The organism is Burkholderia sp. BCC0044, assembly GCF_902832955.1.
Classification (GTDB): Bacteria; Pseudomonadota; Gammaproteobacteria; order Burkholderiales; family Burkholderiaceae; genus Burkholderia.
In genome coordinates this window covers 112344-168749 of the sequence record NZ_CADFDO010000003.1, presented here as the reverse complement: position 1 = coordinate 168749, position 56406 = coordinate 112344, and the positions used below count along the sequence as shown (strand labels likewise).

Sequence of the window (56406 nt, the reverse complement as noted above, 5' to 3'; positions counted from 1 at the left end):
TGCGGCCGCCGGACTTCGCGCGGTACAGCGCTTCGTCGGCGCGCCGCAGCAGCGTCGCGGCGTTCATCCGGCCGTCGGCGGCGGTGGCCGTGCCGATGCTGGCCGTGACGCGCCCGTACGGGCTCTTCACGTGTTCGATGTCGAGCCCCGCGATCGCGCGCCGGATCCCTTCGGCGACGGTTGCCGCGCCCGGCGCGTCGGTGTCGGGCAGCGTGACGACGAATTCCTCGCCGCCGTAGCGCGCGACGTGGTCGCTGTCGCGGCGCAGGCAGCGCGACAGCGATTGCGCGACCTGGCGCAGCACGTCGTCGCCGGCCGGGTGGCCGTAGTAGTCGTTGAACGCCTTGAAGTGATCGACGTCGACGAACAGGACCGACAACGGACGGCCGCTGCGCGACGCGCGCTGCGCCTCCTTCGCGAGCACCGCGTCGAACGTGCCGCGATTGTCGAGGCCGGTCAGCGAATCGGTGTGCGCGAGCCGGTACAGCTTCGATTCGGCGTCCTGCCGGCGCTTCAGCTCGCGCGACAGCGCGAGCGAGCCCCACGCGATGAACGCCGTGAACAGGCTCATCAGCACGACGGTCCACACCGCGCGGTGGCGCCACGACGCGTAGACGTCGATCTCGGCGGGCGCGACGTCGACGATCAGCGGCAGCCCGGCGAGATGCTTGTAAACATAGATGCGCCGCACGCCGTCGATGGCGCCGACACCGGTCAGCTCGCCGGCGCGGCCGCGCTGCGCGTCGATGAACAGCGGCGAGTCGTGCAGGTCGAGGCCGACCACCCGCGTGTCGTACGGCAGGCGCGACACGAGCGTGCCGTTGTCCTCGACGATCGCCGCGCTGCCGTGCCGGCCGACCGCGATGCCGTCGAGCAGCGCGCGGAAGTAGTCGATGCTGAGCGTGCCGACGACGATCCCGCCGAACGTGCCGTCGGGCCGGTTGATCCGGCGGCTCAGCGCGATCGTCAGCGCGCCGCCGCGCAGCCGCGACGCGTATGGCCGGCTGATGTAGAGGCCGGGGGCGAGCCGGTCGCGATGCACGGCGAAATAGTCGCGGTCGGCGAAATTGCCTTGCCGCGCGGGCGAATCGGTCGAATCGATCGTGATATTGCCGTGCGCATCCATCACGAAAATCGAGCCGAGATAGGCGCCGGTCGCCGCGCGGTCGAACAGCAGCCGGTGGCGCTGGCGCGGCGGCAAGGTCGTCAGTTCCGGATCGGCGATGCCGTCGACGACGTTTTGCAGCGACAAATCGTAGAGTTCGATATTGCGCGCGATATCGCGTTCGATCAGCAGCATCAGGTTGCGCGCATTTTCGACCGCATGGTCATACGCGTCGCGCCGTGCCTCGATTAATAGCGACGTGGAAAGTCCCCAACTGAACATCAGCAGGACGATGCCCGCCACGAGTACGCCGCGGGGCGACAGAATGCGTGCCACGATCGACGCGGTATGGCGGCGCAACGTGGCGGGCAGCGGGAATGACTTCATCCTCGGGGGGGGGCGGGCGGCGGCTACTCGCGTCGTTGGCGGTTCCGCGCGCTGATTATTTCGAATTAAGCGCCATTATCCCGCGAAATCCTGAAATTCGCGTGCACATGCAAAACATGCATGCGGAGACGGTGATTCGAAACGGTTACGCATCATTACCCCATTGCGTGCGGGCCACTTGATTTGAATCAATGGGCAGTGTCGCTCTTATTGTCTGATTAATCGCATAATCATCAGTCGATTTTGCGTATCGACGCGGTATTTGGCGGATCGGGACAGGATTGCGGGCTGACCGGGACAAATGAAAATCGAATGATCCGGCGGTAGTCGTGTTTTTGCCACAGCGGGCGGCGGTCGTCTCGGCCCGATGCCAACCCGTTGATTCCGCGAATTCTCCGGCGTGGCGGCGGGCGGCCCGACCCGCGCTGTCCCCCTATCGAATCAGGTAGAATCCGCGCTTCGCCGCAGGCGCCCGCCGCGCAACGCGTATCGGGGCCGCATCGAATGCATCGCAGGACGCGCACCGCGCTCCGATTCCGCATGCGCCGGCTACGGATGCCGGCCCGCTCAACGTTCGTCTCGTTTATGTCCGCAATTCCGAATTCCGACCCACCCGGTTCGTCCGCGAACCCACCCAAGCTTCATCGCGCGCTGAAGGCGCGCCACCTGACGATGATCGCCATCGGCGGCTCGATCGGCACGGGCCTGTTCGTCGCGTCCGGCGCATCGATCTCGCAGGCCGGCCCCGGCGGCGCGATGGTCGCGTACATGCTGATCGGCCTGATGGTCTATTTCCTGATGACGAGCCTCGGCGAGATGGCCGCGTTCATGCCGGTGTCGGGCTCGTTCGCGACCTACGGCGCGAAATACGTGGACGAAGGCTTCGGCTTCGCGCTCGGCTGGAACTACTGGTACAACTGGGCGGTGACGATCGCGGTGGAGCTCGTCGCCGCGCAGCTCGTGATGCACTACTGGTTCCCGGACGTGCCGGGCGTGTGGTGGAGCGCGGCGTTCCTCGCCGTGATGTTCCTGCTCAATGCGCTCACCGTGCGCGGTTTCGGCGAAGCCGAATACTGGTTCGCGCTGATCAAGGTCGTCACCGTGGTCGCGTTCATCGGCGTCGGGCTGCTGATGATCTTCGGCATTCTGAAGGGCGCGCCGGCCAACGGCTGGGGCAACCTGACGATCGGCGACGCGCCGTTCGCGGGCGGGCTGCCGGCGCTGATGGGCGTCGCGATGATCGCGGGCTTCTCGTTCCAGGGCACCGAACTGATCGGCGTCGCGGCCGGCGAATCGGAAAACCCGCGCACGACGATCCCGCGCGCGGTGCGTCAGGTGTTCTGGCGCATTCTGCTGTTCTACGTGTTCGCGATCTTCGTGATCGGCGTGCTGATTCCGTACACCGACCCGAACCTGCTGAAGACGGACGTGACCGACATCGGCGTGAGCCCGTTCACGCTCGTGTTCCGCCACGCGGGCCTCGCGTTCGCGGCCGGCGTGATGAACGCGGTGATCCTGACGGCCGTGCTGTCGGCCGGCAACTCGGGCATGTACGCGTCGACGCGGATGCTCTACAACCTCGCCACCGAAGGCCGCGCGCCGAAGATGTTCGCGAAGCTGTCGCCCGGCGGCGTGCCGCGCAACGCGCTGTACGCGACCACCGCCGTCGGCGCGCTGTGCTTCTTCACGTCGCTGTACGGCGACAAGACCGTCTACCTGTGGCTGCTGAATACGTCGGGGATGACGGGCTTCATCGCGTGGCTCGGCATCGCGGTCAGCCACTACCGGTTCCGCAAGGGCTACGTGAAGCAGGGGTATTCGCTCGACCAGTTGCCGTACCAGTCGAAGTGGTTCCCGTTCGGCCCGCTGTTCGCGTTCGTGCTGTGCCTCGTGATCGCGCTCGGCCAGGATTACCAGGCGTTTCTCGCGAACCGGATCGACTGGGCCGGCGTGACCGCGACCTATGTCGGCATTCCGCTGTTCGTCGTCGTGTGGCTCGGCTTCCGGTTCCTGAAGAAGAGCCGGTTCGTGCGCTACGAGGACATGGAGATCGCGCCGTGGATCGCCGCGAGCCGCGGCGCGCAGCGGCAGCCGGTGACGAACCGCGAAACCGCGGGCTGACGCCGGCGCGGCAGGCGGCCGCGCGACGGACGACGAAACGGGAAGCCAGTGCGCTTCCCGTTTTTTTTGCCCGGCTTTTGCCTGCGCGGGGTCAAAGCCGGTTATATTGCCCGACCCTACCGGGCCACGGCCCGGCCGGCGCGACAGGCGCAGCACGGATCGGCATCCGGCGCGCGCGGCGCGCGGCGGCCGGCGAGACGCCCGGCGTTTTCATCGCTCCAGCCGGCCGGCACGGCCCGCGGAGCGCGCAACCCAGAGGAATTCATGAGCGCATCACCCGCCGAGCGGAAGGCCGGACCCGTTTCCATCGTGCGAATCGAAGCCGCGATCAATGCGTGGCGCGAAGTGTACCCGCCGGCGCCGGACGGCGAGGACGGCTACGCGCTCGACGCCGGCAGCAACTGCCTGGCCGAGCTGTACGGCACGATGATCTGCTATCAGTGGCCCGACGTGCCGCTCGACTCGCTGAGCGACGAGCAGCGCGATGCGCTGTATGCGACCGAGGCGTGATGCGCGGTGGCGACGCTGCCGCAAGGCGGCGCTGACACGACGGGAAGCTTGCGGGCTTCCCGTTTTGCTTTGGACGGCGCGTCGTGGCGCACAGCGGCAGCGGCGCATGTCGCGGTCGGCCCCGCCTGCGGTATCGTGACGACATCATCCGGCCGCGGTTGCGCGCCGGACTGCTCGCCGGGAGGCATCGAACATGGAGTTGAGACACCTCCGCTACTTCGTCGCGGTGGCCGAAGAGCGGAATTTCACGCGGGCGGCGGAACGGCTGCATATCGCGCAGCCGCCGCTGAGCCGGCAAATTCAGCAGCTCGAGGAAGCGCTCGGCGTGCCGCTGTTCGAGCGCACCGCGCGGCCGCTGAAGCTGACCGATGCCGGGCGCTTCTTCTATTCGCATGCGGTGCAGTTGCTCGCGCAGACCACCGAACTCGAATCGATGACGAAGCGGGTCGGCAAGATCGAGCGCAGCATGTCGGTCGGTTTCGTCGGCTCGACGCTGTACGGGATGCTGCCGAAGATCATCCGGCGCTTTCGCAGCGAATATCCGACCGTCGAGCTGAGCCTGCACGAGATGTCGACGATGGACCAGATCAAGGCGCTGAAGGAAGGGCGCATCGACGTCGGGTTCGGGCGCATCCGCCACGAGGATCCGAGCGTGCGGCGCGTCGTGCTGCGCGAGGAGCGGATGATCGTCGCGCTGCCGGTCGGCCACGTGCTCGACAGCGCGAAGCCGGTGCTGTCGCTGCACGATCTCGTCAACGACACGCTGATCATCTTTCCGAAGGCGCCGCGCCCGAGCTACGCGGACCAGGTGCTCGCGGCCTTCCACGATCGCGCGCTGCAGCCGCGCAAGATCTACGAGACGCGCGAGCTGCAGATCGCGCTCGGCCTCGTCGCGATGGGCGAGGGTGTGTCGGTCGTGCCGCAGAGCGTGTACGGGCTCAAGCGCGACGACATCAGCTACAAGCCGCTCGACGATCCGAACCTCGTGTCGCCGATCATCATGAGCATGCGCATGCTCGACGAATCGGAGGACATCCGCGCGATGCAGGCGCTGATCTACCGGCTGTACGACGAAGCGCAGATGGAGTATCTGCCGCCGCAGCCCGAATGAACGCGCGGGCAAAAGGGGCTTGGGCTTGCTTGACGCCGCGCGCGCCGGCAGGCCACCATGCCCGGATTCGATGCGGCCGCCGACGCGCGGCCGCTTTCATGCAGACGACCGACACATGACCGATATCGAGATCGAGGAGACGACCGTCGAGACGCCGCAAGGGCGCCTTTTTGCGAAACGCTGGCATGCGGGGCCGGCGCGGCAGGCGGCGCCGATCGTGCTGCTGCACGATTCGCTCGGCTGCGTCGACCTGTGGCGCGACTTCCCCGCGCAGCTCGCCCGCGCGACGCAACGCGACGTGATCGCATACGACCGTCTTGGTTTCGGCCGTTCGGACCGTCATCCGGGCCAGCTCGGCACGACCTTCGTGCGCGATGAGGCGGATCAGGCGTTCGCCGCGGTACTGGCGCAGCTCGGCGTCGATACGTTCGTCGCATTCGGGCACAGCGTCGGCGGCGGGATGGCGGTCGGCTGTGCGGCCGCGCATCCGGCGCGTTGCCGCGCGCTCGTGACGGTCGCCGCGCAGGCGTTCGTCGAGGATCGCACGCTGGCCGGCATTCGCGACGCGGGGCGGCAGTTCGACGAACCGGGGCAACTCGACCGGCTCGCGCGCTATCACGGCGACAAGGCCGAATGGGTGCTGCGCGCGTGGGTCGACACGTGGCTGTCGCCGGCGTTTCGCGACTGGAATCTCGACGACGACTTGCCGCGCGTGCAGTGCGCGACGCTCGCGATTCACGGCGAAGACGACGAATACGGGTCCGATGTGCATCCGAAGCGGATCGCCGCGCGCGTCGCGGGGCCGTCGTCGTTCCTGTTGCTCGCCGGCTGCGGACACATGCCGCACCGCGAGCGGACGGACGACGTGCTGGCCGCCGTCGCGACGTTGCTGCGCGACGCGCGCCCCTGAGCGCGCTCGCCATCGCCAGCGGGCGGACGCCCGCTGGCCGTCAGAACGAAAGCTGGATCCCGAGATCGATCGCCAGCAGCACGATCGACAGACCGATGCCGAGAATCACGTTCGGCAAGCGGTGCTCGAAATCGCGATGATCCTTGCGCATCGCCGCGCCGAGCAGGAAGATCGCCTCGACGACGATCTGCAGCCCGACGAACAGCAGCATCAGCAGATACTCGTAGCCCATCTGCTTGAACGCGACGAACTGCATCCCGTGATCGCGGATCCACTGGCCGACGCGCAGCAGTTCGTAGATGAACAGCAACGCGGGGAACAGATAACTGATGAAGTAGGTCGGCGCGGTGGCGTGCCGTAGTTCGAGGTGGAAGTGCTGATGCGTGGTGGCCATCACAACCCTCCTTGCAACGCATGATTGCGGTCGCGACGGCGGCGCGGTCAGGTGCCAACTACGGGATTGCCCGATGCACCACGCGCAGCCGTACCGCATCAGCATACTGCTGCGCAGGAAATTTGGCATGCGAAGTGTGTGTTCGTTGTAACAATGTGTGTGCGACGTGCGATGCGGTCACTGCGTCCCACGGCCGGTTGCGCTGCTGCATTGCCCGGCTACGCGACGTTCTTCGGGGCGCTTGCGAGTCGGTGGTTGGGCGCCGCAGCACCCATGATGCAAGGGCCTGCATGCGTCACCGTTTGGCTTCCGCGCCCTCGATGAACAGCTTCGCGACCGACTGAAACTCCCGTTTCAGCGACAGCCCCGGCACGGTCAGCCAGCGCAGCATCGCCGCGAGATACAGGTGATGGAACCACGTCGCGAGCTGATCGGCCCGCAGCGCGGCGTTCAGTTCGCCGGCCTGCTGGCCGGCTGCGATCAGTTGCCGCCACACCAGTGCGATATCGCTGCCGTTCTCTCCCGCACGCTCCGGTTCGGCTGCGCCGATGCTCAGGAAGCGGTGCCGCAGGTACGCGAGCAAATACACCGGATGTTGTTCGCACCACGCGGCCGACGCGTCGAGCACGCAGCCGATGCGTGATGCAAAGGTCTTGCGCCGTGCGACGTCGTGCTGCAGATGCGCGAGATCGCGCGCGAGTTCGCCTTCCAGCCAGTGCGCGAGCACGGCTTCCTTCGTCGGAAAGTGGTTGTACAGCGTGCGCTTCGCGACGTCGGCCTGCGCGGCGATCTGCTCCATCGTGACGGCATCGTAGCCGTGCGCATCGAACAGGCGCGCGCCGGTCGCGGCGAGATGCGCGAGCATCTGGATGCGCTTGCGCGCGCGGCGGCCCGGATCGTCGGTCGGAATCGTCATGGCAGGGCGGTTGACTGAAAGTGTACGAATTGCATTAGTATACGACGTGCACTTTTTTGAAACCATCCTTTCCCGCCGTGCACGAGGAGCCCCGCATGAAACTCGTCATCGCCACCTACGGCACCGAAGGCGACACGCGCCCGCTCGCGGCGCTCGGCCGCGCGCTGACCGATGCCGGCCACGACGTCCGGTTGCTGGCCGACGCGGCGACGCTCGGGGCGGCCGCCGCGCTCGGCATGCCGTCGGCGCCGCTGTCCGGCGAGATCCGTCGCGCGATTGCGCCGGAAGGCGTGTTGGCCGATGCGGTGCGCGGGCGCGGCGGTTTCACCGATACGTCGAAGGCGCTCGCGGCGATCGCGAATGCGAACACGGCCGCATGGATGCGCGAAGTCACGGACGCGTCGGCCGGGTGCGACGCGATCCTCGTGTCGGGGCTCGCGTCGTTCGTCGGGTTGTCGATCGCCGAGTATCGACGCATACCGGCGATCGGCACGGGCATGATTCCGATCACGCCGACCGCCGAATTCGCGTCGCCGTTCCTGCCGCCGGGGAAGGTGCCGCGCTGGCTGAATCGCGCGAGCCATCGGTTCGTGAATGCGTTGCTGTGGCAGGCGTTCAGGAAGTCGACGAATGCCGCGCGGGCCAGCGTATGCGGATTGCCGCCGCGCAAGCACGTGTGGACCGATCATCCGATGCTGTACGGCGTGTCGCCCGCGCTGCTGTCCGGCCCGGCCGACTGGCCGGCGAACGTGCAGGCCTGCGGCCAGTGGCGGATCGATGCGCGTGCGTGGGCGCCGCCGCCCGAACTCGCGGCGTTTCTCGACGCGGGCGAGCCGCCTGTGTACATCGGTTTCGGCAGCATGGCCGGCTTCGATCGCGCGGCGATGGCCGCGGCGCTGACGCAGGCGCTGGCCGGCCGGCGCGCACTGTTCTATCCGGGCTGGAGCGGTATCGATGCGTCGCTGCTGCCCGCGCACGTTCGCGTGATCGGCGACACGCCGCACGACTGGCTGTTCCCGCGCGTCGCGATGGCGGTGCATCACGGCGGCTCGGGCACCGCGCATTCGGCCGCGCGGGCCGGTATTCCGTCGGTGGTCGCGCCGTTCGCGGGCGATCAGTTCTTCTGGGCGAACCGGCTGCAACGGCTCGGTGTCGCGGATGCACCGGTCGCGGGGCAGCGTATGGACGCCGTCGCGCTGGCGCGGGCCATTGCGTTTGCCGAACGGGGCGAGACGAAGGCGCGTGCGACAGAACTCGGTGCGCGCCTCGCGCAGGAGGATGGCTTGAAGCAGGCCGTCGGTGCGATCGAACGATGGGTACGACCGCGCGCGAGGTGAGCCCGCGCATCGGCATCGGATCAGAAATGCCCGGTGAACCGGTAGCGGCTGCCCGGATGCCACAGGTTCGCGACCGACGCGACCAACCCCTGCGACCACGTGCGCCGATGCAGCAGCAGGCACGGCTCGCGATCGTCCATCGCCAGGTGGCGGCGCGTGTCGGCATCGGGTATCGCGGCCTCGATCCGGTATTCGACGCGCTGCAGCGGCGCGACGCGCGTCAGGTACTGGTTCGGCGTCGTCGTCGTGAAGTCCTGCAGCGCGTATTCGGGCGCGCAGGCCGGGTTGACCCAGCGTTCTTCCAGTTGCACCGGCGTGTCGTTCTCGAAGTGCAGCACGCGCGAATGGAAGATCGGGCTGCCGGTGTCGAGCTGCAGTTCGTCGGCGAGCTTCGCATCGGCGACGGCCGCGCCGACCAGCAGCACCTGCGCGCGATAGCCGTGGCCGCGCGCGGCGACTTCGTCGGAGATGCTGCGGATCGCGACGAGCGTCGATTCGTATTTCGGCGACGCGACGTACGTGCCGGAGCCGCGCGTGCGCGTGAGCACCTGTTCGGCCGTCAGCTCGCGCAGCGCGCGGTTGACGGTCATCCGCGCGACGTTGAATTCGCGCGCGAGCTCGTTCTCCGACGGCACCTGGTCGCCTTCCGCCCATTCGCCGGCATGAATGCGCGCGAGGATGAAGTCCTTGATTTCCTGATAGATCGGTGTGGTCATGGGATCACGATTCAGAGTCGGCAGCGGGTCGCCGCCGAATGCCGATCCGGCGCACGCCCGGCGCCGAGTGTACCGGTTTCGCGGGCGCGCCGGCCCGGATTCCCCGAATGATCTCTGTTCGGCCGGCGCGCGTCCATGCGGGATTGCACAGAGCGTGCCGGCCTTCGACGGCTCGCGCGGTCAGAACCGATGGCGGATGCCGACCGTGGCGACCACCTGCGTGCGGGTCGACGAAGCCGCGAGCCCCGTGACGTTCGCGAAGCCGAGCGTCGCGCCCGACGGCACGCCGAACGCGTGCTGGTACACGGTTTCCGCATACACGTCGGTGCGCTTGCTCAGCGCGTAGTCGGCCATCAGCGTCGCCTGGTGCCACTTCGGCCGGTGGCTGCCGGTTGCGTCGTCGTAGCGGCCGTCGGTGAACGTATAGGCGAGCGCGAACGAAACCGCCGGCGTCAGCGCATAGCGTGCGTTGAGTTCGTAGTTGTCGAAGCGCAGCGCGTTCAGCGCGCCGGGCAGCGACGATGCGGCCGTCTCGTCGAACATCGCATGCGTCCACAACGCGCCGATCGTCAGCCGGTCGAACGCATAGCTGCCGCCGGCGCCCATCACGCGCTGCCTCACGGCCGGGAAGTTCGGCGCGTCGTTCGTCGACAGTGCGCCGCCCGTCGTCAAGCCGCCGCGATTGAGTTGCAGGTACGCGGCGCCGAGGCTGACCGGCCCGTTCGCATACGACACGCCCGCGCTGTATGCGCGATTGTTCGCGAAGCCGCCGGCTGCGTTGCTGAACCCGTACAGGCCGCCGAACTGCCAGCCGGCGAGCGTCGGGCTCGTGTATTTCACCGCGTTGTCGATGTAGAACGAATCGTCGAGGTTGTCGTTGTCGAACGGATGCGACGCGAGGTTGTTCCCGTCGCCGTTGTTCGCCAGCGCGAGCGGGCCGAGATAGTCGACCACGGCGTCGTACTGGCGGCCGAGCGTCAGCGTGCCGTACCGGTCGCTCTGCAGGCCGACGTACGCGCGGCGGCCGAACAGCGTGTTTCGATAGGACTGCGTGCCGTTGTTCAGATTGAAGCCGCTTTCGAGTCGGAACAGCGCATGCAGGCCATCGCCGAGATCCTCGTTGCCGTTCAGCCCGAAGACCGTGTTCGACAGCAGGCCGCTGCCTTGCTGCCACGCGCTTTTGCCCGACTGGTTGTTCGTATAGGCGATGCCGGCATCCAGCATCCCGTAGAGCGTGACGCTGCTTTGCGCATGCGCGGCGGCGCCGATGAATGCGAATGACAGGGTACCGACGACTGCTTTTTTCATTGCATGTATTTCCTGGAAAGGCCCGTTGCGACGGGAACGACGATCCGTCGCGCGTGTTCGTGGGAAGACGCGCGAGCGAATCGATGAAAGGGGGAGCGCGTGATGCGTGTCACGCGTGGCGGCGAACGCCGGCTAGTGCTGCAACAGGCGGATCGTGCCGAACTCGGCGGCCGGCAGCACGCGCAGGATCGACAGGATCGCGGGCGACGCCTGCGACCGCGCGACTTCGAGTTCGATGCATGCGCACCCGGTGTGGTTGTCGATCGCGGCCGTGTAGCAGTTGAGCGCGGCGCCGACGGCCTGATGCAGCTGGCGCCGCACGGCCGCGAGGTTGTCCGATTCGACGCGGATCGATAGCAGCACGAGTGTGTCCGCGGGAGAATGGCGCCGCGAACGAGCGGGCGGCAGGTCGCGTGAAGTACCGGAATCGGTTCTGGTCGGTTTCATATGCTCATCCCCGGTCGCGTCGTACTCCGCACCGCGGAGATCTCGTCTTGGACATGGCCCCATTCTAGAAATCGCTGTGGCGAGACGGTGTATAGACTCGCCGCGCGCCTGCAAAGGATGCGTAAACAACGTGCCGGGCCGCACCGCGCCGGCGATCAAGGGCTCGGGGGCATGACGAGCGCGCGGCGGCAACGCTGTCGTTGGATGACGGGCTAGCGGGTGAGGAAAAAGCCGCTGCGGCTAGCGAAGTCTAGACAGCGCCCGCGCATCGTTCGGCCGCTTCTTTGCACCGCAAGAAGGCCATCATTCATCCTTGCGTAAACCGTAATTAATTGAAAATTAAGGAAAATCATGCTCGCGGATGCTAATCCACCGACAATTAGAGATAAACACGGATTGCTGGCCCTCTCCCTGAAAGGCAAAGTTGTATGTACAACTTGGGGCGTCGCCGGAACGGGCGATTTCCCGGTTGGCAGGGTTCACGTCGGGCAGCCCGACCGGAACCCGCCCCAGTTCGCCTCTGACAGGAACGCCATGAAGAAACTCGCGCTCGGTATTGCCCTCGCTTGCATCGCGGTCAGTGCGCACGCCAAGGATGGGTCGACGATTCGCTTCGGCGTCGACGGCGGCTAGCCGCCCGTGCGGCGCGCATCGATCGCGGCGCACGCCACACCCTTCGCGTGACGCGTCCGGCTTGATGAGCCGGCAGCATCACGTCGTGCGCAGAACTCGTTTGATGCGCGCTTAATGGCTGTTGACAATCCAGCCACATCGTTCTGGATCCCTTACATGATCTTCCAAGGATTTGGCCCGCTGCTGTGGGCCGGCACGGTCGAGACCGTGAAGCTGGCGGTGCTGTCGCTCGCCGCGTCGCTGATACTGGGCCTCGCGGGCGCGGCCGCGAAACTGTCGGCCAACCGCGTGCTGAAATCGGTCGGCACGTTCTACACGACGCTGATCCGCGCGGTGCCCGACCTCGTGCTGATGCTGCTGCTGTTCTACGGGATCCAGATCCTGCTGAACAACGTGACCGACCTGCTCGGCTGGGATCAGATCGACATCGACCCGTTCGTGGCCGGCGTCGTGACGCTCGGCTTCATCTACGGCGCGTACTTCACCGAGACGTTCCGCGGTGCGTTCCTCGCGGTGCCGCGCGGCCAGCTCGAAGCGGGTTTCGCATACGGAATGAGCGGCTGGCGCGTGTTTCACCGCATCCTGTTCCCGCAGATGATGCGTTTCGCGCTGCCGGGCATCGGCAACAACTGGCAGGTGCTCGTGAAGGCCACAGCGCTCGTGTCGATCATCGGCCTCGCCGACGTCGTGAAGGCGTCGCAGGATGCGGGCAAGAGCACGCTCGATTTCTTCTTCTTCACGCTGGCCGCGGGCGCGATCTACCTCGCGATCACGACGGTGTCGAACGTCGTGCTGCATCACCTCGAGAAACGTTATTCCGTCGGTGTCCGGAGGCTCGCACTGTGATCGAACTCGTCAGCCAGTACTGGCAAAGCTATCTCTATTCCGACGGCTACCGCTTCAGCGGCCTCGCGATCACGCTGTGGCTGCTGGTCGTGTCGATCGCGCTCGGCTTCGCGCTCGCCGTACCGCTCGCGATCGCGCGCGCGTCGTCGAACCGCTGGATCTCCGGCCCCGTGTGGCTTTATACGTACGTATTCCGCGGCACGCCGCTCTACGTGCAGCTGCTGATGTGCTACACGGGCATCTACAGCCTGCAGGTCGTGCACGACCACGTGCTGCTCGACACATTCTTCCGCAACGCGATGAACTGCACGCTGCTCGCGTTCGTGCTGAACGAATGCGCGTATGCGACGGAGATCTTCGCGGGCGCGATCAAGGCGACGTCGGCCGGCGAGATCGAGGCCGGGATGGCGTACGGGATGTCGCGCTTCAAGCTCTATACGCGCATCATCCTGCCGTCCGCGCTGCGCCGCTCGCTGCCGAGCTACAGCAACGAAGTGATCCTGATGCTGCACGCGACGACACTCGCGTTCACCGCGACCGTGCCCGACATCCTGAAGGTCACGCGCGACGTCAATTCGGCGACGTACATGTCGTTCCAGGCCTACGGCATCGCGGCCGTGCTGTACGCGGTCGTCGTGTTCGCGCTCATCTGGGCGTTCCGCAAGCTCGAGACGCGCTGGCTCGCGTACCTCGCGCCGCGCGGCCATTAACGCATTCGCAAGATTCGCAACGAAGGACCCAGCATGTACAAGCTTACCGTTGACAACCTGCACAAGAAATTCGGCGACAACGAGGTGTTGAAGGGCGTGTCGATGAAGGCGAAGGCCGGCGACGTGATCAGCATCATCGGCTCGAGCGGCTCAGGCAAGAGCACGTTCCTGCGCTGCATCAACTTCCTCGAACAGCCGTGCTCGGGGCAGATCACGATCGGCAGCGAGCCGATCCAGACCACGCGCGACCGCAACGGCGCGCTGCGCGTGGCCGACCAGAAGCAGCTGCAGCGCATGCGCACGAAGCTGTCGATGGTGTTCCAGCACTTCAACCTGTGGGCGCACATGACGGTGCTCGAGAACGTGATCGAGGCGCCGATGGCCGTGCTCGGCGTCGGCCGTGACGAGGCGATCGAGCGGGCGCGCACGTATCTGGAGAAGGTCGGGCTCGCGCCGCGCGTCGAGGGCATGTACCCGTCCCACCTGTCGGGCGGCCAGCAGCAGCGCGTCGCGATCGCACGCGCACTCGCGATGGAGCCGGAAGTGATGCTGTTCGACGAGCCGACGTCGGCACTCGATCCGGAACTGGTGGGCGAAGTGCTGAAGGTGATGCAGAAGCTTGCCGAGGAAGGACGGACGATGGTTGTCGTCACGCACGAGATGGGTTTCGCGCGCAACGTGTCGAACCACGTGATCTTCCTGCATCAGGGGAAGATCGAGGAAGAGGGCGATCCGCAGCAGATTCTCGTGAATCCGAAAAGCGAGCGGCTCGGGCAGTTTCTGTCGGGGCGGTTGAAGTAAGCACGCGCGCCGTTTCGCACCGCCGCAAAACTGGAACGCTTAATGCTTGTCTCGCGTGATCCTTTCGATGAAGGAGCACCGCGATGAGCACGCCGACCACCACCGCTTTTTCCCACGTGAAGCCGCAGGACACCGCCTATCAAGGCGAAGGCCTGCGCGACTTCTTTCTGTACCGCGATCTCGGTATCGCCGCCGCGACGAACGGCAAGGTCGTCGCGCAACTTGTCAGGGCCAATCATGCACCGGAGGCGGGCACCGGCTGGCACCGCCACGAGGCCGAGTTCCATATCGTGATCATGCTGAAGGGCTGGGCGCGCTTCATGTACGGCGAACAGGAAACGCTGGTGGCCGCCGGTGACTGCGTGCACCAGGCGCCGGGGATCGTCCACTACCTGTTCGACTACTCGCCGGACATGGAGTATCTGGAGATCGTCGGGCCTGCCGACTTCAAATCGATCGACGTCGACGGGCCGTGCGCGGTGCCGGAGCCGACGCCGTGGGGCGAGGCCGGTGCGTAGCGTGCCGGCCGGGTGTGCGTTTTCGACGAACCGCCTTCGGGCGGTTTTTTATTGCTCTGCCGACATTCGCGACCTGCTGTTTGCTGTCCGTTTCGACACATTGTTTCGAATTCCAAACAGTCGAGAAGCTGAACAACCGGAAAGAAAAGAAAGATGTTCGTCAGCTTCGGCCGTCGATGGGCGACGCGATGTCAAAGATCGTCAATTGCACGCCGGTGCGGTGCACGGCCTGTCGACGGCCGACGTTAAGGAGGTACCAGCCGGACCACCGGCTGACCTATCCGGGAGAGTTCCACCATGAACCGCATCGCGAAGATCCTGACGGCAACCGCACTGGCTTGCGCCGTGCTCGCGCCGGCACTGGCCGAAGCGCATTCGCACCGCGTGTGCCACTTCGATCATCACCATCACCGCGTGTGCCGCTGGGTGCGGTAACCGTCGCTGTTCCCGGGGAGATCCCGGACGCTTTCATCATTCAGGCAAATCAGGAGAGGACCATGAAAAAAACGATGTTGATCGCCGCGCTGGTCGCCGGCATGGGTGTGTCGATCGGTGCGTTCGCGCAGGTTCCGGCCAGCGCGCCGGCCGGCACGACCGGGCTGTGCAAGGACGGCTCGTTCTACTCGGGCGCATCGAAGAAGGGCGCGTGTGCCGGCCACAAGGGCGTGAAGACGTGGTACGGCGCATCGGCTGCCGCCGCGGCGAGCGCACCGGCCGCCGCGCCGGCAACGGCGGCTTCCGCTGCGCCGGCATCGGGCACCGCCCCCGCGAAGAGCGCCGCTGCGACGACCGCGGCCGCAGCGCCGGGCGGCGGCGCGGGCAAGGTGTGGGCGAACGACGCGTCGAAGGTCTATCACTGCTCGACCGACAAGTACTACGGCAAGACGAAGCACGGCAGCTACATGTCGGAAGCCGACGCGAAGGCGAAGGGCTACCACGCGTCGCACGGCAAGGCTTGTTCGTAACGAGCGGGCGCGGCGCGCGAACAGTTTCGCTCGCGCGTCGTCCGAATGCTGCAGCAAACGTCGCCCCGCCTCTTCGGCGGGGCGATTCACTGTGTCGCTACCGGCGCTGCGTGCGCGTGATGCGATTGCGTGTCGGTTGCCGTATCGATTCCGGTTGCGCGCGCATCGAGCAGCGCGCGCAGCGTGACGTAGTGGGTGCCGCTCGCGTCGCCTTGCGCGTCCACGGTGCGATCGTACGGTTCGTTGTCGTGAATCGTCGCCCGCACGATCGGATAGATCTGCGTTTCCCACCGGCTGCCGTTGAACACGCCGTAGTGCCCCACACCCGTCTGTACATGGTGCGTCTTCAGGTACGACGGCAACCCCGAACACAGTTCCTGCGCGGCCACCGTCTGGCCCACTGCGCAGATATCGTCCTTCTCGCCTTCGACCGTCAACAGCGCGGTGCGATGAATTGCCGCCGGTTCGACGAGCACGTCGCCCACTGTCAGCTCGCCGCGTGCGAGCGCGTATTGCTGGAACACCTTCTCGACCGTTTCCAGATAGAACTCGGCGGTGAGATCGGCCGTCGCGAAATATTCGTCGTAGAAATGCCGCAACGTGTCGGCTTTCCCGGGGTCGCCTTTCGCGCGTTCGTAGTACAGATCGGCGAACGACGCCGCATGCCGGTCCGGGTTCATCGACATGAACGCGCCCACCTGCACGAAGCCCGGATACACGCATCGCTGCGCGCCGACGAAGCCCGTCGGCACCACGCTGATCAGGTTGCGCGCGAACCATTCGATCGGCTGGCTCGTCGCGAGCGCGTTGACCTTCGTCGGATTCACACGGCAGTCGATCGGGCCGGCCATCAGCGTGAGGCTTGCCGGCTGCGCCGGATCGCCGCCGGCCGCCATCAGCGAGACTGCCGCGAGCGACGCGACGGTCGGCTGGCAGATCGCGAGCACGTGCGCGTCCGGGCCGATGTGGCGAATGAAGTCGACCACGTGCGTGACGTACTCGTCGAAACCGAAACGGCCGGCCGTCAGCGGGATGTCGCGCGGGTTGTGCCAGTCGGTGATGTACACGTCGTGATCGGCGAGCATCGTGCGCACCGTGCCGCGCAGCAGGGTCGCGAAGTGCCCGGACATCGGCGCGACGATCAGCACGCGCGGCTGGCGCGCGATCGGCCGCGCCTTGCGGAAATGCAGCAGCGTCGCGAACGGCGTGGCCGCGGCCGCTTCCTCGACGATCGGCACCGTTTCGCCGTCGACGACGATCGATGCGATCCCGAACGGCGGCCGCCGGTGCGAGAACGCGCAGCATTCGAGCAGTTCGCACAGCGCGTCGACCATGCGGCCCGTCGGCGTCGACGTCGCCGGCGGCCACAGCGACATCGTTGCGCGCGTGGCGGCTGCCCATGCACGCGCCGGGCGGAGGCATTCCGCAGACCATTGATAAAACGGATAGGCAAGCAGATTCATGACTGTCGCTCGTGACGCCGCATTGCAAGGAACGAGGCAAGCCGTATGCCAGCATGCCGGCTGGCACGCGCGTTGCACGTGGTTCCAGAGCGCGGCGGCGCGCGGGACATGATGACGGCCGGGCGAAGGCCAGGCGTTGCCTTGCCGGTCGGGCGTGCGACACCTGCCGCGATGCCGTCGACGTTGCGCCAGTTCGGCGAACGGACCGCACAGGCATGGTGCGGGCGGTCATGCGGCGCGTCCGTTTACGGTGCAGGGGCACGAACGACATTCAGCAGGGGAGCGACATGGAATCCACCGTACAGACGACGCTGACCATCAGCAGCCGCAATTACTCGTCGTGGTCGATGCGTGGCTGGTTGCTCGCGAAGCTGAGCGGGCTTTCGTTCGAGACCATCAGCGTGCCGATCGATGCGACGTCGCGCGCGGAGTTGCTGTTGCTGTCGCCGTCGATCCTCGTGCCGTGCCTGACGCACGACGGCAACGCGGTGTGGGATACGCTCGCGATCGCCGAATACCTGAACGAGATCCACCCGCAGGCGCGGCTGCTGCCCGACGATCGGCGTGCACGCGCGCATTGCCGGTCGATCTGCGGCGAAATGCATTCCGGCTTCAGCGCATTGCGCTCCGCGCTGCCGATGAACCTGCGCGGACACTTCCCCGGCTTCCGGATCTGGTCGCGCGCGCAGCACGACATCGAACGGATCGTGACGATCTGGCGCGAGTGCCTGATGGAGTACGGCGGCCCCTGGCTGTTTGGCGCCGAGATCGGCATCGCCGATGCGATGTATGCGCCGGTCGTCACGCGCTTCCTGACCTACGACGTGAAGCTCGAATCGGACGTCGCCGAGTACTGCATGCGCGTGCTTGCGCATCCGTTCGTCGCCGAGTGGATCGAGACCGCGAAGGCCGAGCACGAAGACATCGACGAACTCGACATGGAGTTCTGACCTGACGCGCGATCGCGGCGGGCTTTCAATTTCACTACATGTGCTGTGGGCGAAACGAACGATCGATGCGCCCATGCAACCCGCAAACGTTTCACCTTGATTTCGGTTCAAAACGAGCACGAATGCCCTAAAGGGCGTTGCGCCCGATGACGTAAACAAGTCACGGGGATGACTCGCGATCGCATGCTTCAGACGTGCGACGCACAGTCCGCAACAACCAGCGCAGCAGGGGGATCGACTTGTGAATCGTCAGCAATCGTGGACGCGTACCGCCGCGCCCGGGGAAATCATTTACTCGGAGGGCTTCGCGGGCGAGCCCGTCCTCTTCCTCATCACCGACGGCAAGGTCGAGCTGTCCACGCGCTGCGACGACAAGCGCGTGATCGTCGCGACGCTCGGCCGCGGCGAATTCTTCGGCGAATCGGCGCTGCTCGCCGCCGAACCGCGCGCACATACCGCGAAGGCGCTGTCGTTCTGTCAGCTCACGGTCGTGCCGGCCGGCATGCTCGACGAGGAAATCGAGCGCGTGTCCGCGCTGCTGCGTCATATCGTGCGAACGATGATTCGCCGCGTGAAGCGCAAGGACGATCAGCTCGCGACCTATACGCATGCCGACTTCATGCCGGGCGTGTTGTCGTATGCACATGTGCTGTCGCTGATGGCCGGTGCCGATGCACGCGAATCGGGCGACTCGTGGGCACGCCGGCCGATGCAGGCGCATGCGGCCGAGACTTCCGTGCCGCTCGCCGAAGTGATCCGCAAATGTCGCGCGATTGCCGGTCATTCGCGGCCGCACGTGCTTGCGATGCTGCGGCGCATGGAGAAGCTCAACCTCGTCACGATCGAAGCCGCGCAGGCCGATGTTGCCGGCGGCGCGACCGACTACGCGGCGTCGTCCGATGCGCGCCAGGTCGTCACGTTCGACGCCGCACGCGTGATCGACCGCGCGCAGCAGGTCGCCGATCACGATCTCGACGTGTCGATCAACAGCGAACTCGAACTCATCGAACTGGCCGATCTCGAATCGCTGATCGGCGTCGACAAGACGCTGTTGCTGAGCAAGCTGTCGAACGGCGAGATCGCGGAAGAAGTGTTCGCGTTCCGCAAATCGAAGGTGCTCAACTACGTCGAACAAAAGGGCGTTGCGTACTTCTCGCGCCGCAATGGTCGCCGCGGCGGCGACGTGCGCGCGCTCGAGGATCTCGTATGGGTCGACCAGCGCACGCTGTTCGACGTGATCAGCGCGTTCGATACGTACGACCTCGCGAAACTGATCGCGAACCTCGACGATCGCGCGGTGGCCGACAAGCTGTTTTCCGTGATGACCGAGGCGCGACGCAACGAGGTGTCGTGGGTGATGCGTCGAGAAATCAAGCTCGATCCGATCGAGATCGAGGACATCGAGCAGCGCGTGCTGGAGGCCGTACGCGCGGCGAAGGCGCCTGCGACGGGCGCGACTACGTCTGTCGCGTCGACATTGTCGTCGGACGCGTGATACGGGGGCGCGTATGGATCTGTTGACTCTGGTCGGGGTGGTGCTGGGCGGCGCGGCGATCGTGTTCGGGTTCGCGCTGGAAGGCGGGCATTTCTCGATGCTGTTCCAGTTCGAGGCGCTCGTGATCGTGCTCGGCGGCACGCTCGGCGCGGTGATGATCCAGAACACGTGGGCGCGCTTCTTCGACGCGGTGAAGCAGTTGCGGCTCGCGTTCGTGAGGGCGCGCGAGGTCGATCGCAAGAACCTGTCCGACCTGCTTGAATGGGGCGACCGCGCGAAGCTCGACGGGCTGCTCGCGTTCGAATCGATGGACGTGAGCGGGATTCATCCGTTCGCGCGGCGCGGGCTCGAACTGCTGGCGAACGGCGTGTCGACCGCGGTGCTCGAAGATGCGTTGCAGCGCGAACTCGATGCGTACGAACGCAGCCGACTTGCCGCCGTGCGCGTGTGGCAGCAAGCCGGCGGCTATGCACCGACATTCGGCATTCTCGGCTCGGTGCTCGGGCTCGTGCAGGTGACGAGCCATATTCTGGAACCGGCGCAACTCGGGCCGGGCATCGCGGTGGCGTTCATCGCGACGCTGTACGGGCTCGCGTTTGCGAACCTCGTGTTCCTGCCGTTGTACGGCAAGCTGCGCGCGCAGATCGAAAGCGAGATGCGGTTCCGCAAGCTGTATCTCGACGGCTTGCTCGCGATCTCGCGCAAGGAGTCGCCGCATACGATCGAAACGCGGTTGACCGGCGATGTGCGCGGGCGGGCGGCGGAATCGCTGGCGTGATGTGCCTGTGCTTTGTGCGCTTTGTGCCTGCGTGTATCTGCACCTGTACCGTATGACGAACCCGGATTCCCGACAGCATGACTGCTCGAACTGACGGCGCATCCGCTGCCGATCGCGACGATGACGAACTCGAAGGCGCGCAGTCCGGACGCTGGCTGATTTCGTACGCGGATCTCATCACGACGCTGATGGTGCTGTTTCTCGCGCTGTATGTGCTTCAGCTCGCGAAATACAACGCGCTCGATGCGCGGTATCAGACGCTTGCGCGGCAGGCTGGTGGTGCTGCGACTGCTTCCGTCGATGTTGCCAAGTCCGACCCTGCGCCGCCGTGGCTCGCGTTGCTCGATTCGTTGAAGTCGAATGGACGCATTTCGCTGGTGAAGGCGCCGCACGGCGTCGAGATCGGTATCGACGCGAAGATTCTGTTCAACGTCGGCGATGCGCGCTTGCTGCCCGATTCGTCGCCGGTGCTGAACCAGATCGCGCAAGCATTGAGTGCGCATGCAACCGGCGACATCCTCGTCGAAGGCCACACGGACAGCGTGCCGATTGCAAACGCGAAATACGAATCGAACTGGGAGCTTTCGTCGGCGCGGGCGGGGAGCGTGGTGCGCTACCTGACCGAGCGCGGTGTCGCGCCGCATCGGCTGGCGGCGATCGGGCGGGCCGATACGCAGCCGCTCGTTGCGGGGGACGATGCTGCTTCGAGGGCAAGGAACCGGCGCGTCACGATCTTCGTTGCTTACTGATCAGCGCGTTGTATTTGCGTTGTTCGCCGTGCATATAGGTGGCCGCATATGCCTATCCATCAACAACATAACGAATCTCGAATGATCGCTATCTGAAATCAGCGATGCGGTTCTGCGCGTGCCTGCCGATAACCCAATCTGGCTCAGACCGAGCGGTTATCGAGGGTTCCCCATGCATTTCTGGCGCAAGCTTTCCATTCAGAACAAGCTGATTCTCAGCATGACGAGTTGCCTGCTCGTGTTCGTCGCGATTTCGAGCGGGCTCAGCGTTCGTCTGATCGGCAACGCGGTGCGCGATCGCGTCGTCCGCGAAGAGCTGCCGACCGCCGTGAACGGCATCCGCGCCGACGTGCAGCGCCAGATGGCCGGCCCGATCGCCGCGTCGCGCATTCTCGCGCGTGATGCGTTTCTGCTGCAATGGGAAGCCGACGGCGAACCCGATGCCGGCACGCGTAACTGGATCCAGCTCGCGAAGAACGTGAAGGACGAGCAGAAGGCTGCCTCCGTGCAGTGGGTGTCGGTGAAGAGCGGCAACTACTACAACGAAGCCGGCTTGCAGCGGAAGGTGACCGACAAGGATCAGTGGCTGACCAGCTTCCTGTCGTCGGGCAAGGCGTACGACGTGAACATGGACCGCGAGGTGACCGTCGGCGGCTACATGATGTTCATCAACAGCCGCGTGGAACTCGACGGCGTGCCGATCGGCGCGGCGAGCATGAGCCTGTCCGTCGATGCGCTCGCGAAGGGGATATCGGCTTACCGGATCGGCGAGACCGGGTTTGCGTACCTCGTGCGCCCCGACGGCGCGATCATGATGCATCGCGATACGTCGCTGATCGATGGCAAGCATTTTCTGAAGGATGAGCCGGGGATGCCGGGCGATGCGTCGTCCACGTTGCTTGCGGGCAAGCCGTATGCGTATCTCAGTTACGAGGGTGATGGTGGCGCGCGGTTTATCGCGACGTCGTTCATTCCGGAGTTGAATGCGTATGTGGTCGTTCAGGTGCCGCAGGCCGAATTGCTCGGGCCGGTGACGCGTGCGATCCGTAGTGCGGCGCTTGTGGCGGCGGTGGTTGGTCTTGGCGTTGCGTTGTTCGTGATCTGGCTGGTGGGGCGCGCGATTGCTGCGCCGATTCGTCGGGCGGCTACGTTGCTGTCGGAGATTGCTAGCGGTCAGGGCGATTTGACGCGCCGGATGACGGTGGAGAGCGAGGACGAGATCGGGCAGTTGTCGGATGCGTTCAATCGGTTCGTGTCGTCGTTATCGACGCTGGTTCACCGGATTCGTGCGGCTTCGGCTTCGATCGCGACTGGGTCGGCGCAGATCGCTTCGGGGAATGCGGATCTCAGCGAACGCACCGAAGGGCAGTCGAGCAACCTTGAGCGGACAGCTTCGTCGATGGAAGAGATCACGGCCGTGGTGCGCAACAACACCGAGACGGCGACTACCGCGGCGAAGATGATCAACGGTGCGGCGGATACGGCGGCGCGGGGTGGGCAGGTGGTGGGTGAAGTCGTGACGACGATGGAGCAGATCAGCGACGCGTCGCAGCGGATCTCCGAGATCATCGTGATGATCGACAGTATCTCGTTTCAGACGAATATTCTGGCGTTGAATGCTGCGGTGGAGGCGGCGCGAGCGGGGGAGCAGGGGCGTGGGTTTGCTGTTGTCGCTTCGGAGGTGCGGAATCTCGCGCAGCGTAGTGCGCAGGCGGCGAAGGAGATCAAATCGCTGATCGAGCATAGCGCGGGGACGGTGGGCGCCGGGTCGCGGCTCGTTAGTGAGGCGGGGAAGGTGATGAGCGATGTTGTTGCGCAGGTTCAGGGCGTTAGCGCGATGATGAGCGAGATTGCAGAGGCTAGCCTGGAGCAGAGTGCCGGGATCGATCAGATTGGGGACGCGGTGCAGTCGCTCGATCAGATGACGCAGCAGAATGCGGCTTTGGTCGAGGAAAGTGCGGCAGCGGCGGAGAGTTTGAAGCAGCAGGCGGCGGAATTGACCAAGCTGGTTTCGGCTTTTAAGGTGGATGAGTAAGGGGGTTGATTTGGGGTTCGGGATTGGGGTGTGAGGGACGGCTACCGTGGGGTCACGGTAGCCGTTTTTGCTTGTTGGTGCCGAATTTAGCGGAGTTTATAGAAATGAAACGCATTTCGAGATCGAAGAGGTTGAGGCATTGGCCGTTGGTGCTCGTCGCTGTCATTGCTGCGGTTGGGGCGAAGGTTGTCGGATCGCCGACGGATTCTTATCCTGAATGACATTATTCAATGGGAAGCACTGTCGCGGTACCGGTTGCTGGACCATTATCCGTGTTCGGCTAGGAACGGCCGTTCATGTGTGTCGTCTGCCGGAGGTTCAGACGTCCGAAAGAGATCGTAAGCAGCGGTTCCTACGCAACGCGTATATCACGAGTGAGTCAAACTATCCGGCTCGCCACGAGCCACTGGTGCCGAGTCAGGCCGTGGCTGTACCCTAATGTCTATTTGCGGCTAAAATCTGACGCGGATCCTTACAACAACGACGCTCAACAATCGGGTAAAACATGAAATTCCAGGTGCAAAAACTGGCAATAGGGGAAAAACTGATAGAAGTAAGTCATCCAGTGGCAGGTGACGACAACGTATTCACGATGCTTGTCGGGAAAAATGCCGTAGGGAAAACACGGGCACTCTGCAAGATTGTAAATGCTTTCGTATTCCCTCATAGGGATGCTGGTCCGCGTAAAGAAGTGATTACGTCTTTCGATTCAGGGGAGGTTCCGCGTAGGGTTATCGCTATTTCAAATAGTCGGTTTGATAAATTCCCGGATCCCGATATTTTGTTGAGGAAAAAGGATTTTCCGGGATCTGAGTATCATTACTTCGGTCTTGGTGGTATTCGATCAGTGCCGACCAGAGCGTTGTCGAAGGGTTTTTCTCTACTTTTTGGTAACGAAGATAAATTTGGATCGAAGTTTTGGTTGCTTGGCAGTATTTTGCAGTATGTTGGATTTCGGCCGCACATCCAAATCGAATTTACCCCCAGTTTTCGTGAAAGCAAAGCAGATGGCATGACGGTTGAGGACTTGTTTTACCAGCATATAAACGAGTCCGAGTTGTATCGATCCGGCGGAGAGGATGCCAATTTGGAATTGCAAGAATTATACGAATCGATGGTTTATTGGGAGCGTAGATTTAAAAAAGAGAGGGCTGCGTCGTTCATGTTTGATTTGCTTCGAGAGAAGTGGTTCAGCGATGAGGAGCAGGAATTCAATCGCCATGTGCCCGCGCTGCTGAAATCCGGATTTCTGAGAATTGCTCGACTTAATCTTTTTGAGAAGTCTTCCAAGAACAAGATCCCCTTCCAGCAAGCCAGTTCTGGACAGCAGTGCATGCTGCTGATGTTTATCGGGCTGGCTGGAGCGATAAAGGATAACTCTCTCATTTGTATAGATGAGCCCGAGATATGTCTGCATCCGAGGTGGCAAGCGGAATTCATCGGAATCATCCAAGAGGCTTTTTCTCGTTATCGGGGGTGCCATTTCCTTATTGCCACGCACTCTCCACAAGTCGTTGCTGGACTTTCGTCAGATAACGGATTTGTCTCCGACTTGGAAAAGGGGATTCTTCTCCATGCGCGTGAATATGCGAGAAAGTCAGCTGATTTTCAGTTAACAGAGATTTTTCATGAGCCTGGATTTAAGAATGAGTACATAATTAGGGTCTTAATTTCAGTAATTTCAAAACTCACAAATGGTCAAAAGCTTTCTAGTGAGGATTTGCAAAAACTTCAAAGTATAGCCGCCGTCGAAGAGCGCATTGACGAATCGGATCCTGTTCGACATCTTCTTCATCAAGCACGAATGCTCGCCCAGTGACATGAAAAAGATAGAATATACTGGCAAGGTGGCCAAATTTGTTCAAAAATACGATGGAATAAATCACGAAATTTGGAACTCTACTGAAAAGGAAATTCAGGAGGTCAGAAAGGAGATCCGTGAGCACTATCTTGGCGAGCAATCATATCGTTGTGCTTATTGCAGAATCGAAAAAAAAGAGAAGCATGGAATGGTGTGGGATGTTGAGCATATCCTTCCGAAATCATTATATCCAAAGTTTGTTTTTGAGCCGGAGAATCTGTGCCTTGCATGCAAGGAGTGCAACACTCCAAAGGATGACTGTGATGTTCTAAATGGGGAAGCAGCCAAGCGATCGGCGTTTCCAAATAAGAGCGGCGATTATAGGATCGTTCATCCGCACTATGATATCTATTCGGATCACTTTGAGGTTTCTGTTGTCGGAGGGAGGCGCCGCTATCGCATCCTTAATAAAGGGAAGGCAAGGTTTACATATATGGTATGCGATTTGAGTAGGTTTGATTATAAATATGCGGAATGGGAAAATTTCGATAATGCGATATTTACTGAGATTTCGGTATTCCTTGATCGATGTCCGAAAGACTCTACTCCCGATGAAATCAAAAGGATGCTGGGCCATCTGACTTTCGTCACAGCAGCAAACTTTTAATGTTATCGGCGCGTTCGCTAGGAAGCATACTGCTCGCACTGCAAGCCGGGGCGGGCAGGCAATTTCTAGGGAATTCCCTTTAAGGGCCACTTCGCTGGAGCAAGGTTCAACCTTTGATTGGATTCGACCAGTTTGGCAAGCCGTTAGCTCTGTATGATCGGATCGCGCAGGCGACTGGAGGTTCGGGCAGGTTCGTCTTCCAGTGATCTAGGTCGATGTAGCGGCGGTTCACCAAATCTGCCTTGTCTTCATCGATTCGAGGTCTCATAACGGCCGACAGTTTCAAAGTCGATTGCTCCGGCGATGGCCGAGAACCTGACCGAAGACGTGCCCGCGCGCGGTCGTTGTGGCCGATTGCGTATCCTCACCTGACAGCGCGGAATGGCCGCTCTACGACCTGCCATCGTAACTGAGATGGTTCTAGTAACTGCTATGGATCACTAACGGTTGACCGTATCTGCTCCGGTTAGTCTGAACCTGTCCGCATTTTTTGGGGGGTGAGGCGGTTGACCAACTGATCCAGCAGTTCCTTGGGCAGTTCGGGCAGCGGCCCGCGGGCCGCTGCCTGACGCGCGACAGTTCGCCTTTTCTTCTTCATCGGCATATCCATGATTTTTACACCTCATGATATGCGTCGCCCGCGAAATCGCGGATAGGTCCTGCTAGTACGGTACGCTCCCTTGGTCGAGCGGCTCAATAAATCTTCAAACGCTTATGCGTCGAGTGCTCTGGTCAGTGAAAATACTTGTCTCGCCGGTTGTCGAACGCTAGCGTCGTTCCTTCCAGGACATCCAGTACAGAGCGATTCAGTTCCAAGCTCTCGATGGCGCCAGACGCATACGCTAGAGCAAACTGGTCGCCTCGATTGAATTCGGCATGGATAATTTGTTCGGCGTCGCAGCATACTGCTAGATTGGCGTTGTGGGTAACCATGATGATCTGCCGACGCTCCTTGGCGCGCTGGATTATGGGGACCAGCATGGAATAGACCGTTTGGTTGTCCAGGTTATCTTCTGGCTGATCCAAGATGAGCGGCGTTGGATCGGTGTCTACCAACAGATAGAAGATGAGCAGCAGCGCCCCGCGTTGGCCTGGCGACATCTGTTGAATGTTGGTTCCGGCCAGGCTCAGCGAGAACTTGGCTTCCACCTGCTTCAGGTCGAAGAGCTGCTCATACAGCTGTTCTGCCGTGACCTTGGTTCGAAGAATTGATAGCAATGCGGCGCCAGGCTGTTCCACGCCGGCAGTGATCGTCGTCCGGATATCTCTGAGCCCTCTGGACAGACTCTCGGCATCGTTGAAATCGATTGCCCGCAGCAGCGCCACCAGCTTTACCAGACCCTCGTCACCGCGAAAGCCACCCGTGTTCTGCTTGACCAGTGCAAAGAACCCTTCGACGAAGGCTTGCCGGTCGAAGAAGAGGGCACTTTGGAACTCCACCTTGAGCTCAGCCGCGACGCCAGGGACACCGGCAACCAGTTCCTCCACGACCGCGAACAGCTGCTGTCGTGATTTCGCGATGGCCATTAGCTCTGCGTGGATTTCTTTCACCAACTTGTCCTGTTCATCCTCCAGAGTTTTGCAGCGGCCAGGCAACGTAGCCAGCTCTGCAAGCCGAGCCTCGTAGAATGCCATCGTCTCAGCTTCCTCAGCCGTGCCAATTAAGGCCTTGACGGCCTTGCTCCATGTGGTGAGCTGGATCATGTATTCTTGGTAGAGCTTGTTGGGGTGGTCGAGTTGCTCCTGCAGTTGCGTGCGCTCCGCCACCAGTGCCTGCTGCTTGGCGACGCGATCTAATTGCTCGATGGCCAACCCGCCAAGCTCGGCCTCCGAGGCGTTGAGAACATCCTCGATAAGATCCCGTTGGGTCTCAACTTTCAACACGTGCTGGAAGGTCACATTGACCTTTTGCAACTCAGCCAGTAGGTCTTCATTAGTCTTGGCTGCCTGCTGCTCAAATGCCGTCAGCCGCTGGCTAACGCTTGAGAGCGTCGTCCTCCGCTCGACCAGTCCTCGCCGCGCAGCTTCCGCTGCAGTCGTAGCCACTTCCAGTTGAGCAAGCTCCTGTGCAATGGCTGCCAGACGTTGAGATTCGGCTGAGGGCGTGGCGGCGGCATCGGCATCAGTTGGTTTCAGAACTTCGGCAGGCTTTTTCGCTTGAAGGTCACCCAGCTCGAGCTTCTTGGATGCAAGTTTCTCTTTAAGTTCATTCTCGTGAGCGGCACCCGATTGGCGTTCCAGCTCGGCGAGCTGTGCATTGACCTTGCGCAACGCTTGGCGATAGCCCTCTATCCTCTCTTGGGTAGGCTGTTCTGCGGTAGCAAGGTACTCGTCTAGGTTCTGATGGCTGCCACGGTCTGCCGGATCCAAATGCGAGAACAAGACTTTACGAATCTCGGTGCCGAAGCGATCCGATTTGCCGGTGATGTGGTCGTTGCATAGCTCCTCGAAATATGTTTGCGATATGTACTTGACCCGTTCTGGTTTATCCGACTTTGCCTGCTGATCCAACGTGACTTGGTCTACATCGCCGTTGCGCCAGGACAGCTTCGCCTCAAAGGCGCCTGCACGATGACCGCTGCCGCTTTTGAAGCGGTCGTTCACCAGGAAGGTAAAGAAGTCGTGTGCCTTGGAATTGCCGGCCAAGGCGAGCACCTCGGCCAAGCCGCTCTTGCCTGAGCCCTTGTTACCTATGATGGCCACCAAATCGGGGTTCAGCTTCAGATCGGTGCCGCTGAACCACTTCTCAGCCGTCTTGACGCCCGCCGTTGTGGATATCTGCAGGCGGTCCATGAAGAGGCGCCCGTTGGCGTCGACAAATGCCTTCTTCGGCGGGATGGCCCCAATGTACGAGCGAAACACTGGCTCCTTGATGGCATGGCGCAGCCCTTGGAACGTGGGTTCGGTCTTGATCCAAGTTTTCATGTTGCTCGGGAATACGCCGTATTCGCTGAAGCTGTGCGCGTCGGTTCCTCGTACGCACAGACGCGCCTTCTTGTCCAGAGAGCCCCAGAAGCTGTCGAAGTACTTCTCGTTCAGACTATTCTTGACGCCATGAAAGGCTAGGCGATTACCTTCGTCCTTGCACTCGAAAATGTCCGCGGCTGTCCGGAATCGACGCACCTCGGCGTAGTGGGCTACCCAGTCGATCTCCAAGAGGCCGCCATAAGTGTCCCACGGCATCAGGAGCAGGCCGCGGTCACCGACCACTTTCAGGGCTTCGCTGAGCGACTCTTGGGTGACCATGGCAGTTTGCCAGCCAACCTCCAAGGCATATTCGTCGTCGTCGGCCACCTTCTTCTCGTCGAAGCTACCTTTCTTCAGCCGATCGGAACCTAGCTCACGAGAATGCTGAACGAGGCATTCGTCACTTAAGGAACGGTTACCGTCTTTTACGTTGATCTTCAGGATCGCCAGGACGTCCTTTAGCGTCTGCGGCGACACTCTAGGATCAAGTATCAGGTGTACGTTCAGCCGATGCTTCAATGAGCTCTCAACACGCAGCTCAATACCCGGAAAGATGACCTTGCCGGCAAGTGCGCCCGGATGCTTCTTTTCGTGCTCGGTGATGGCTAGGTATCCGTCAAAGGTCCAGTAGTCCATCGTCACGAATACATCAGGAGAGGCCGTCGCCATGGCTCCGACAGTTTGAGCGATAAGCTGCTCTCTATCCGCGCCGGCCAAACCGCGCAACTTCTTGCCCTTCCAATGATATGAGGCAGGTGTATGGCAATGGAAATCCCACAGCCGCCAGACAGATCCTTCCAGTGTTCGCGGTTTGCTCATTGTCGTGTCTGTACGTCGTATCGAAGAGGCATCAATAAATGAAGATTGGAGCACGAAGAATGGTTTGTCATTCAAGAGTCACTATCATCATCGTGTTGCTTGGCATCCTCTGCTCCGTCGCGCAACGATACGATACCGAGATAGAGGCATATCGGAATAGTCTTGCGAAATGCTGTCGACTGCAAATCGAATGCTACCCATGCTGCAGACACTGCCCAAATTATTGGACCCAACGCTTGCCCGGGTAACTTCGATACCAGTTGCTTGACAAGAGCAGCGGCAGCCTCCTTGCCAATAATGGCAGCAAGAACTGAAATGGCTATGCTTTGAATGATCCCCATTGCTACTTTCTCGCCCAGAACTGCATAGAGGGCAGGTAGCGCAGCAAGCTTACCTTCAGACTCGATCTTTCTTCGTATCGCTTCTTTCTGTTTTTCGTTGAGTCCTTGCGTATCGAAATATGCAGCCAACTCTTCGGGAGATTTCGCCGTGAGCTCTTTTTCCACGGTAGAAAGAACAAGCCTTTCAAGGAGCGTTTCAATGCTTCCGCCCATTTTTATTTTTACTTTGATTTTTTCGCAAACGTCTTTTATTAATTCTTCGGACGTCACTCCAGGGTCTCTACCGACCAGTTGCCGAGCGACGTAGGCAACATCAGATGAGCCGTAGTAGCGAATTTGCTTTTCTAGAAGCAATAGAAGTTCTTTTCTAGCTGCTGTACTTGCACCGCTCTGCGATAATAGGCTCTTCCTTTTCTTATCATCGGTGAACGATACATAGCTTTCAAGTATCTTGCTTAGTTGTTCAAGGTCAGCCTGCTCGCACTTTTCGAGAACGGATAGCATGTGGTCGGAAATGAAAGATTGAGTAATTGTCCTGCCATCTTACGTGAATCCTAGCCGCTTTGCTGCGTATTCTCTCCCGCGTCAAACGGGATCACGAACAGTGTTTCCAGCACAGGTAGCGCTTTCCAATAAGGATTGAGTTTTTCCTATAGTCGGAACCAAGAAGCCACCCGGTGGCACTGTCCTGAACTTCCGCTCTGGATGGTTGTGCCCGACCGCTGGGCGTCGGGCTGAGACCGTCCAACGTGGCGCACACCTATGCCTAACGGCCAATCCCCTCATTTCCCCATTTCTGAGATGCCAGCCCGACTACACTGGTCATGAAGCCTTGCTTCTCGCCATCGGAAGTGGAACGCGGCCCCCTCCGCCCCGATGGTCGAAATAAAGCCGTCTTGCCCAACAAGACCCAGCGAAGAGGGGAGAAAGAAGGGGAAACCCAAGGCATCAAAGAAGCGCGGGCCGCATGGGCGGCAACCCATACGACCCGCTGACCACCACCAACTCATCACAGGAGTCGGAAATGGCTGACGCCAATACTAAGCCACGTCGTAGAAAGAACAAACCCGTCAACATGCAGAAGACGTTTGAGCTGGTCCTGCGCAACTACCCGGACCTTCCCAAGCGTGGCTGGCCGTATCTGCCGTGGATGAAGGCGATCGATATCAATTTCAAGATCTTCGGCTTCAAGCCGGGCGACCGCGTGTATCTGAGAGTCAGCGATGTCGACCGATCGATCACGATCACGCCGGACTACAGCCAGTTGGCGCTGCGAGAGCAGCCGTACCACGATCCTGACCGTGGACCGTCGCCGCTCTAACACCTGCTAGGGCCGCTTGCTGCGGCTCTAATGGGTGGAGCGCAAGCATTTCCGGAACGCGATTGAAAGCCGGGGCGACACCGCCCCGGCCATTGCCGCAAACGCCGCGACTTGCACCCAAAGCGACCTTCAACAACTGTCACGACCGCAAGGCCCGTGAGGCCGCATCGCGCCTGCCGAAATACCCGAATGGCGTCAAATCACCGCCCACTGGCACGCCGCTTCACAACTGCTCCCCGCTGCAACACATACTCGACTCGCGCGCCTTCATCGGCCACGACGCCAATATCTTCAAGCGGATTCCCATCCAGCACGACGAGATCGGCGATCGCCCCCACGGCAACCACCCCAAGCTCCCCCGTCATATTCACAATCTCCGCCGCCACCGTCGTCGCTGACCTAAGCGCCTCCAAATTCCCCAGCACCTCCGCCCGAATCCGAAACTCCCCGGACTGAAACGCATGCATCTCGCCGAGCAGGTCCGACCCGAACCCCATCTTCACCCCGGCTTTCGCATAGATCTCGAGCGACTCGCGTCCTTTCTGCTGCACGGAAGCGACTTTCGCCACCGAGTCGGCAGGCATCCCAAACTCCGCCCCGTGTTTCGCCAACGCGTCATAAGTAACAAGCGTAGGCACCACAAACGCCCCCCGCTCATGCATCAGCGCCGCAGCCGCCTCATCCACAAGATTCCCATGCTCGATCGTCCGCACGCCGCATCTCACAGCCCGCGCAATCGCGCGCCCCGTATACGCATGCGCCATCACATAAGTATTCGCGGCTTCAGCCTCATCAACAATCGCCCGAATCTCATCCTCCGAATACTGCGTGTTCGCGATCGGATCGGTCGGCGAAGCCACGCCGCCTGACGCCATGATCTTGATCTGCGTCGCGCCTTTCTGAATCTCCTCACGCACGGCGAGCCGCACGCCTTCAACACCATCGACGACCCGCGCAATCGCCCCCGTCCTGAAACAGCAGGAGCAAGGCTCCAGCACATCGCCCCGAGGCCGGAAATCCCCATGCCCGCCAGTCTGCGACAGCGCTTTCCCCGACGGAAAAATCCGCGGCCCCGGAATCAACCCCGTCTCAACGGCCTGCATCAAACTCCAATCCGCACCCCCCGCATCCCGCACACTGGTAAACCCACGCGACAACATCGCATCGAGAATCGGCAGCGACCGAATTGCCGCGAGAATATTCGACTGCGTCGCATTCGCGCCGAGATTCGCACTCGACGCCAGCACATGCACATGGCAATCGATGAACCCGGGCATCACGGTCTTGCCGCGCACGTCGATCACCTGCGCATTCGGCAAATCCACCGGCCGATCGGTGACTTCGACGATCCGCTCGCCTTCGATCACGACATGATGATGTTCGAGCAACACGCCTCGTTCGAGGTCGAGCACGTTGCCGCCTTGAAGCACGGTAATGGTCATGGAGAAATATCCTTATCGAGTCGTTGCGGCCGCACACTTCGCATTCTTCACGAAGCGCGTGCCGACGAAACTGACGGCCGCCGCGAGCATCACGTAGAACGCGGGCGCCATGTTGCTGCCGGTGCGGGCGATGAGCCACGTGATCAGGAACGGCGCGAACCCGCCGAAGATCGTCACCGCGAAGTTGTACGCAACGGATAACCCGGTCGACAGCACCTTGGTCGGAAACAGCTCCGCGAACGCCGCGAGGATCGGCCCCGTATAGGTCGCGATCAGCAGGCCGAACACGGCCTGGAACACGATCAGCGACGCGAACCCAGGCGCATGGTTGATCCACGAGAACATCGGCCACGCGAGCACGAGGATCGCGAGCGCCGAGCCGGAGAGAAACACGCGCCGTCCCCACGCGTCGGCGAGTCGGCCGACGATCGGCGAGCAGCACATGATCATCAGGCCGCCGACCATGCCGGCCGTGAAGCCGGTCGATTGCGGCAGATGCAGCGTGCGCACGGAATAGGTCGGCATGTAGAACAGCAGCACGTAGGTGCAGACGGTCCACAGGATGACCATCGAGAAACTCGCGAACGTCTCGCGCGGATACGTGTGCAGCACTTCCTTCAGCGGCGAGCTTTCCTTCGCCTGCGATTCGACGGCGCTGAACGCGGGCGTCTCGTCGATATGGCTGCGAATGAAGTAGCCGACCGGCCCGACGACGATCCCGAGCAGGAACGGCAGTCGCCAGCCCCAGCTATGCAGCGCCTGCGTGTCGAGCGACGTCGTGACGAACGTGCCGGTGGCCGCACCGAGCAGCACCGCGAAGCCGATGCTCGACTGGATCCAGCTCGAGTAATACGCGCGTTTCTCCGGCGGCGCGTATTCGGTGAGGAACGCGGTGGCGCCGCCCATCTCGCCGCCGGCCGAGAAGCCTTGCAGCAGCCGCGCGACGACGATCATCAGCGGCGCGGCGATGCCGGCCTGTTCGTAGGTGGGCGCGATCCCGATCAGCGCGGTGCCGGCCGCCATCAGCAGGATCGTGAGCGACAGCGCGGCCTTGCGTCCGACCTTGTCGGCATAGACGCCGAGCACGATGCCGCCCACCGGCCGCATGAAGAAGCCCACGCCGAACGTCGCGACGGTGAGCAGCACGGACGTCAGCTCGTTCCCGGTCGGGAAGAACAGCTTCGCGATGATCACCGCGAAGAAGCTGTAGACGGTGAAGTCGAACCATTCGAGGCCGTTGCCGATCACGGTCGCGACGATGGCGCGGCGGCGCTGTTGCACCGCCGCATCGACGGAAGGCGCGGCGCGCGGGGAAAGCGTTCCTTGCATGGTCTCTTCCTTTGTCAGAAGTCCGAAGACGGGACGGCTGCCCCGCGTGAATCCCATGCTAAGGAAAGCCGGATTTTTTTCTGAAACGAAAGATTCGCATGCCTGCATGCGCTGCACGCATGCGTCGCACTCGGGCATTCAGGGCGCGGTCTGCTGCTCCGCCTGTTCGAACAGCCAGCGGGTGAACAGGCGGGCGGCCTGGTTCTGCGCGCGGTCGTTCGGCGAAATCACGTAATAGCCGCCGCCGTGGCTCGCGGACGCTTCCGTCACGCGCACGAGCAGCCCGGCTTCGATGCAGGCGTCGATCATGTAGCGCCAGCCGAGCGACACGCCTTGACCCAGAATCGTCATCTGCACGATCTGCGGATAGGAGTTGATCGTGATGTCCTGCGGCTGCGCCTTCTGCCGGTCGACGTCGTTGATGTCGAACCATTCGGACCACGACATCCATTGGCGTTGGCCGTCTTCGAGGCGCAGCAGCGTTTCGTTCGCGAGATCGGCCGCATCGAGCGTGCGGCCGGCCAGATAGCCGGGCGCGCAGACGGGGAACACTTCTTCGTCGAACAGCCGGCGTGCGGTGTATTCGGCCGGCGCCTGCTGGCGCACGTAGTAGACGCCGACGTCGAATTCCGCGGGCGACATCGATGCCAGGCCGTCGCGCACGATCAGGCGCAGCTTGATGTTCGGATACGTGGCGCGAAAGTTCGGCAACCGCGGCGTGAGCCACAGCAGCGCGACGCCGGACGAGCACGCGATCGTCAGTTCGAGGTCGCCGTACGGTTTCATCACGTCGTGCGTGGCTTCCGCGCATTGCGTGAGCAGATGGTGGACTTGGGCCGCGTATTGCTCGCCGGCGATCGTCAGCCGCAGCGAACGGTGTTCGCGAACGAACAGCGAGCGGCCGAGGAATTCCTCGAGCTGCTGGATCTGGCGGCTGATCGCGCTTTGGGTCAGGTGCAGTTCGGCGGCGGCTTTCGTGAAACTCGCGTGCCGCACGGCGGCTTCGAACGCGATGAGGCACTGAAGGGGCGGCAGGGGCGTGATGCGCATGGCGGGCAGGGAGTCGAGGGCGCTGCCTCCATGATACGGGGGGAGTCGACGGAAATCGTCATCTGTGAAGGGCGTCGTGGATTCGCCATATTCGTGCGAAGATTGAGCGAAACAACACCGACACGTTTCCGAGAACGACGTGACCCTATCAAACCCTGAGAGCAAAGTGAAAGCCGTCCATCCACCCTGGATGCCCGTCGCGCTGGCCGAACTCGGCATCCGCCGCCATCCGCCGGGCAGCATCAACCCGCGCATCGTCGAATACAACAACCAGACGAACCTGGTTGGCTACGACGACAAGATTTCCTGGTGCTCGTCGTTCGTGAACTGGTGCATGGCGCACGCCGGATTCCGCGGCACCGGCTCCGCGCTCGCGCGCTCATGGCTCGAATGGGGCAAACCGCTGGAGCGCCCGGTCTATGGCTGCATCGCGATCCTGACGCGTGACGATCCGACGAGCTGGAAAGGGCACGTCGGGTTCTACCTGCGTCACGACGATGAGCACGTCCACCTGTTTGGCGGTAACCAGCTGGAAGAAGTTCGCGAACTCGCGTATCCGCTGAACGAAGTGATCGGCTACCGCTGGCCGATGCCGGCTGACCACGGCGCCGAGCTTGCGTAACGGTGCAGGCCGTCGACGCGGCCTGCATCCGTATCGGGCATCGGCTTCAATTCTTCGCCACAGCCTCCACCTCCGGCCCACCCGCCGCGTCATTCCTGCTCCATCCACCCCCAAGCGACCGATACAACGCCACCGCCGCCAGCGCGTGCTCGCGCTTGACCTGATTGAGCGAATCCGAATCCCGCAGATAAACCTCCTGCGCCGACAGCACATCGAGAAAATCCGTCGCGCCGCCCTTATAAAGCTGATTCGCCAACCCAAGCGCTTTATCGGAAGCCGCCAATGCACTATCGAGTCGCCGCGTCGCCTCATCGGAACTGACGAGATTCGCGCGCGCATCCTCGACTTCCCGCAACGCTTGCAGCATCGTCTGCCGTAACCCGAGTTCCGACTCGCGCATCCGGCTTTCGCTCTGCGAGATATCGGCCGTTATGCGTCCCGCGTTGAAGATCGGGCTCGTCGCACTCAGCGCCGCGCTGAACAGGTTATCGGTCAACGTCGGCAACCCGAGATACGAAGCCGCCAGAATCCCGTCCGTCAGGTTCAACGAAAACTTCGGATACCGCTCGGCCTTTGCCACGCCGACTTGCGCCGCACGCCGCTCAACTTGAGCGTAGGCAGTCAGCACATCGGGCCGCCGCAACAACGCCTGCGAAGGCAACGTTCCCGGCGCGCCGACCGGTGGCGCGGGAATCTCCCCGGCCTGCGCCAGCACGAGCCGATCGACCGATTCCGGCGTCCGCCCCGAATACACGGCGATCAGATTCAGCTGATGCGAAATCTGCGCCTGCGTCGGCGGAATCCTGGCTTCGAGCGCATCGAGCTGGTTCTGCGCGCGGGTCACGTCGAGTTCCGTCGACAGCCCGAACGCCTGCCGTTTGCGCGTGAGTTCGAGCGCATGCTGCCGGATCTTCGCGTTGTCCTGCAGGATCTTCAATTCCTGCTGCGCCCAGCGCAAATCGACATACGCGGATGCCGCATCGGCAGCCAGCGCGAGGCGCATCGCATCTTCCGCGTGCTTCTGCCCGACCAGCTCCGCTTGAGCGGCCAGCAGATCGAGCCGTTCGCCGCCGAACACATCGGGCGACCAGCTCAGCGCGAGGCCCGCACCCGCCTGCCGCACATAACCGAGCGGCGGCGGCGTGTTCTGCCGCGCGTCGGCCGCATGCGCGGTCGCGTCGAGTTCGGGCAGTAGCACCGCGCGCTTCTGCACCGTCAGCGCCTGCGCCTGCTTCACGCGTTCGGCGGCAGCTTGCAGATCGAGGTTGCCGTCGAGCACGGTCGCGATCAGCCGGTCGAGCACCGGGTCGTGGAATTGCGCCCACCAGGCGGCGGCGTCGATGTCCGCGCGCGGCACGTCGGTATCCCACGCGGTGGGCGCGAGCGTCTGAACCGATTCGTTCAGCGCCGGATGCTGCGCGGGCTGCACCGCACACCCGGCGGCGAATGCGCTGACGGCCAGCGCGACGAGTAGCTTCTTCATGATGATGATCCCTGCCTCAGTGCGCGTCCGGCGGCGGCGCGTTCAACGTAATGGGTTTGGAAAACACGACGGCAAGCAGCGCGACGACGAAGCACAGCGACAGCGCGTAGTACGCATCCGCATAGGTGAGCGTCAGCGCTTCGCGATAGATCAGCCGATGCAGGTTCGCGAGCCCGGCCTGCGCGGTATTCAGCGTATTGCCGGCCACCGAGCCCCAGTACGCGGCCTGGCGATCGAGCAGCGACGCGACTTGCGGTTCGCCGGCGCTCACGTGCTCGTTCAGCCGCAGGTAATGAAAATTCAGCCGGTCATTGAGCATCGTCGCGCTCACCGCGATACCGATCGCGCCGCCGAGGTTACGCATCAGGTTGAACAGGCCGCTCGCCGATTTCAGTCGCGACTGCGGCAGCGAGCCGAGCGCCATCGTTACGATCGGCGGCACGCTGAACTGCTGGCCGATGCCGCGCAGCGCCTGCGGCAGCAGCAATTCCCGCCAGCCCCAGTCGTGCGTGATCGGCGTGTACAGATAGCAGCCGAGGCCGAAGCAGATCAGCCCGAACACGAGCAGCGCCCGCATGCTGACGTAGCGCGCGGCGAACGCATACGCGCACAGCGCGATCAACTGGAACGCGCCGACCGACAGCAGCGCGATGCCGATCTGCAGCGAGCTGAACGCACGCACCTGCGCGAGAAACAGCGGCGTCAGGAACACGGTCACGAAGATCCCGATGCCGGTCACGAACGACAGCAGGCTGCCGATCCCGAAGTTGCGCACGGCGAGCGCGCGCAGGTCGACGATCGGATCTTTCGCGGTCAGCGCATGCACGATGAACAGGAAGCCGCAGATGCCGGAGATCCACGCGCAGATCACGATCGCATCGTCGCCGAACCAGTTCTTGCGCGGGCCTTCCTCGAGCACGTATTCGAGGCAGCCGAGGAAGCCCGACATCAGCACGATGCCGAGATAGTCGCCGCGCTTGATGAGGCTGAGGTCGGGCGCGTCGATATGCACGTAGCGCGGCACGAGCGCGGCCACCGCGATGCCCGGCACGAGGTTCAGGTAGAACAGCCAGTGCCACGACCATTGGTCGGTGATCCAGCCGCCGATCACGGGGCCGATCGCCGGCGCGAGCGACGCGAGCGCGCCGATGGTCGTCGACGCGATCAGCCGCTGCTTGCCGGGGAACAGCACGAACGCGGTGGTGAACACGGTCGGGATCATCGCGGCGCCGAGCGCGCCCTGCAGGCCGCGGAACAGGATCATCGAGTTGATGTCCCACGCGAGCCCGCACAGCATGCTGGTGATCGTGAAACCGACGGCCGACGCGGCGAACAGCCAGCGCGTCGACATCACCTTCGACAGCCAGCCCGACATCGGGATCACGATGATCTCGGCGATCAGGTACGCGGTCTGCACCCACGACAGTTCGTCCTGGCTCGCGGACAGCCCGCCGCCGATGTCGCGCAGCGACGACGCGACGATCTGGATGTCGAGCGTCGCCATGAAGAAGCCGACGCACATCAGCGCGAACGCGAACACGCGCTGCCTGGTCGGTTGCGACGCGGGGTCGCCGGAAAACGCGGTGGTCATCGTCGGCTCCCGCTCAGTTCTTGTGATCGGTATGCACGGTCACGACCGCGGACAGGCCGGGGCGCAGCACGTGTTCGATGCCGGGCTGCGGATCGAGATGCACGCGCACCGGCACGCGCTGGACGATCTTCGTGAAGTTGCCGGTCGCGTTCTCGGGCGGCAGCACGCTGAAGGTCGCGCCGGTCGCGGGTGCGAGGCTGTCGACGCGGCCATGCAGGCGCGTGCTCGACGCATCGAGCGCGACGTCGACGCGGTCTCCCGCGCGCATCTTGCGAAGCTGGTCTTCCTTGAAGTTCGCGTCGATCCACAGGCCGGACGCCGGCACGACCGTCAGCAGCGGCACGCCGACGTTCGCGAGCATTCCGACGCGGCCCGTGCGGTTGCCGACGTAGCCGTCGACCGGCGAGCGGATCGTCGTGTATTCGACGTTGAGCGCCGCGACGCGCTGCGCGGCGAGCGCGGTGTTCACGCGGGCCCGCGCATCGGCGAGCTGCGCGCCGAGCACGTCGAGCTGCCGCTTCGACGCGAGCAGCGCGGCGTCGCTGCGTTCGACGGCCGCGCCGGCTTTCGAGTAATCGGCATCCGCGCGCTCGACGATCTGGTTCGAGACGGCGTCCGATTTCACGAGCTCGCGGTAGCGCACGCGGTCCGACGCGGCGCGCGTCAGCTCGGCCGACGACGCGTTCTTGTCTGCCGCGTGCTGGCCGATCACCGCGAATTGCAGTTGCTGCTTCGCTTCGAGTTCGGTCACGGCGGAGCGCGCGCTGTCGACTTCGGCGCTGGCCTGCGCGAGCTTCGCGTCGTAGTCGCGCGCATCGAGCTGCACGAGCACGTCGCCGGCCTTCACGCGCTGGTTGTCGGTCACGAGGATCTTGTCGACGAAGCCGTTGACCTTCGGCGCGAGCACGGTCACGTCGCCGCCGACGTACGCATCGTCGGTGCTTTCCTGGAAGCGCAGCACGAACAGCCAGTCGAGCACGGCGGCCGCGACCACGACGACGACGGCGCCCACCGCGATGCGCATCCACGGCACGCGGCGTTGCAGCTTCGCAGGCTGATCGTTTGTGGCTGCTTCGCGTGACGAGGCAGCGGCTTGGGTCGTATCCATCGATTCACCTATGTATATGCACTAATCAAAACGATCGACGACGTCGTGCCGATCGGGGAAAGGGTTAGCGTTCCGGCAGGTTATGCGTGATCCGGAACAATTCGTCTCTGAGGCGGGCCGCCTGCGTCGACCCGAAGCACCGCTCGAACGCTTCCTGCGCGGCGAGCCAGTGCACGTGCGCATCGGCCACCTTCGTTTCGCCGTGGGCGGTCAGTGCAAACGTCTGACCACGGCATGGCGGCTCGATCCGGCCCGTTACCAGCGCCGCGCCGACGAGCGGCTTGAGCGCGCGCAGCAGCGCGGTGCGTTCGATCACCAGCACGTTCGACAGCGTCGCCATCGTCAGGCCGGGCCGCTCGCGCAGCAGCGCGAGGATGCTGTACTGCGACGGCGTGACGCCCGCTCGCGACAGGTAGCGCTCATAGAACTGCGAGATCCGCCGGGCGGCTTGCCGGACCGCGAAGCAATCGTCATCGGTGAGCGTGGTCTTGTGCATGTGCACATGTTAGGTGGCCAGTCGGCGCGAAGCGAGCGGCGCGGCGGGATCAGATTGGTGTCGTGGCTGTATCAATCGGCGTCGGAAAGGCGCGCTCGCGCGCCGGTCACGCCGCCGCCGGAACGATCCAGCCTTCGCGGTCGCAATACGCGGCGGTGTAGTCGATGAACGCCTTCACCTTCGCGGGCAGCAGCGCGCGGTTCGCGTACGCGAGCTTGATTTCGACGAACGCATCGACGAGATCGGCGCCTTCCAGCAACTGCACGAGCGCGCCCGACGCGAGTTGGGCCTCGACGAGCGTTTTCGGGACGACGCCGATGCCGAAGTCGTGCATCACCATTTCGCGGTTGAACACGGGGCTGTTCGACGAGATGTCGAAACGGAACGGCACGGTCAGCGTGTCGCCGTCGACGCGGAACGACAACGCCGGGCGGCGCAGCGACGGCGAGATCGGCACGAACGGATGATGGGCGAGGTCGGCCGGCGTCTCGGGGCGCGCATGCGCTCGCAGGTAGGCCGGCGTCGCGACGATCACGACCGGAATGCGCTCGACCAGCCGCACGACGGTCGATTCGCTCGTCAGCATGTACGGCACCACGATGCCGATGTCGTAGCCTTCGCCGACCAGATCGACCGGGCGCTCGGTCAGCGTGACGTCGAGGCGCACGTTCGGATGCGCGGCCTTGAAGCCGGCGATCAGCGGCACGAGCCGGTTCAGCGCGGCCGTCGTATGCGCGACGAGGCGCAGCAGGCCTTCGGGCTCGCGCGTGTGCGTCTGCGCTTGCACTTCGAGCGCGTCCAGCTCGTCGAGCACGGCCGCGCAACGCTCGTAGATGCGCTCGGCCGTTTCGGTCAGCGACACCTGGCGCGTGGTCCGGTGCAGCAGCCGGCTGCCGAAACGCGCCTCCAGATCCGCGACCGCGCGCGATACGACCGGCCGCGCGAGGCCGTGGATATCGGCGGCGCGCGTGAAGCTGCGCATCTCCACCACCGACCGGAAGATGCGCAGCTTGTCGATGTAGTCCATGTCCGTCTCCTTGACGCGATGGCCGGCCACAGGCCATGTTACGGCGGAGTGTACATTGACTTTATGCATATGCACATATAGATTGCGAAACATGAACGACACCTCGATTGCCCAGGCGTGCAACTGCCTCGCGCTGCGTCAGGCGGCGCGCTTCGTCACGCAACTGTACGAACGCCATCTGGCCCCGGTCGGCGTCACGCCCGCCCAGTTCTCGATCATGGCGAACCTCACGCGCCACCCGGGCCTGCTGATGAGCGAACTCGCCGATATGCTCGTGATGGATCGCACGACCTTGCTGCGTGCGCTGAAGCCGTTGCAGCGCGACGGTTTCGTCTCGACGGCTGCGTCCGAGCACGATGCGCGCGCGCATGCGCTGCACCTCACGAAGCTCGGCGAGCGCACGTACGCGCGGGCGTTGGTCGCGTGGCAGGCCGCGCAGGACGAATTCGACACGCAGTTCGGCCGCGAGCGGGCGAAGGCGTTGCGTTCGGAGCTGTTCAGCCTGACGGCGGAACGTTAGGCGAGGGCGGGCGGTTCGGTGTGCCGGCCAACTGGTGCGAAATTCGATCCATTGGTCGCCGTCGAAGCATCAGATCGTGAAAATTGGTTCTATTGTCATCCGGTTCGATCAAAATCTGGACAGTTTTTATTTCCAGTCGTAAAGTCCTCTGATTGAGTTCATGAGCCGGCGCCGCCGCGCCGGTCGGTCCGCGTCACGAGGAGCCACCGATGCTGCAGTTGAGTGACCGCGACGACGCCATGTTGCGCGGGGATTTCGGCGACGGCGTCGCCCGCGCGATGCGAATCGTCGCGCGCACCGCGCAAGTGATGTCCGCGCCGCACCTGATCGACATTACGTCTGCCCATATCGACGGCTGTCTGTATCACGGCCAGACGAGCCTCGACTTCGTCGACTATTTCGTCGATACGGGCGCGAAGGTCGCGGTGCCGACCACCTTGAACGTCGGGTCGCTCGACCTGATCCATCCCGAGCTGTACCACGGCGACCGCACGATCCAGCGCGATGCGCAGCGCCTGATGGACGCGCATGTGCTGCTCGGCTGCGAGTCGAGCTTCACGTGCGCGCCGTATCAGCTGAAGCATCGTCCGGCGATGGGCGAGCAGATCGCATGGGCCGAATCGAATGCGATCGTGTTCGCGAATTCGGTGCTCGGCGCACGCACGAGCCGCTACGGCGATTTTCTCGACCTGGCCGCCGCGATCACCGGGCGTGCGCCGTATGCGGGGCTGCATGTCGACGCGAACCGCGCCGCGCGGATCGTGTTCAACGCGCCGGATTTCACCGGCCTGCCGTCGCGCGACATCTATTTCGCCGCGCTCGGTTTGGCGGTCGGCAAGATCGCGGGCGCGGTCGTGCCGGCGATCGTCGGGCTGCCGGCGGATACCACCGAGGACGAACTCAAGGCGCTCGGCGCGGCCGCCGCATCGAGCGGGGCCGTCGCGCTGTTCCATGCGGTCGGCGTGACGCCCGAAGCGCCGACGCTTGACGCCGCGTTGCACGGGCGCGCGGCGCAACGCACGATCGATATCGCGATGGCCGATCTCGACGAGATTCGCCGCACGCTGAATCACGGCGCGGCCGGTGACGCGCTCGTCGCGGTCGCGCTCGGCACGCCGCATTTTTCGCTGGCCGAATTCCGCACGCTCGACACGTTGCTCGATGCCTTCGACGGCAAGCCGGCCTGCGATTTCTACGTGAACACGAGCCGCTTCATTCTGTGGGAGCTGGAGCAAGCCGGTCTCGCGGAGAAATTCGCCGCGCGCGGCGTTCAGATCGTCGTCGATACCTGCACGTACATCACGCCGGTGATGAGGCAGCTGTCGGGGCTGGTGATGACCAATTCGGGGAAATGGGCGTCGTATGCGCCCGCGAACATCGGCGTGACGGTCGCGTACGGCAGCATGCGCGAATGCGTGCGGTCCGCGTATGAAGGCAAGGTGCGATTCGATGACTGAAGCGACGGGCACATTCCTGACGGGCGACACGCTCGTGCCGGGCAGCGCGTGTGCGCGGCCCTTCGTGCTCGACAAGCCGCTCAGCTTCTGGGGCGGCTACGACTCGGGCGCGGGCAGGATCGTCGATCGCGGGCATCCGCAGGCCGGCGCGAGCCTCGCCGGCACGGTGATGGTGATGCCGCACGCGAAGGGCTCGAGTTCGAGCAGCAGCGTGCTCGCGGAAGCGGTGCGCAACGGCACGGGGCCGGTCGGGATCGTGCTGAAGGAACGCGACCTGATCATCTCGATCGGCGCGATCGTCGCCGCCGAGCTGTATGCGATCGCGGTGCCGGTGGTGTGCGTGAGCGATGACGTGTACGACGCGATCGTCGCCGCCACGGGCGAGGTGCGGATCGAAGCGGGCGAAGGGGACGGCGGCGCGCGGGTTTATATCGGGCGCTGATACGTCGCGCACGTCCTTCGCGTCACTCGCGTCACTCGCGTGCCGCCCCCGCCGCCGCGTCCCGAAACGCGCTCGGCGTCTGCCCGGCCCAGCGCCGGAACGCGCGCGTGAAATTCGCCGGGTCGGTGAATTGCAGCCGCTCGGCGATCGTTTTCAGATCGAGATCCGACGCCGCGAGCAACTGCCTTGCGTCGCGAAACCGCGCTTCGTCGAGCAATTGCCGATAGCTCGACCCCGCTTCCTCCAGCCGGCGCCGCAGCGTGCGCGTCGACACGAGCAGCGCGTCGGCGAGCATGTCCGGCCCCGGATAATCGCCGGCCGTGCGCGCCAGTTCCGCCCGCACGCGCTCGACCAGATCGCCTTCGTCCTGCCGCACCTGCGCATATTCGCGCTCGACCTGCACGAGCGCCTGCCGGTGCGCGACTTCGTCGGCGAGCGGCAGCGGCCAGTCGAGCACGTCGCGCGCGATCCACAGCGCGTTGGCCGCGCAGCCGAATGCCACCGGCGGCAACTGGTCGCGATAGCGCGCGAAATACGCGGGCTCCGGCCACGCGAATTGCAGCCTGATCGGCGGCGCCGCGCGGCCGGACCATTGCGAGATGTTCTGCGCGAGCCCCGTCAGCACGAATTCGAACATCACGTGATGCTGCAGCACGGGGTTCGCCTGCACGCCGTGCAGTTCGAGCGTCGCGCCGCGCTCGTCTTCCGCATAGGTCAGCCGGTACTGGCGATTGCGCATCCGGAAGTAGCGCTGCGTGACGGCCAGCGCGTCGCGGATGTCCCGCGCGGTCAGCGTCGCGTAGCCGAGAAAGCCGTGCACGGTCGGCTTCAGCAGCAGCCCGAACGCGAGCCCGATGCCCGGATCGCCGCCGATTTCGATCGCGTTGAGCACCAGCCGCCCCCATTGCGACGGCGCGACGCGCGCGTCCGGTTCGGCCAGCACCGCATCGCGCAGGCCCGTGCCGGCGCGCACGGCGGCCAGGTCGACGCCGCGTGCGGCCAGCGCCTGCAGCAGCAGGCGCGTATAGGCGACCGGAATCGTCGGCCGGCGTAGCCCGAGGCGGTCCTTGCGAGACGGGGAAGTCATGTCGATTTGGCCGGAAATGACAAGCATTATGGCTGTTTGCCCCCTCACGTTCAAGGCGGCGCACGCCTACGATGGCAGGCATCGCTAATTGGCCGAATCATCATGACGACACCCTTTCCCCACCTGCTCGCCCCGCTCGATCTCGGCTTCACGACGCTGAAGAACCGCGTGCTGATGGGCTCGATGCACACGGGCCTCGAGGACAGCCGCAAGACGCTGCCGCGCCTCGCCGCATATTTCGCCGAGCGCGCGCGCGGCGGGGTCGGCCTGATCGTGACGGGCGGTTTCGCGCCGAACGTGGCCGGCTGGACCAAGCCGTTCGGCGGCACGCTGATGACGTCGGCCGCCGCGCGCCGGCATCGCGAGATCACCGGCGCCGTGCATGCGGAAGACGGCAAGATCGCGCTGCAGATCCTGCATACGGGCCGCTACGGTTACCACCCGTTCGCGGTCGCGCCGTCGAAGATCAAGTCGCCGATCTCGCCGTTCGCGCCGCACGAACTGAGCGCGCGCGGCGTCGAGCGGCAGATCCGTGCGTTCGTGCGCTGCGCGACGCTGGCGCGCGAGGCCGGTTACGACGGCGTCGAGATCATGGGCTCCGAGGGCTACCTGATCAATCAGTTCATCTCGATGCATACGAACAAGCGCACCGACCAGTGGGGCGGTTCGTACGAGAACCGCATCCGCTTGCCGATCGAGATCGTCGAGCGCACGCGCGAGGCGGTCGGCCGCGACTTCATCCTGATCTACCGGCTGTCGATGCTCGACCTGATTCCGGACGGCAGCGACTGGAGCGAAACCGTGCAGCTCGCGAAGGCGGTCGAGCGCGCCGGCGCGACCATCATCAACACGGGGATCGGCTGGCACGAGGCGCGCGTGCCGACGATCGCGACGTCGGTGCCGCGCGGCGCGTTCGCGTGGGTGACGAAGAAGATGAAGGGCGAGGTCGGCATCCCGCTCGTGACGACCAACCGGATCAACCGGCCCGAAGTGGCCGAGCAGATTCTCGCGGACGGCTGCGCGGACATGGTGTCGATGGCGCGCCCGCTGCTCGCGGATGCCGAGTTCGTCGTCAAGGCCGCGCAGGGTCGCGCCGACGAGATCAACACCTGTATCGGCTGCAACCAGGCGTGCCTCGATCACGCGTTCAAGAACAAGATTGCGTCGTGCTTGCTGAATCCGCGCGCGTGCCACGAGACGGAGCTGAAATACACGCCCGCGCCGCAGCCAAAGCGCATCGCGGTGGTCGGCGCGGGGCCGGCCGGGCTCGCGTGCTCGACCGTGCTCGCGCAGCGCGGCCATCAGGTCGACCTGTTCGACGGCGCGGCCGAGATCGGCGGCCAGTTCAACATGGCGAAGCGGATTCCGGGCAAGGAGGAGTTTCACGAAGCGCTGAGCTACTTCGGCCGGCAGGTCGAGCTAACCGGCGTGAAGCTGCACCTGAACCGCCGCGTCGACGCGAGCGACCTGATCGCGGGCGGCTACGACGAGATCGTGCTCGCAACCGGCGTCGCGCCGCGCGACCCGAAGATTCCGGGGCAGGACGGGCCGAACGTGCTCAGCTATATCGACGTGCTCGCGGGCAAACAGCCGGTCGGCCGGCGGGTGGCGGTGGTCGGCGCGGGCGGGATCGGCTTCGATGTCGCCGAATATCTGGTGCAGGACGGCGAGTCGCCGGCACTCGATCTGGACGAATGGAAGGCCGAGTGGGGCGTGACCGACCCGGCCGCGACGCGCGGCGGCGTGACGCGCGCGCAGGTGTCGGCGCCGGCGCGGGAAGTGACGCTGCTGCAGCGCAAGGCCGCGCCGCTCGGCAAGGGGCTCGGCAAGACGACCGGCTGGATTCACCGTGCGACGTTGAAGATGAAGCAGGTGAAGATGATCGGCGGTGTGAACTATGAGTTGATCGACGCGCGCGGGCTGCATGTGTCGTACGGCGAGCAGCGCACCGATCATGAACTGATCGAAGCCGACACGATCGTGCTCTGCACGGGGCAGGAGCCGCAGCGCGCATTGCTCGCGCCGCTGCAGGCGGCCGGGCGCTCGGTGCACCTGATCGGCGGCGCGGAACTGGCCGCCGAACTCGATGCGAAGCGCGCGATTGATCAGGGTTCGCGGCTGGCGGCGCGGCTTTAACGGGCGGGGTTGCGGCGGTCGTTCGGAACGTTCGTCGCGCCGCGATGATCGGCTTGAGCGACGGTTCGCGGCTCGCCGCCTGATGCGCCGATTCGCTGGCGCAGGACTGCAACGAACCGCAGCGCCGGCCGCGCCACCACGCAACGTGGCGACGCGAACCCGGTAAGCCGAAACCGCGATCGGCCGGCGCGGCTCAGGCCGCTTCGGCCCGCTCTTCCTCTTCCGCTTCGAGCATCGCCTTGACGATCAGGTAGATGGCCGGCAGATCATCATCGTCGCGGCGCCAGTCGACCGGCTCCTCGACGTCCGCGGCGACCAGTCGGCTGCCGCGCAGCCGGATGAACGCGTCGACGACGGCCGGATCGTTGCGGTTCAGGAAGCCGGCATTCGAGAACGCCAGCTCCTCGACGTTCAGCAGCGCCTGCCAGCTCATCGTGCGAACGGCCGCCGGGTGGGTGCGGCGGCGCAGGCCGAGCGCCCGCTGCGCGGGGCCGCCCGCGACACGCTGCAGATCGACGACCGCCCGCTGCGCGGCGCGCTCGAAGTGGACGGGATTGAAGCCGGGTTGCTCGGGATCGAATGCGGAAGCCTGGAACATGGTCGCCTCACAAAAGTCCGTTCGTCTGTGGATGACGGAATTCGGGTCAAATGGTGCAAAAGCACTGTAAATATATACAGTGTTTGCTGCGGTTTCAAGTCCCGAATAAAGGATTTCGTGCGTCGGCGATTGATACCCACGATTGCATCGATCGGGCGAACGACTCACACCGCCGCCGCGATCGTCTCCCGCAGCCACCGATGCGCCGGGTCACGATGCACGCGCTCGTGCCACAGCATCGACATTTCATAGCCGGGCACCTCGACCGGCGCGTCCACGACGCGCAGCGCCGGCACGTCGCGCACCAGCCGTTCGGGCAGCATCGCGACGAGATCGGTGCTCGCGACGGCCGACATCACGAACAGGAAGTGCGGCACCGACAGCACCACGCGCCGCGTGGCCCCGACCTTCGCGAGCACTTCGTCCGTCACGCCGAAGAAGCCGCCGCCGTCGGGCGACACGATCACGTGCTCGAGCGTGCCGAACTGCGCGAGCGTGGGGCGCCGCTTCAGCTTCGGGTGACCGGCACGGCCGATCAGCACGTAACGCTCGACGAACAGCGGCAGACGCCGCATGCCGGGCGGCGACCCTTCGGTCGTATGAAAGGCGAGGTCGATGCCGTTTCGTTCGGCATCCTGCTCGATGCGCGGCGGCACGAGTTCGACGACGGCCAGCCGCGTGCCGGGTGCAGTCGAACGCAGCGTGCGCAGCGCGGGCAGCACGATCGTCGATTCGCCGTAGTCGGTCGCGGCCACGCGCCACGTGTTCGTCGCGGTCGCGGGATCGAACGGCGTGGCCGGGATCACCGCGCGTTCGACGGCTTCGAGCGCCTCGCGCAGCGGCTCGCGCAGCGCTTCCGCGCGCGCGGTCGGCCGCATCCCGCGCGGCCCCGGCAGCAGCAGCGGATCGCCGAACACGTCGCGCAGCTTCTGCAACTGCACGCTGACCGATGGCTGCGACATGTTCAGTTTCTCGGCCGCGCGCGTGACGTTGTGCTCCGCGAGCAGCACGTCCAGCGTGACGAGCAGGTTCAGATCGAGCCTTCTGAGATTATTCATCGCTATACCTGCAATATCAGGAATTCATTTCAAATATACCTGCGAAGGCGGCATCCTGTAGTCATTCAATCCACGGAGTGACGAACATGAATGTGCTGATCGTGTATGCCCATCCCGAACCGCGTTCGCTGAACGGCGCGCTGCGCGACTTCGCGGTCGCGCATCTCGAAGCGGCCGGCCACGCAGTGCAGGTGAGCGACCTGTATGCGATGAACTGGAAGGCGGTGTTCGATGCGAACGACGTGATCGATCGTGAGCCCGACGCACGCTTCGATCCCACACTAGACTCGAAGCGCGCGTTCGCGGAAGGTACGCAGAGCGAAGACATCGCGCGCGAGCAGGACAAGCTGAAGTGGGCCGACGCAGTGATCCTGCAGTTTCCGCTGTGGTGGTTCTCGATGCCGGCGATCATGAAGGGCTGGTTCGAGCGTGTGTATGCGTACGGTTTTGCGTATGGCGTCGGTGAACATTCCGATACGCACTGGGGCGACCGTTACGGCGAAGGTTCGCTGGCCGGCAAGCGGGCGATGATCGTCGTCACGACGGGCGGGTGGGAGCCGCACTACAGCCCGCGCGGCATCAACGGACCGATCGACGACTTGCTGTTCCCGATCCAGCACGGCGTGCTGTATTACCCGGGGTTCGACGTGCTGCCGCCGTTCGTGATCTACCGGACGGGCAAGATGAACGCCGCGCGCTTCGACGAAACGCGCGCGGCGCTCGGCCAGCGTCTCGACGATCTGTGGACCACGCCGCCGATTCCGTTCCGCCGGCAGAACGCGGGCGATTACGAGATTCCGGCGCTGACGTTGAAGGAGGAGATCGCGCCGGGGAAGGTCGGGTTTGCCGTGCATCTGGCCGCCTGACGGTCACTGCACACCCTGATGCGGGGTGACGCGGATAACCGCCGCAAAAACGCAAAACGCCAAACGCAACATGCAAAAGACCCGGCCGGCCTGCGTGACATCGCCGGCCGCCCGGGTTATCCATCTCGTGGCATCTCGCGGCCATGTGTCACGGCCGCGACGCATCGTTGCTTACCGATCGTCTTCCCGCACCGAAGACGGATGCCGGCACAGCGCCCGCACTTCCATCTCCATATACGGAAACAGCGGCAGCTGACTCAGCACGTCATGCAGCTGCTGCACGCTTTCGACGTCGAAGATGCTGACGTTCGCATACTGCCCGGCGATCCGCCACAGATGGCGCCAGACGCCTTCGTTCATCAGCCGCTGGCACATCGCCTTTTCTTCCGCCTTCAGCGTGGCCGCCTTCACCGGATCCATGTCCGCCGGCAGGCGAACGGTCATTTCCACATGAAACAGCATCCTGCACTCCTTGCGTGGTCGATTCGTCGAACGGGAAGGGCGCTCACGCCTGCGCGCGGGCCCGCTCGACTTCGCTGCCCGGCACGTCCTGCTTGTCCTTGAGCAGCGAGAAGTCGAAGTCGATCAGCGCGAACTGCCCGTCGACGCCGTACGGCTTGCCTTCCGCGCCCTCGGCCTGCCGGACCGGCGGGATCAGCCCGTCGCGCGTCGCGAACGCGAAGTCGTCCCACAGATGCGGATCGCCGTCGATGTTGATCTGCGTCGTCAGCTTACGATAACCGTCCGCGGAAACGAAGAAGTGGATGTGCGCCGGACGATGGCCGTGGCGGCCGAGCTGGTCGAGCAGTTGCTCGGTCTTGCTGCCCGGCGGCACGCTGTAGCCGACCGGCAGCACGCTGCGGAAGCTGTAGCGGCCTTCGGCATCGGTGCGGATCGAGCGGCGCAGGTTGAACGCGGGCTGCGACGGGTCGAAATACGAGTAATTGCCCAGATGGTTCGCATGCCACACCTCGACCAGCGCGTTCGCGAGCGGTGCGCCGTCCTGGCCGAGCACCTGGCCGCGCATGATCAGCGTCTGGCCCGGATCGGTGCCGTCGTCGAGACGCGCGTGGCCGACCGATTCCGGCGCGCCGGCGACATACAGCGGCCCTTCGATCGTGCGCGGCGTGCCGCCCTGGATGCCGGCCTTCGCCTCGGCTTCGTCCATCCGCACGTCGAGGAAGCGCTCGAGGCCGAGGCCCGCGGCGATCAGCCCGAATTCGCGGCCGGCTTCGTTCAGGAAGTTGAGCGCGGTCCAGAACTCGCTCGGCTGCACGTCGAAGTCCTCGATCGTGTAGCAGAGGTCCTTCACGATCCGGTTGACGATCGCGCGCACGCGCGGGTTGCCGGGCTTCTCGGCGGCGTCGTCGAAGGTTTTCAGCAGGGCGTCGATGGCTTGCTTGTTCATCTGTGTCTCCGGTGTCGGTTGTCGTGTGGGGGATCAGCGGGCGTCGCGTCGCATCCGTTCGATGCGGGCCCAGTCGAAGGTGATGCCGAGGCCGGGCGTCGCCGGCAGATGCAGCTTGAAATCCTGGTAGCGCAGCGGCTCGACGAGGATCTCCTCGGTGAGCAGCAGCGGGCCGAACAGTTCGGTGCCCCATTTCAGCGAATCGAACGTGCTGAACAGTTGCGCGGACGCCATCGTGCCGGCCGCGCCTTCGAGCATCGTGCCGCCGTACAGTTCGATGCCGGCCGCCGCGGCGATCGACGCGACGCTCGCCGCGCCCTGCAGGCCGCCCGATTGCGCGATCTTCACCGCGAACACGTCGGCCGCGCGTTCCTGCGCAAGCGCGAACGCATCGACGGGGCCGTGCAGCGCCTCGTCGGCCATGATCGGCACCTGCGCGAGTTGCGTGAGGCGCTTCAGCCCCGCGCGGTTGGTCGCGGCGATCGGCTGCTCGACGAGGCTCACGCCGGCGTCGGCGAGCCGCGCGCCGGCCCAGATCGCGTCGGTCTCGCCCCAGGCCTGGTTCACGTCGACCCGCACGTCGCCGCGCTCGCCGAGCGCGCGCTTGATCGTGACCACGTGCGCCACGTCGTCGGCGACCGCGTTCGAACCGATCTTCAGCTTGAACGCGCGATGGCGGCGCGCGTCGAGCATCGCTTCGGCTTCCGCGATGTCGCGCTGCGTGTCGCCGCTCGCGAGCGTCCATGCGACGTCGACCGCATCGGTCCGGCGCCCGCCGAACAGCTCGGACAGCGGCACGCCCAGACGCCGCGCCTGCGCATCGAACAGCGCGGTCTCGATCGCGCACTTCGCGAAGCGGTTGCCCTGGAACAGCTTGCGCGCACGCGCCAGCGCGGCGCCCGGACGCGTCGCGTCCATGCCCTGCAGCAGCGGCGCGAAGTAGGTGTCGATGTTGACCTTGATGCTTTCGGGGCTCTCTTCACCGTACGCGAGGCCGCCGATGGTCGTCGCCTCGCCGACGCCTTCGATACCGTCCGTGCATCGAATTCGGACCAGTACGAGCGTCTGGCAATTCATCGTGGCGACCGACAATTTGTGGGGCCTGATGGTCGGCACGTCGACCAGCAGGGTGTCGATGCGCTCGATGGTGGCGGCAGTTGCTATCATGCGATTCCTCCTGTTGGTGCACATGGTAGGAATTCCCGCCCCGCGTCGTCCAACACTCTTTCCGACTACTTCCATACCTTTGAGGCATGAAATGGAATTGCGCCAGCTCCGTTACTTCATCGCCGTCGCCGAGGAAATGAACATCACGCGGGCGGCGGAGCGGCTGCACATGACGCAGCCGCCGCTGAGCCGCCAGCTCCAGGCGATCGAGGAGGAGATCGGGCTGCCGCTGTTCGAGCGCGGCGCGCGGCCGCTGAAACTGACCGATGCCGGGCGCGTGTTCTATGCGCAGGCCAAACGTCTGGTCGACCAGGCCGACGAGCTGGGGCCGCTGACGCGGCGGCTCGCGCAGTCGTCGGAGCGGATCGTGATCGGCTTCGTACCGTCGGCGCTGTACGGCGCGCTGCCGGACGTGATCCGCGCGTTTCGCGAGGCGCAGCCGGACGTCGAGCTGTCGCTGATCGAAATGTTCACGCTCGAACAGCTCGGCGCGCTGAAGGGCGGGCGGATCGACGTGGGGTTCGGCCGCCTGCGTTTCGACGACGACCAGTTGGTGCGCGAGGCGCTGATCGAGGAAAAGCTGATCGCGGCGCTGCCGGTTGGGCATCGGCTCGCCGATCCGGCCCGGCCGCTGACGCTCGCGGATCTCGCGAGCGAGACGATGATCGTCTACCCGAGCACGCCGCGGCCAAGCTTCGCCGATCAGCAGTTGTCGGCGCTGCGCGACGGCGCGGTCGTGCCGGCGGCCGTGCACGAGGTGCGCGAGTTGCAGACGGCGCTCGGGCTCGTCGCCGCGCAGGTGGGCGTGTCGCTGGTGCCGGAGAGCGTGGAGGGCTTGCGTGTGAAGGGCGTGGTCTATCGGCGGCTGCCGGAGCCGGCTGCGACGTCGCCGATCATCATGAGCCGCCGGCTGCACGGCGAGAGTGCGGCGACGGCCGCGTTCTGCGCGATCGCGCGGGAGATGATCGTGCCGGCGGCGTGACGGTCGGCGTGACGTCATGAGCCGCAACTAACGGTCGATCCCGGCGCGCGCCGCCGAATTCGGAGACGGCGGTGCGACGAGATGCCGTTCCGGCACGGTCGAAGCGGGCGAGCAAGCCGCCGCGTGGTGAGCGCGGTGCGCAAGCAGGGCGACGGTTACGCCTGACGCTGCGCGTCGAGCGTCTCCGACGGCGATTCGCCGAACTTCTCCCGATACGCGATCGCGAACCGCCCGAGATGGGTAAACCCGCAATCGAGCGCGATATCGGCGATCCGCCGGTCGGATGCCGCGCCGCGCAGCAGTTCGCGTGCGTGCGCGAGCCGCGTCGCGCGCAGGTATTGCATCGGGCTCATCCCGCGGAATTGCAGGAACGCGTCGCGCAGCGTCCGTTCGGGCACGTTGGCGGCCTGGACGATATCGGCGAGTTGCAGCGGCTGCGCGTAGTGCGCATCGACGAATTCCTGCGCGCGCCGCACGAAACCCGGCGCCGGGTCGCGGTGCGCCGCCTGCAGCACCGACGGCGGATGGCCTTCGATCAGCAGGTCGATCAGCAGATGCTCGAGCTGCGACGCGACGCGCGGGTTCGCGTTCGCGCGTTCGAGCAATTCGGGCGACCGCGCGACGAGCATCAGTTGCTGGCGCCACGCGGCGAGCGCGCCGTCGCTGACGTGCAGCACGGGGTCGAGCGTCGCGCGCGGGTCGCCGGTCAGCGCGCCGACGGTCGCCGCGTCGATGCGCAGCACGAACTGCTCGCAATCGGCCGACAGCACCGCGTCGAAGCGCTCGCCGGGCGCGCACAGCACGCCGGTCTGCCCGTCGACGCCGAGCTGACGCCCCATCGCGCGCACTTCGGCCTGGCCGGACAGGCAGAACATCAGCAGGTAATAGCCGTCGACGGCATCGACCTGCACGCGCATCGCATCGCCGAACGCGATCGTGCCGATCCCGAGACCGCCCAGCTTGACGAAATCCATGTGCGACGCACCCCGCGCGCGGCCGCTCGGCAGCAGCGCGTGCGGCTGCATCACGCGCGAGATCCGCTCGCGCGTCTCGTCGAGATCGCGGGATTCGAACAGCCGGTGCGCGCGCAGCGCGAGCGGCTCGAACGACGTTGGGGACATGGGCCTCAGCCTTGGTATGGACGACGCGCGCTTCGATCCGACGAATGGGTCCGCGATCATGCGCCGGGTCGCGTGTGCCGTCATGCTAGCGCAGAAATCCGCCGAAAGTGGATATTGCGCCGCCGCAATCGCACTTTCCGGATAGACGCCGAATATTAGCTTTTCAAAAATCGGCTCCATGCATTCAACGCAACGGAACCCCAAGGAGTCCGACATGGAGCAGACAGAATCGCCCGTCGTTTTCGCCGCGCGCGGCGACGCATCCGACGTGAGCTTCCCGCACGACGACGGCTCGCGCGTGCCGTACAAGGTGTTCAGCTCGCGGGCGGTCTACGATCGCGAGCAGGAACGCATCTTCCGCGGGCCGACGTGGAACTTCGTCGCGCTCGAAGCCGAAATCCCGAACGCCGGCGATTTCAAGAGCACGTTCGTCGGCGACACGCCGGTGGTCGTCACGCGCACCGAGGACGGTGCGCTGTCCGCGTGGGTGAACCGCTGCGCGCACCGCGGCGCGCAGGTGTGCCGCAAGTCGCGCGGTAACGCGAGTTCGCACACGTGCGTGTACCACCAGTGGAGCTTCGACAACCAGGGCAACCTGCTCGGCGTGCCGTTCCGGCGCGGCCAGAAGGGGATGACCGGGATGCCGGCCGATTTCGATCCGAAGCAGCACGGGCTGCGCAAGCTGCGCGTCGACAGTTATCGCGGGCTCGTGTTCGCGACCTTCAGCGATGAAGTCGCGCCGTTGCTCGAGTATCTCGGCGAGCAGATGCGTCCGTGGATCGACCGGATCTTCCACAAGCCGATCGAGTATCTCGGCTGCACGCGCCAGTATTCGAAGTCGAACTGGAAGCTGTACATGGAGAACGTGAAGGACCCGTATCACGCGAGCATGCTGCACCTGTTCCACACGACCTTCAACATCTTCCGCGTCGGGATGAAGGCGCGCTCGATTCCGGATGCGAACCACGGGCTGCACAGCATCATCACGGTGACGAAGACGGGCGACGACACGTCGGCCGCGTACAAGCAGCAGAACATTCGCTCGTTCGACGAGGGCTTCCATCTGGAAGACGAATCGATCCTCGATCTCGTGTCCGAATACGACGAGGACTGCACGAACCATATCCAGCCGATCTTCCCGCAGCTCGTGATCCAGCAGATCCACAACACGCTCGTCGCGCGGCAGATCCTGCCGAAGGGGCCCGACAACTTCGAGCTGATCTTCCACTTCTTCGGCTATACGGACGATACGCCCGAGCTGCGCGCGCTGCGCATCAAACAGGCGAACCTGGTCGGGCCGGCCGGCTACATCTCGATGGAAGACACGGAAGCGACCGAGCTCGTGCAGCGCGGCACGGTGCGCGATGCCGATGCGACGTCGGTGATCGAGATGTCGCGCGGCAATCCGGACCAGCAGGACACGGTGATCACCGAGAGCCTGATCCGCAAGTTCTGGGTCGGCTACCAGAAGCTGATGGGCTATTGACGCGGGAGCAAAAAATGACGGAAGACATGAAGACGTGGTTCGAGATTTACATGCTCCAGAACCGCTACATTGGGCACCTCGACAACGACCGGCTCGAACACTGGCCGGAGATGTTCACCGAGGATTGCACGTACGAAATCGTGCCGAAGGAGAACGCCGATCTCGGGCTGCCGGTCGGGATCGTCCACTGCACGAACCAGCGGATGCTGCGCGACCGCGTGGTGTCGCTGCGGCACGCGAACATCTATGAAGAGCACACGTACCGGCACATGACGTCGGGCCTGACGATCGTCGCCGAACGCGACGGCGAGTTCGACACCGAGAGCAACTACGTGGTCGTGCAGACGCGCAGCAACGGCGAATCGAACGTGTACCAGGCCGGCAAGTATTACGACACGGTCGTGCGCACGCCCGACGGGCTCCGCTACAAGACCAAGCGCGTGATCTACGACACGTCGCGCGTGCAGACGCTGCTCGCGACGCCGATCTGAGCGCTCCGACCGATCTGACGAAGCAAGGAATCGACATGACTGAAGCAACGCTGGCCGAGTGGCATCCGCTCGGCGCTTTCGACGAATTCTCCGAAGACGAACCGGCGGCGCGCGTCGCCGGCCAGAAGCCGATCGCCGTGTTCCGGATCGGCGACGAACTGTTCGCGATGCACGACCTGTGTTCGCACGGTCACGCGCGCTTGTCCGACGGCTATGTGGAGGACGGCTGCGTCGAATGCCCGCTGCACCAGGGGCTGATCGACATTCGTACCGGCGCGCCGAAATGCGCGCCGATCACCGAGCCGGTGCGGGTCTATC

At 64.1% G+C, this 56406-nt stretch carries 54 protein-coding genes (2 of these 54 running past the window's edge); 29 read left to right on the top strand and 25 right to left on the bottom strand.

The window, feature by feature from the left end; genetic code table 11:
- A protein-coding gene (locus HWX14_RS17710) for a sensor domain-containing diguanylate cyclase (RefSeq protein WP_175883743.1) crosses the window boundary here: on the bottom strand, positions 1-1492 show its 5' portion. 41 nt of this gene lie to the left of the window's left edge; only the first 1492 of its 1533 coding nucleotides appear in the window; its start codon is at positions 1490-1492; its stop codon lies off the left edge, out of view.
- 585 nt (positions 1493-2077) lie between these two features.
- Between HWX14_RS17710 and HWX14_RS17705 the strand changes: the two genes are divergently transcribed.
- The 4 genes from HWX14_RS17705 (at position 2078) to HWX14_RS17690 (ending at position 6144) form a co-directional block, all read left to right on the top strand.
- Positions 2078-3613 (top strand): amino acid permease, encoded by a 1536-nt coding sequence (locus HWX14_RS17705; RefSeq protein WP_175883742.1) that lies wholly within the window; start codon positions 2078-2080, stop codon positions 3611-3613.
- Positions 3614-3877: 264 nt separating this feature from the next.
- Positions 3878-4123 (top strand): DUF3717 domain-containing protein, encoded by a 246-nt coding sequence (locus HWX14_RS17700; RefSeq protein ID WP_175883741.1) that lies wholly within the window; start codon positions 3878-3880, stop codon positions 4121-4123.
- Between the two features lie 193 nt (positions 4124-4316).
- On the top strand, positions 4317-5234 hold the full coding sequence (locus HWX14_RS17695) for a LysR family transcriptional regulator (protein ID WP_175883740.1): 918 nt from the start codon (positions 4317-4319) through the stop codon (positions 5232-5234).
- Between the two features lie 115 nt (positions 5235-5349).
- Positions 5350-6144 (top strand): alpha/beta hydrolase, encoded by a 795-nt coding sequence (locus tag HWX14_RS17690; protein ID WP_175883739.1) that lies wholly within the window; start codon positions 5350-5352, stop codon positions 6142-6144.
- A 40-nt stretch (positions 6145-6184) separates the two neighbouring features.
- Here HWX14_RS17690 and HWX14_RS17685 read toward each other — a convergent pair whose 3' ends face one another.
- Positions 6185-6538: a hypothetical protein gene (locus HWX14_RS17685; protein WP_175883738.1), complete on the bottom strand. Its 354-nt coding sequence runs from the start codon at positions 6536-6538 to the stop codon at positions 6185-6187.
- A gap of 295 nt (positions 6539-6833) precedes the next feature.
- On the bottom strand, positions 6834-7454 hold the full coding sequence (locus HWX14_RS17680; protein WP_175883737.1) for a TetR/AcrR family transcriptional regulator: 621 nt from the start codon (positions 7452-7454) through the stop codon (positions 6834-6836).
- A gap of 95 nt (positions 7455-7549) precedes the next feature.
- Between HWX14_RS17680 and HWX14_RS17675 the strand changes: the two genes are divergently transcribed.
- Positions 7550-8791, top strand: a complete 1242-nt coding sequence (locus HWX14_RS17675; protein ID WP_175883736.1) for a glycosyltransferase — start codon at positions 7550-7552, stop codon at positions 8789-8791.
- Between the two features lie 20 nt (positions 8792-8811).
- On the opposite strand, the gene hutC is transcribed toward HWX14_RS17675, so the two are convergent.
- From hutC to HWX14_RS17660, 3 genes are all read right to left on the bottom strand, one after another.
- On the bottom strand, positions 8812-9507 hold the full coding sequence (gene hutC, locus HWX14_RS17670; RefSeq protein WP_175883735.1) for a histidine utilization repressor: 696 nt from the start codon (positions 9505-9507) through the stop codon (positions 8812-8814).
- 180 nt (positions 9508-9687) lie between these two features.
- On the bottom strand, positions 9688-10815 hold the full coding sequence (locus tag HWX14_RS17665; RefSeq protein WP_175883734.1) for a porin: 1128 nt from the start codon (positions 10813-10815) through the stop codon (positions 9688-9690).
- A 132-nt stretch (positions 10816-10947) separates the two neighbouring features.
- On the bottom strand, positions 10948-11178 hold the full coding sequence (locus HWX14_RS17660) for a hypothetical protein (protein WP_175883733.1): 231 nt from the start codon (positions 11176-11178) through the stop codon (positions 10948-10950).
- 873 nt (positions 11179-12051) lie between these two features.
- Between HWX14_RS17660 and HWX14_RS17650 the strand changes: the two genes are divergently transcribed.
- The 6 genes from HWX14_RS17650 to HWX14_RS17625 all read left to right on the top strand — a co-directional run bounded on the left by HWX14_RS17650 (position 12052) and on the right by HWX14_RS17625 (position 15735).
- Entirely contained in the window at positions 12052-12741 is a 690-nt protein-coding gene (locus HWX14_RS17650) for an ABC transporter permease (protein WP_175883732.1), read from the top strand.
- Positions 12738-13451 (top strand): ABC transporter permease, encoded by a 714-nt coding sequence (locus tag HWX14_RS17645; RefSeq protein ID WP_175883731.1) that lies wholly within the window; start codon positions 12738-12740, stop codon positions 13449-13451. The genes HWX14_RS17650 and HWX14_RS17645 overlap by 4 nt, the downstream gene beginning before the upstream one ends.
- Positions 13452-13484: 33 nt before the next feature.
- Positions 13485-14252 carry an ATP-binding cassette domain-containing protein gene (locus HWX14_RS17640; RefSeq protein ID WP_175883730.1) on the top strand — a complete coding sequence of 256 codons (768 nt, stop codon included), beginning with the start codon at positions 13485-13487 and terminating at the stop codon, positions 14250-14252.
- An 83-nt stretch (positions 14253-14335) separates the two neighbouring features.
- Positions 14336-14770 (top strand): cupin domain-containing protein, encoded by a 435-nt coding sequence (locus HWX14_RS17635; protein WP_175883729.1) that lies wholly within the window; start codon positions 14336-14338, stop codon positions 14768-14770.
- A gap of 297 nt (positions 14771-15067) precedes the next feature.
- A complete protein-coding gene (locus HWX14_RS17630; RefSeq protein ID WP_175883728.1) occupies positions 15068-15205 on the top strand; it encodes an HHHH-motif protein in 138 nt (45 codons plus the stop codon).
- Between the two features lie 62 nt (positions 15206-15267).
- Positions 15268-15735, top strand: a complete 468-nt coding sequence (locus HWX14_RS17625; RefSeq protein WP_175883727.1) for a hypothetical protein — start codon at positions 15268-15270, stop codon at positions 15733-15735.
- An 86-nt stretch (positions 15736-15821) separates the two neighbouring features.
- Here the strand turns inward: HWX14_RS17625 and phaZ are convergent, their stop codons facing one another.
- Complete coding sequence (phaZ, locus tag HWX14_RS17620) at positions 15822-17198, bottom strand: polyhydroxyalkanoate depolymerase (RefSeq protein WP_175883726.1); 1377 nt, start codon at positions 17196-17198, stop codon at positions 15822-15824.
- A 287-nt stretch (positions 17199-17485) separates the two neighbouring features.
- On the opposite strand from phaZ, the gene HWX14_RS17615 reads away from it, so the two are divergent.
- The 7 genes from HWX14_RS17615 to HWX14_RS17585 all read left to right on the top strand — a co-directional run bounded on the left by HWX14_RS17615 (position 17486) and on the right by HWX14_RS17585 (position 25673).
- A complete protein-coding gene (locus HWX14_RS17615; RefSeq protein ID WP_175883725.1) occupies positions 17486-18148 on the top strand; it encodes a glutathione S-transferase family protein in 663 nt (220 codons plus the stop codon).
- 241 nt (positions 18149-18389) lie between these two features.
- Positions 18390-19643, top strand: coding sequence for a cyclic nucleotide-binding domain-containing protein (locus HWX14_RS17610; protein WP_175883724.1), 1254 nt, complete (start codon positions 18390-18392; stop codon positions 19641-19643).
- Positions 19644-19656: 13 nt separating this feature from the next.
- Positions 19657-20421 (top strand): flagellar motor protein, encoded by a 765-nt coding sequence (locus HWX14_RS17605; RefSeq protein WP_175883723.1) that lies wholly within the window; start codon positions 19657-19659, stop codon positions 20419-20421.
- Positions 20422-20498: 77 nt separating this feature from the next.
- Positions 20499-21170 carry an OmpA family protein gene (locus HWX14_RS17600; RefSeq protein WP_175883722.1) on the top strand — a complete coding sequence of 224 codons (672 nt, stop codon included), beginning with the start codon at positions 20499-20501 and terminating at the stop codon, positions 21168-21170.
- A 172-nt stretch (positions 21171-21342) separates the two neighbouring features.
- Positions 21343-23205: a methyl-accepting chemotaxis protein gene (locus HWX14_RS17595; RefSeq protein ID WP_175883721.1), complete on the top strand. Its 1863-nt coding sequence runs from the start codon at positions 21343-21345 to the stop codon at positions 23203-23205.
- A gap of 505 nt (positions 23206-23710) precedes the next feature.
- Complete coding sequence (locus HWX14_RS17590) at positions 23711-25024, top strand: ATP-binding protein (protein WP_175883720.1); 1314 nt, start codon at positions 23711-23713, stop codon at positions 25022-25024.
- Between the two features lies 1 nt (position 25025).
- Positions 25026-25673 carry an HNH endonuclease gene (locus tag HWX14_RS17585; RefSeq protein ID WP_175883719.1) on the top strand — a complete coding sequence of 216 codons (648 nt, stop codon included), beginning with the start codon at positions 25026-25028 and terminating at the stop codon, positions 25671-25673.
- Between the two features lie 466 nt (positions 25674-26139).
- Here the strand turns inward: HWX14_RS17585 and HWX14_RS17580 are convergent, their stop codons facing one another.
- The 3 genes from HWX14_RS17580 to HWX14_RS17570 all read right to left on the bottom strand — a co-directional run bounded on the left by HWX14_RS17580 (position 26140) and on the right by HWX14_RS17570 (position 30304).
- A complete protein-coding gene (locus tag HWX14_RS17580) occupies positions 26140-26283 on the bottom strand; it encodes a hypothetical protein (RefSeq protein ID WP_175883608.1) in 144 nt (47 codons plus the stop codon).
- A gap of 122 nt (positions 26284-26405) precedes the next feature.
- Positions 26406-29534, bottom strand: a complete 3129-nt coding sequence (locus tag HWX14_RS17575) for a TrlF family AAA-like ATPase (RefSeq protein WP_175883718.1) — start codon at positions 29532-29534, stop codon at positions 26406-26408.
- Positions 29531-30304, bottom strand: coding sequence for a hypothetical protein (locus tag HWX14_RS17570; protein ID WP_175883717.1), 774 nt, complete (start codon positions 30302-30304; stop codon positions 29531-29533). Before HWX14_RS17570 ends, HWX14_RS17575 begins: the two co-directional genes overlap by 4 nt.
- A 520-nt stretch (positions 30305-30824) precedes the next feature.
- Here HWX14_RS17570 and HWX14_RS17565 point away from each other — a divergent pair.
- Positions 30825-31121, top strand: a complete 297-nt coding sequence (locus HWX14_RS17565; protein WP_050018303.1) for a hypothetical protein — start codon at positions 30825-30827, stop codon at positions 31119-31121.
- 200 nt (positions 31122-31321) lie between these two features.
- Here HWX14_RS17565 and HWX14_RS17560 read toward each other — a convergent pair whose 3' ends face one another.
- The 3 genes from HWX14_RS17560 to HWX14_RS17550 all read right to left on the bottom strand — a co-directional run bounded on the left by HWX14_RS17560 (position 31322) and on the right by HWX14_RS17550 (position 34942).
- Entirely contained in the window at positions 31322-32563 is a 1242-nt protein-coding gene (locus tag HWX14_RS17560) for an amidohydrolase family protein (RefSeq protein WP_175883716.1), read from the bottom strand.
- A 12-nt stretch (positions 32564-32575) separates the two neighbouring features.
- A complete protein-coding gene (locus HWX14_RS17555) occupies positions 32576-33892 on the bottom strand; it encodes an MFS transporter (protein WP_175883715.1) in 1317 nt (438 codons plus the stop codon).
- Between the two features lie 138 nt (positions 33893-34030).
- Positions 34031-34942, bottom strand: a complete 912-nt coding sequence (locus HWX14_RS17550; RefSeq protein ID WP_175883714.1) for a LysR substrate-binding domain-containing protein — start codon at positions 34940-34942, stop codon at positions 34031-34033.
- 190 nt (positions 34943-35132) lie between these two features.
- On the opposite strand from HWX14_RS17550, the gene HWX14_RS17545 reads away from it, so the two are divergent.
- Positions 35133-35564 carry a TIGR02594 family protein gene (locus HWX14_RS17545; RefSeq protein WP_175884612.1) on the top strand — a complete coding sequence of 144 codons (432 nt, stop codon included), beginning with the start codon at positions 35133-35135 and terminating at the stop codon, positions 35562-35564.
- Positions 35565-35610: 46 nt separating this feature from the next.
- Here HWX14_RS17545 and HWX14_RS17540 read toward each other — a convergent pair whose 3' ends face one another.
- The 5 genes from HWX14_RS17540 to HWX14_RS17520 form a co-directional block, all read right to left on the bottom strand.
- Positions 35611-37047 (bottom strand): efflux transporter outer membrane subunit, encoded by a 1437-nt coding sequence (locus tag HWX14_RS17540; RefSeq protein WP_175883713.1) that lies wholly within the window; start codon positions 37045-37047, stop codon positions 35611-35613.
- A gap of 16 nt (positions 37048-37063) precedes the next feature.
- Complete coding sequence (locus HWX14_RS17535) at positions 37064-38638, bottom strand: DHA2 family efflux MFS transporter permease subunit (protein ID WP_175883712.1); 1575 nt, start codon at positions 38636-38638, stop codon at positions 37064-37066.
- Between the two features lie 13 nt (positions 38639-38651).
- Positions 38652-39746: an HlyD family secretion protein gene (locus HWX14_RS17530; RefSeq protein WP_175883711.1), complete on the bottom strand. Its 1095-nt coding sequence runs from the start codon at positions 39744-39746 to the stop codon at positions 38652-38654.
- Positions 39747-39810: 64 nt separating this feature from the next.
- The gene (locus HWX14_RS17525; protein WP_011548253.1) at positions 39811-40242 is read right to left on the bottom strand and encodes a MarR family winged helix-turn-helix transcriptional regulator; all 432 of its coding nucleotides are present in this window, start codon (positions 40240-40242) and stop codon (positions 39811-39813) included.
- Positions 40243-40348: 106 nt separating this feature from the next.
- Positions 40349-41269: a LysR family transcriptional regulator gene (locus HWX14_RS17520; RefSeq protein WP_175883710.1), complete on the bottom strand. Its 921-nt coding sequence runs from the start codon at positions 41267-41269 to the stop codon at positions 40349-40351.
- A gap of 91 nt (positions 41270-41360) precedes the next feature.
- Here HWX14_RS17520 and HWX14_RS17515 point away from each other — a divergent pair, with 91 nt between their 5' ends.
- The 3 genes from HWX14_RS17515 (at position 41361) to HWX14_RS17505 (ending at position 43688) form a co-directional block, all read left to right on the top strand.
- Complete coding sequence (locus HWX14_RS17515) at positions 41361-41789, top strand: MarR family winged helix-turn-helix transcriptional regulator (RefSeq protein ID WP_175883709.1); 429 nt, start codon at positions 41361-41363, stop codon at positions 41787-41789.
- Between the two features lie 209 nt (positions 41790-41998).
- Positions 41999-43246 (top strand): aconitase X, encoded by a 1248-nt coding sequence (locus HWX14_RS17510; protein ID WP_175883708.1) that lies wholly within the window; start codon positions 41999-42001, stop codon positions 43244-43246.
- Positions 43239-43688 carry a DUF126 domain-containing protein gene (locus HWX14_RS17505; protein ID WP_175883707.1) on the top strand — a complete coding sequence of 150 codons (450 nt, stop codon included), beginning with the start codon at positions 43239-43241 and terminating at the stop codon, positions 43686-43688. Before HWX14_RS17510 ends, HWX14_RS17505 begins: the two co-directional genes overlap by 8 nt.
- A gap of 31 nt (positions 43689-43719) precedes the next feature.
- Here HWX14_RS17505 and HWX14_RS17500 read toward each other — a convergent pair whose 3' ends face one another.
- Complete coding sequence (locus HWX14_RS17500) at positions 43720-44802, bottom strand: AraC family transcriptional regulator (protein WP_175883706.1); 1083 nt, start codon at positions 44800-44802, stop codon at positions 43720-43722.
- Between the two features lie 75 nt (positions 44803-44877).
- On the opposite strand from HWX14_RS17500, the gene HWX14_RS17495 reads away from it, so the two are divergent.
- Positions 44878-46911 carry an NADPH-dependent 2,4-dienoyl-CoA reductase gene (locus HWX14_RS17495; RefSeq protein ID WP_175883705.1) on the top strand — a complete coding sequence of 678 codons (2034 nt, stop codon included), beginning with the start codon at positions 44878-44880 and terminating at the stop codon, positions 46909-46911.
- 193 nt (positions 46912-47104) lie between these two features.
- On the opposite strand, the gene HWX14_RS17490 is transcribed toward HWX14_RS17495, so the two are convergent.
- Together HWX14_RS17490 and HWX14_RS17485 are read right to left on the bottom strand one after the other, a co-directional pair.
- Positions 47105-47509, bottom strand: coding sequence for a DUF2471 family protein (locus tag HWX14_RS17490; protein WP_175883704.1), 405 nt, complete (start codon positions 47507-47509; stop codon positions 47105-47107).
- Positions 47510-47673: 164 nt separating this feature from the next.
- Complete coding sequence (locus HWX14_RS17485) at positions 47674-48567, bottom strand: LysR family transcriptional regulator (RefSeq protein ID WP_175883703.1); 894 nt, start codon at positions 48565-48567, stop codon at positions 47674-47676.
- 86 nt (positions 48568-48653) lie between these two features.
- Here HWX14_RS17485 and HWX14_RS17480 point away from each other — a divergent pair, with 86 nt between their 5' ends.
- The gene (locus tag HWX14_RS17480) at positions 48654-49433 is read left to right on the top strand and encodes an NAD(P)H-dependent oxidoreductase (protein WP_175883702.1); all 780 of its coding nucleotides are present in this window, start codon (positions 48654-48656) and stop codon (positions 49431-49433) included.
- A gap of 171 nt (positions 49434-49604) precedes the next feature.
- On the opposite strand, the gene catC is transcribed toward HWX14_RS17480, so the two are convergent.
- Genes catC through HWX14_RS17465 form a run of 3 tightly spaced genes read right to left on the bottom strand, consistent with a single transcriptional unit; the run spans position 49605 to position 52008 of the window.
- On the bottom strand, positions 49605-49895 hold the full coding sequence (catC, locus tag HWX14_RS17475; RefSeq protein WP_059448784.1) for a muconolactone Delta-isomerase: 291 nt from the start codon (positions 49893-49895) through the stop codon (positions 49605-49607).
- Positions 49896-49938: 43 nt separating this feature from the next.
- Positions 49939-50841: a catechol 1,2-dioxygenase gene (gene catA / locus HWX14_RS17470; RefSeq protein ID WP_175883701.1), complete on the bottom strand. Its 903-nt coding sequence runs from the start codon at positions 50839-50841 to the stop codon at positions 49939-49941.
- Positions 50842-50874: 33 nt separating this feature from the next.
- Entirely contained in the window at positions 50875-52008 is a 1134-nt protein-coding gene (locus HWX14_RS17465) for a muconate/chloromuconate family cycloisomerase (protein ID WP_175883700.1), read from the bottom strand.
- Positions 52009-52099: 91 nt separating this feature from the next.
- Between HWX14_RS17465 and HWX14_RS17460 the strand changes: the two genes are divergently transcribed.
- Positions 52100-52990, top strand: coding sequence for a LysR family transcriptional regulator (locus tag HWX14_RS17460; RefSeq protein ID WP_175883699.1), 891 nt, complete (start codon positions 52100-52102; stop codon positions 52988-52990).
- A 155-nt stretch (positions 52991-53145) separates the two neighbouring features.
- On the opposite strand, the gene andR is transcribed toward HWX14_RS17460, so the two are convergent.
- Positions 53146-54111: an anthranilate 1,2-dioxygenase regulatory protein AndR gene (gene andR / locus HWX14_RS17455; RefSeq protein WP_175883698.1), complete on the bottom strand. Its 966-nt coding sequence runs from the start codon at positions 54109-54111 to the stop codon at positions 53146-53148.
- Between the two features lie 214 nt (positions 54112-54325).
- On the opposite strand from andR, the gene andAc reads away from it, so the two are divergent.
- The 3 genes in view from andAc to andAb are tightly spaced (at most 35 nt apart) and all read left to right on the top strand, a layout consistent with a single transcriptional unit that may run on beyond the window.
- Complete coding sequence (gene andAc / locus HWX14_RS17450) at positions 54326-55597, top strand: anthranilate 1,2-dioxygenase large subunit AndAc (protein ID WP_175883697.1); 1272 nt, start codon at positions 54326-54328, stop codon at positions 55595-55597.
- 14 nt (positions 55598-55611) lie between these two features.
- Complete coding sequence (andAd, locus tag HWX14_RS17445) at positions 55612-56088, top strand: anthranilate 1,2-dioxygenase small subunit AndAd (protein ID WP_006479528.1); 477 nt, start codon at positions 55612-55614, stop codon at positions 56086-56088.
- Positions 56089-56123: 35 nt separating this feature from the next.
- Positions 56124-56406, top strand: partial view of an anthranilate 1,2-dioxygenase ferredoxin subunit AndAb gene (andAb, locus tag HWX14_RS17440; protein ID WP_175883696.1) — the 5' portion only. Its footprint extends 44 nt past the window's final position; 283 of the gene's 327 nt are visible here — the first part of the coding sequence; it begins with the start codon at positions 56124-56126; its stop codon lies beyond the right edge, outside the window.

Coding starts and splice junctions, on each gene's coding strand:
- HWX14_RS17705 (WP_175883742.1), top strand. CDS start 2,078: ATGTCCGCAATTCCGAATTCCGACCCACCCGGTTCGTCCGCGAACCCA.
- HWX14_RS17700 (WP_175883741.1), top strand. CDS start 3,878: ATGAGCGCATCACCCGCCGAGCGGAAGGCCGGACCCGTTTCCATCGTG.
- HWX14_RS17695 (WP_175883740.1), top strand. CDS start 4,317: ATGGAGTTGAGACACCTCCGCTACTTCGTCGCGGTGGCCGAAGAGCGG.
- HWX14_RS17690 (WP_175883739.1), top strand. CDS start 5,350: ATGACCGATATCGAGATCGAGGAGACGACCGTCGAGACGCCGCAAGGG.
- HWX14_RS17685 (WP_175883738.1), bottom strand. CDS start 6,538: ATGGCCACCACGCATCAGCACTTCCACCTCGAACTACGGCACGCCACC.
- HWX14_RS17680 (WP_175883737.1), bottom strand. CDS start 7,454: ATGACGATTCCGACCGACGATCCGGGCCGCCGCGCGCGCAAGCGCATC.
- HWX14_RS17675 (WP_175883736.1), top strand. CDS start 7,550: ATGAAACTCGTCATCGCCACCTACGGCACCGAAGGCGACACGCGCCCG.
- hutC (WP_175883735.1), bottom strand. CDS start 9,507: ATGACCACACCGATCTATCAGGAAATCAAGGACTTCATCCTCGCGCGC.
- HWX14_RS17665 (WP_175883734.1), bottom strand. CDS start 10,815: ATGAAAAAAGCAGTCGTCGGTACCCTGTCATTCGCATTCATCGGCGCC.
- HWX14_RS17650 (WP_175883732.1), top strand. CDS start 12,052: ATGATCTTCCAAGGATTTGGCCCGCTGCTGTGGGCCGGCACGGTCGAG.
- HWX14_RS17640 (WP_175883730.1), top strand. CDS start 13,485: ATGTACAAGCTTACCGTTGACAACCTGCACAAGAAATTCGGCGACAAC.
- HWX14_RS17635 (WP_175883729.1), top strand. CDS start 14,336: ATGAGCACGCCGACCACCACCGCTTTTTCCCACGTGAAGCCGCAGGAC.
- HWX14_RS17630 (WP_175883728.1), top strand. CDS start 15,068: ATGAACCGCATCGCGAAGATCCTGACGGCAACCGCACTGGCTTGCGCC.
- HWX14_RS17625 (WP_175883727.1), top strand. CDS start 15,268: ATGAAAAAAACGATGTTGATCGCCGCGCTGGTCGCCGGCATGGGTGTG.
- phaZ (WP_175883726.1), bottom strand. CDS start 17,198: ATGAATCTGCTTGCCTATCCGTTTTATCAATGGTCTGCGGAATGCCTC.
- HWX14_RS17615 (WP_175883725.1), top strand. CDS start 17,486: ATGGAATCCACCGTACAGACGACGCTGACCATCAGCAGCCGCAATTAC.
- HWX14_RS17605 (WP_175883723.1), top strand. CDS start 19,657: ATGGATCTGTTGACTCTGGTCGGGGTGGTGCTGGGCGGCGCGGCGATC.
- HWX14_RS17600 (WP_175883722.1), top strand. CDS start 20,499: ATGACTGCTCGAACTGACGGCGCATCCGCTGCCGATCGCGACGATGAC.
- HWX14_RS17595 (WP_175883721.1), top strand. CDS start 21,343: ATGCATTTCTGGCGCAAGCTTTCCATTCAGAACAAGCTGATTCTCAGC.
- HWX14_RS17590 (WP_175883720.1), top strand. CDS start 23,711: ATGAAATTCCAGGTGCAAAAACTGGCAATAGGGGAAAAACTGATAGAA.
- HWX14_RS17585 (WP_175883719.1), top strand. CDS start 25,026: ATGAAAAAGATAGAATATACTGGCAAGGTGGCCAAATTTGTTCAAAAA.
- HWX14_RS17580 (WP_175883608.1), bottom strand. CDS start 26,283: ATGGATATGCCGATGAAGAAGAAAAGGCGAACTGTCGCGCGTCAGGCA.
- HWX14_RS17570 (WP_175883717.1), bottom strand. CDS start 30,304: ATGCTATCCGTTCTCGAAAAGTGCGAGCAGGCTGACCTTGAACAACTA.
- HWX14_RS17565 (WP_050018303.1), top strand. CDS start 30,825: ATGGCTGACGCCAATACTAAGCCACGTCGTAGAAAGAACAAACCCGTC.
- HWX14_RS17560 (WP_175883716.1), bottom strand. CDS start 32,563: ATGACCATTACCGTGCTTCAAGGCGGCAACGTGCTCGACCTCGAACGA.
- HWX14_RS17555 (WP_175883715.1), bottom strand. CDS start 33,892: ATGCAAGGAACGCTTTCCCCGCGCGCCGCGCCTTCCGTCGATGCGGCG.
- HWX14_RS17550 (WP_175883714.1), bottom strand. CDS start 34,942: ATGCGCATCACGCCCCTGCCGCCCCTTCAGTGCCTCATCGCGTTCGAA.
- HWX14_RS17545 (WP_175884612.1), top strand. CDS start 35,133: ATGCCCGTCGCGCTGGCCGAACTCGGCATCCGCCGCCATCCGCCGGGC.
- HWX14_RS17540 (WP_175883713.1), bottom strand. CDS start 37,047: ATGAAGAAGCTACTCGTCGCGCTGGCCGTCAGCGCATTCGCCGCCGGG.
- HWX14_RS17535 (WP_175883712.1), bottom strand. CDS start 38,638: ATGACCACCGCGTTTTCCGGCGACCCCGCGTCGCAACCGACCAGGCAG.
- HWX14_RS17530 (WP_175883711.1), bottom strand. CDS start 39,746: ATGGATACGACCCAAGCCGCTGCCTCGTCACGCGAAGCAGCCACAAAC.
- HWX14_RS17525 (WP_011548253.1), bottom strand. CDS start 40,242: ATGCACAAGACCACGCTCACCGATGACGATTGCTTCGCGGTCCGGCAA.
- HWX14_RS17520 (WP_175883710.1), bottom strand. CDS start 41,269: ATGGACTACATCGACAAGCTGCGCATCTTCCGGTCGGTGGTGGAGATG.
- HWX14_RS17515 (WP_175883709.1), top strand. CDS start 41,361: ATGAACGACACCTCGATTGCCCAGGCGTGCAACTGCCTCGCGCTGCGT.
- HWX14_RS17510 (WP_175883708.1), top strand. CDS start 41,999: ATGCTGCAGTTGAGTGACCGCGACGACGCCATGTTGCGCGGGGATTTC.
- HWX14_RS17505 (WP_175883707.1), top strand. CDS start 43,239: ATGACTGAAGCGACGGGCACATTCCTGACGGGCGACACGCTCGTGCCG.
- HWX14_RS17500 (WP_175883706.1), bottom strand. CDS start 44,802: ATGCTTGTCATTTCCGGCCAAATCGACATGACTTCCCCGTCTCGCAAG.
- HWX14_RS17495 (WP_175883705.1), top strand. CDS start 44,878: ATGACGACACCCTTTCCCCACCTGCTCGCCCCGCTCGATCTCGGCTTC.
- HWX14_RS17490 (WP_175883704.1), bottom strand. CDS start 47,509: ATGTTCCAGGCTTCCGCATTCGATCCCGAGCAACCCGGCTTCAATCCC.
- HWX14_RS17485 (WP_175883703.1), bottom strand. CDS start 48,567: ATGAATAATCTCAGAAGGCTCGATCTGAACCTGCTCGTCACGCTGGAC.
- HWX14_RS17480 (WP_175883702.1), top strand. CDS start 48,654: ATGAATGTGCTGATCGTGTATGCCCATCCCGAACCGCGTTCGCTGAAC.
- catC (WP_059448784.1), bottom strand. CDS start 49,895: ATGCTGTTTCATGTGGAAATGACCGTTCGCCTGCCGGCGGACATGGAT.
- catA (WP_175883701.1), bottom strand. CDS start 50,841: ATGAACAAGCAAGCCATCGACGCCCTGCTGAAAACCTTCGACGACGCC.
- HWX14_RS17465 (WP_175883700.1), bottom strand. CDS start 52,008: ATGATAGCAACTGCCGCCACCATCGAGCGCATCGACACCCTGCTGGTC.
- HWX14_RS17460 (WP_175883699.1), top strand. CDS start 52,100: ATGGAATTGCGCCAGCTCCGTTACTTCATCGCCGTCGCCGAGGAAATG.
- andR (WP_175883698.1), bottom strand. CDS start 54,111: ATGTCCCCAACGTCGTTCGAGCCGCTCGCGCTGCGCGCGCACCGGCTG.
- andAc (WP_175883697.1), top strand. CDS start 54,326: ATGGAGCAGACAGAATCGCCCGTCGTTTTCGCCGCGCGCGGCGACGCA.
- andAd (WP_006479528.1), top strand. CDS start 55,612: ATGACGGAAGACATGAAGACGTGGTTCGAGATTTACATGCTCCAGAAC.